Source organism: Mesorhizobium shonense (genome assembly GCF_040545255.1).
GTDB lineage: Bacteria > Pseudomonadota > Alphaproteobacteria > Rhizobiales > Rhizobiaceae > Mesorhizobium > Mesorhizobium shonense.
Map to the genome: position 1 here is coordinate 171,254 of NZ_JBEPLM010000002.1, position 57,393 is coordinate 228,646.

The following is a 57,393-nucleotide window of genomic DNA, read 5'->3' on the forward strand; positions in this document are numbered from 1 at the left end:
CGACGGCTTTGTCGATGCCGCTTCCGTCGCCAGCGAGCCCGTGCCGGACTTCCATACGCACGAAAAGATCATCGACGGCAGGCTGGCGAAACGACGGCTCGACCATTGCTTCGTCGGCGGCGTGCTGGCCGGGCGGGTGCGCTCGGTCGGCGCCGACATCGGGGAGGTGGCTTCGGACCATTTCCCGCTCAGGGTCGATATCGATCTGGAAACGCCGGGCATTGCCCCAGGCCTGGCGGGCAGGTGAACCGGGCATGACGCTTTTCGTCTTCCTTGCCGTGCTCTCGGCCGCCGCCATGCATGCGATCTGGAACGCGCTGGTCAAGGTGCATCTCGACCGCTTCCTGTCGATCACGCTGATGACGCTCGGCATGGGATTTGCGGCGCTCCTCGTTCTTCCCTTCGTCGAGATACCGAAAGCGGAGGTGTGGCCGTTCATTCTCGCCTCGGTCTTCTTCCATATGGGCTACCGGACGTTCCTGATCAGCGCCTACAAGGCCGGCGATTTCGCCCAGACCTATCCGCTGGCGCGCGGCACCGCGCCGCTGCTTTCGGCGCTCGGCGCCATCGTCCTGGTCGGGGAGGTTCCGGCGCCGCTCGCGATCGTCGGCATCGTGCTGTTGTCGATCGGTACGTTTGTCATGTCGTTTCGCGGCGGCGTGCATCTGGAGCGGTTCAACCTTCGCGCGGTCGGCTTCGCGCTTGGCACCTCGATCTTCATCGCCAGCTACACGCTGTCCGACGGCAGCGGCGCGCGGCTGGCGGCAACCGCGCAAAGCTATGCAGCCTGGCTGTTCGTCTGCGACGCGGCGTGGGCGCTGGTGCTATGCGTTGCCTTCCGTGGCCCGCAGTCGCTCCCCATGCTGGCGCGCGACTGGAAGGCCGGGCTTTTCACCGGCGTGCTCAGCGGCTCAGCCTACTGGATCGTGATGTGGGCGATGACCAAGGCGCCGATCGCCTCGGTCGCGTCGCTGCGCGAGACCTCGATCCTGTTCGCGATGTTGATCTCGGTGCTGGCGCTGGGCGAGAAGATGACGGCCTGGCGCGCCACCGCCGCGCTCGGGATCGTCGCCGGCGTGGTGGCGCTGCGGTTGGGATGAATCCGCAACGTGCCGTCCCGCTTCAGCCGGAAATTTCCAGATCGAAGACCATCAGCCCATCGGTGCCGCCTTCGAGCGCCGCGACCAGCCTGGCGCCGGCGCGCTGATGCGCTTCGTGCACCAGATAGGCGTCGCGGGCGGCGGCATCGCGGAAATCGATGGTGAAGCCATGGCTGAAGCCGCGCGCGAAGGGCTCGGGGCTGACATTGGCGCTGAAACACACCTTGCCCATGCCGTCGATCAACGAGCGCAGCCCCTCCAGATCGGCGTGGATCGCCATGTGCTCGGAGGTGGAGACATCGTCGCGGAAGCGGACGAAGACGCAGTGCCTGATCATCGATGTTCCCTCAAGCCGCCTGGTTGCCTTTGAACACGGCCGGCGGCAACGGCTCGCGGCCAAGAATCAGATCGGCGCCTTTTTCGCCGACCATGATCGTCGGTGCGTTGGTGTTGGAGGAGGGGACGCGCGGCATTACGGAGGCATCGCAGACGCGCAGGCCGTCGATGCCGCGCAGCCTCAAATCCGGCGTCACCACCGCCATTGCGTCATGACCCATGCGGCAGGTGCCGACCGGATGGTGGTCGGTCTTCGAGGTTCGGCAGGCATAGTCGAAGAGCTCGGCGTCGCTTTGCAGGGCAGGGCCCGGCAGCACCTCGCGCAGCACATAGGGCTGCAGCGCCTTCTGGCGCATGATCTCGCGCGCCAGCCTAAGGCCCTTGATCGACATGTCGCGATCATAGGGGTCGGACCAGTAATTCGGATCGATCAGCGGATGATCGGCCGGATCGGCGCTCTTCAGCCGCACCGTGCCGCGCGAGCGCGGACGCAGGAAAGCCGAGTTCAGCGTCACGCCCGGGTTCTTCAGCTTCTCGACGCCGGCCTCGATGCCGGAGCCGAGGCCGAGATGGAACTGGATGTCGGGCGAGGCGGCCGTCGGGTCGGCGTACCAGAAGCCGCCGGTCTCGAACAGGCTGGAGGCGACCGGGCCCTTCTTCAAAAGCAGATATTGCAGGCCCGCCCATAGCGTACGGTGCAGCTTGGCGTAATTGTCATAGGTGTGGTCGCCGGTGCATTCGGCGATGACGAACAGGTCGAGATGGTCTTGCATGTTGGAACCGACGCCGGGCAGGTCGTGGACCGGCGTCACGCCGACCGATTTCAGATGGTCGGCCGGTCCGATGCCGGACTGCATCAGGAGCTTCGGCGAGCCGATGGACCCGGAGGAGGCGATCACCTCTCGCTCGGCGCGCAATATGGTCTTCTCGCCGCCGGGCTTGTCGACCATCTCGACGCCGATGGCGCGGCCCTTCTCGATGACGACGCGGGTGACGAGCACGTCGGTTCGGACCGCAAGGTTCTTGCGGGTGCGAATCGGCTTCAGATAGGCGACCGAGGCGGATGAGCGCCGCGCGTCTTTCTGGGTGAGCTGGTAGTAGCCGACGCCTTCCTGGCTGGCGCCATTGAAATCCGGATTGAAGGGGATGCCCATCTCCTGGCCGGCGCGGAAATAGGCCTCGCAGATCGGCAGCGGCGAGATCGGGTTGGAGACGCCGAGCGGGCCCTGGTCGCCGTGATAGTCGTTGGCGAAACGCTGGTTGTTCTCGGCGCGCTTGAAGTAGGGGAGCACGTCGCGATAGCCCCAGCCGGCGAGGCCCTCTTCCTTCTCCCAGGCATCGTAGTCGCGGGCGTTGCCGCGCGTGTAGATCTGGGCGTTGATCGACGAGCCGCCGCCGACGACCTTGGCCTGCGTGTACCAGAAGACGCGGTCCTTCATGTGCTTCTGCGGCACGGTCGACCAGCCCCAGGAGGCGATGCCCTTGGTCATCTTGGCGAAACCCGCCGGCATGTGGATCAGCGGATGCCAGTCCTTGCCGCCGGCTTCGAGCAACAGCACCGAGATCGAAGGATCCTCGCTCAGTCGGTTGGCCAGCACGCAGCCGGCCGGGCCGGCGCCAACGATGATGTAGTCAGCCATTGTTCCACTCACTCACAAGCGGGGCACGGAAAGCGCGCCGTCGACATCGATGACCGACCCGGTCGAAAAGCCGAATTTGCCGGCGGCCAAAGCCGCGACCACGGCGCCGATGTCGGCAGCTTCGCCCCAGCGTTTTGCCGGCACCAGGCCACCTTCGATCAGCGCGTCATATTTGGCGGAAACGCCCGCGGTCATGTCGGTGCGGATGATGCCTGGCCGGACCTCGAACACGCCGATACCTTCGGCGGCGAGCCGCAGCGCCAGGTTCTTCACCCACATGGATAGGCCGGCCTTGGAAATGCAGTAGTCCGCACGCTCAGGCGAGGCCATCGCGGCGCTGACCGAGGTGATGGTGATGATCGACCTGGTCGCGCTTGAGCGGGCTGCTAGCATCGCCTTGGCGACGGCCTGGCTGAGGAACACCGTGCCGCGCAGGTTGATATCCAGCGCGCGATCGAAATTTTCCGGCTTCAACTCCAGAAGGTCGCCGCGCACCACGGCGCCTATGCCGGCATTGTTGACGAGGCAGTCGATGCGGCCGAAGGCATCCGTAGCCGTTGCAACCAGTTTCGGATGTCCGGCGAGATCGGCGATATCGCAGCGGGCGTAGGCGAATTTCGCGCCGCGCGCTGCGATGTTCTTGGCAAGCCCGTCGGCAGGCTTGTCGGCGAGGTCGGCGACGAGGATGTCAAAGCCGGCATCGGCAAGCGCCTCCGCGCAAGCCAGCCCGATGCCGCGCGCGCCGCCGGTGACGATGGCTGCCGGGCGGGTCATTGGAGACCCGCCTCGCGGATGTCGGCGCCGCCCCTCACCCTTACCCTCTCCCCGTGAAGGACGGGGAGAGGGGGATCGCCGACGTTGCGGCCAAATCCCTTCTCCCCGTCCTTCACGGGGAGAAGGTGCCGGCAGGCGGATGAGGGGCGGCGCCGACCTGTCATGCCGCAAGCTCCGTCTTGCGGATGTGGTCGGCCACCCGCAGCGCTTGTGCCGCGATCGACAGCGCCGGGTTGACCGCGGCGGACGTCGGCAGGAAGCCGCCGTCGACGACGAACAGGTTCCGGTGGTCATAGGCACGGCAGAACGGATCGAGCGGCGCCGTTGCCGGATCGTTGCCCATGCGCACGGTGCCGCACTGGTGCGAGGGCGTGCGCTTGTCGAAGGGGCGCGACAGCACGATCGGATAGCCGCAGGCGCGGAAATTCTCTCGCATCACCTTGGTCAGGCCTTCCAGCGACTGCATGTTGGAGCGCCGCCACTGCATGACGATCTCCTTGCCGTCGACCATGATGCGACTTTCGGGATCGGGCAGGTCCTCGCACATCAGGTACCAATCGACGGCGTGGCCGGCCATGAAATCGAGCGCGAATTTCGGCGCCAGCTTCACATTGGCCCTCAGCATGTTGCCGTCGATCTTGCCGAGCAACTGCACATTGCCCAACGGCTTGCCGCCCTTGCCGTCCGACAGATAGTAGTCGTTGAGCATCAGCGTCTTCTGGTAGACGGCGTCGTTGCGGCGGCGCGGGTCGATCGCCAGCATCGCGCTCGAATTGTGGTTCATGAAATTGCGGCCGACCTGGTCGGAGCTGTTGGCGAGGCCTTTGCCGCCCGCCTTGCCGTTGCCGGCGGAGGGCGAGCGCAACAGCATGACGGCCGAATTGACCGCGCCGGCCGAGAGGATGACCAGCTTCGGCGACAGCGTCTTTTGCGAGCCATTCTGCGTGTAGTGGATGGCGGCGATCGACTTGCCGTCCGGAGAGGGCTCGAGCCAATCGACATGCGCGCCGGTTTCGAGTCGTATGTTTTTGTCCACGAGGGCTGCTGTCAGCGGCCCGGTTTGGGCGTCGACCTTGCCCTGGCCGGTATTCGGGAAAGCATCCCAGCCCGTCTTGCCGTCCTTCAGCCAGGCTTCGATATCGACACCGAGTGGCAGCGAAGCGGGATGCAGGCCGAGGCCTTTGAGTTCGGCGCGGGCGCGCGCGATCGAAGGTTCGTCGGGCACCGGCTTGAAGGCATAGGGGATCGAATGGAACGGCTCGGTCGGATCCTCGCCGAGCGAGCCGCGCACGCGAAAAAGCTGCTCGGCCTTCGAGTACCAGGGCTCGAACTCGTCATAGGAAAACGGCCAGGCCGGCGACACGCCGCCGAAATGCTCGAGCTCGGAAAAGTCCTCCTTGCGGTAGCGGATCAGCACCGCGCCGAAGAATTTCGAGTTGCCGCCGACATAGTAATAATTGCCGGGATTGAAGGCCGCGCCGCCGGCCTCGCGCCACATCTCCTTCGGCCGGTAATGCCCGTCGACGAAGATCGAGCGCGTCGAACGCGCATGCGGCGTCGCTGGCAGCGGCTCGCCGCGCTCCAGGATCAGGATCGAGGCGCCGCTGCCGGCCAAGCCGGCGGCGATCGTGGCGCCGCCGATGCCGGAGCCGATGATGACGATATCCGGATTTGCCATAGTCTAAAGGTCTTTATTTTGATGCATGTCGTTGCCCCAAAACCGGAGCCACTTTTGGGCGACATGCATCAGAGGATGCGCTTCTCGGTCGCCGGATCGAAGAACACCGCCTTGCTCAGGTTGAAGGCCAGCGGCGTGCTGGTGCCGGGCTGGATCCTGGCGTCGGCGCGCAGCCGCGCCACCACGCCCTTACCACCGAGATTGGTGACCGCGAACGTATCCGATCCCGCCGGCTCGACCACCTCGATGTGGCAGTCGGCGGTGGCGATCTCGGATCCGTTGCGCTCGGCGCCTTCCGGATCGGTCAGCGCTTCCGGGCGAACGCCGAAGATCACCGGCTTGTCCTTGAAGGCCGCAAGGCCGGCCGGCGCGCCGGGCAGCGACAGCGTGATCGGCTGGCGCGCCTCGCGGTCGAGCACGACGGACAAGCCGCTGCCATTGGCGCCGATCTTGGCCGGGATCAGGTTCATCGCTGGCGAGCCCATGAAGTCGGCAACGAAGATGTTGGTCGGGTTGTTGTAGATTTCGGCCGGCGTGCCGAACTGCTGCACCTCGCCGTCGCGCATCACGGCGATCTTGGTCGCCAGCGTCATCGCCTCGATCTGGTCGTGGGTGACATAGACGATCGTCGTGCCGGTCGTGGCGTGCAGGCGCTTGATCTCGATGCGCATGTCGACGCGCAGCTTCGCGTCGAGGTTGGACAGCGGCTCGTCGAACAGGAAGAGTTTCGGGTCGCGCACCAGCGCGCGGCCCATGGCGACACGCTGGCGCTGGCCGCCGGAGAGCTGGCTAGGCTTGCGCTGCAAGAGATGGCCGATCTGCAGGATCTTGGCCACCTTGTCGATCGCCGCCTGCCGTTCCGCCGCCGGCACGCCGCGCATCTCCATGCCGAAGGCGATGTTGCCGGCGACCGTCATGTTCGGATAGAGCGCGTAGCTCTGGAACACCATGGCGATGTCGCGCTTCGAGGGATGCAGATCGTTGATCGCGCGGCCGTCGACGCGGATCTCGCCCTCGGTGATGTTCTCCAGGCCGGCGATGGTGTTGAGCAGCGTGGACTTGCCGCAGCCGGACGGGCCGACCAGCACGAGGAAGCCGCCCTTTTCGAGCTCGACATCGATGCCCTTCAGGATCTCGACATTCCCGAAGCGCTTCTTCAGCCCATCAATTTCCAGAAAAGCCATGGTCGTTCCTTCAAAAAAGATCAGCCCTTGACCGCGCCAGCCATCAGCCCGCGCACGAAATAGCGGCCGGCGACGACATAGACGATCAGGGTGGGGAGCGCGGCGATCATCGCCGCGGCCATGTTGACGTTGTATTCGACAACGCCGGTCGAGGTGTTGACGACATTGTTCAGCGCCACCGTCATCGGCATCACGTCGCCGGAGCCGGCATAGGCGGAGGCGAACAGGAAGTCGTTCCAGATGTTGGTGAACTGGTAGATCACCGTCACAACGATGATCGGCAGCGAATTGGGCAGCATGATGCGCCGAAATATCTGGAAGAAGGAGGCGCCGTCGACCTGTGCCGCCTTGATCAGTTCGGTCGGGAAGGCCTCGTAGTAGTTGCGGAAGAACAGCGTGGTGAAGCCGAGGCCATAGACCACATGGACGAAGACCAGGTTCACCGTCGAATTGCCGAGGCCGAAGTTGAACCCGGTCGCGTTCCGCAGGGTGGCGCCGAAGCGGCCGATGCTGCCAAGGATGGTCGCCATCGGCAACAGCACCGACTGGAACGGGATGAAACAAGCAAACAGCATCATCGCGAAGACCAGCGTGTGGCCGCGGAAGCGCCATTTGGTCAGCACATAGCCGTTGAGCGCGCCGAGCAGCGTCGAGATCAGCACCGCCGGCACGACCATCTTGATGGAGTTCCAGAAATAGCCCTTCATGCCAACGCAGGTCAGGCCCGAGCAAACTTCGCTCCACGCCTTTATCCATGGTGCGAAAGTCGGCGCATGCGGCAGCGACAGCATGTTGCCGTTCTGGATCTCGTCCATGGTCTTGAACGAGGTGACCAGCATGACGAAGAGCGGCATCAGGTAGAAGATCGCGAACAGCGCGAGCAGGCCGTAGATCACCATGCGGTTGAGCATCCTGGCGCGGACGCCGGTTGAGGCCTGGCGAGCGGGTGAAGTGACGGCGCTCATCGCGACTTCTCCCTGAGCTCGGAATAGAGATACGGAACGATGATGGCTGTGATGGTCATCAGCATGATCACCGCGCTCGCCGACCCGACCGCCATCTCGTTGCGCTTGAAGGTGAACTCATACATGAAGTTGGACGGCAGCCAGGCCGAGCCGCCGGGCCCGCCGCTGGTCAGCGCTACGACAAGGTCATAGGACTTGATGGCGAGGTGGGCGAGCACGATGAAGGCCGAGAGGAACACCGGCCGCAGCAGCGGAATGACGATGCGGCGGTAGAGCTGGAACGTGGTGGCGCCGTCGATCTGCGCGGCCTTCATGATCTCGCCGTCGATGCCGCGAAGGCCGGCCAAAAACATCGCCATGATGAAGCCGGAGGCCTGCCAGACGCCGGCGATTACCACCGTGTAGATGACGAAGTCCTTGTTCTTGATCCAGTCGAAATGGAAGCTCGTCCAGCCCCATTGATGCAGCGTCTGCTCCAGCCCGAGGCCGGGGTCGAGGAACCATTTCCAGGCGACGCCGGTGACGATGAAGGAGAGCGCCATCGGGTAAAGGTAGATCGGCCGCAGCATGCCCTCGCCGCGGATCTTCTGGTCGAGCAGGATGGCCAGGAACAGGCCGAGCGCCAGGCAGATCAGGATGTAGAGGAAGCCGAAAATGCCCATATTGGTGATCGAGGTGTACCAGCTCGACGGCGGGTCGCTCTCGAAGGTCCAGCGCCACAGCCGCTGATAGGCGCGGGCACCGGTGATGGCGTAGGACGGGAAGGTCTTGGAGTTGGTGAACGACAGATAGATCGTCCATAGGATGAAGCCATAAACGAAGACGATCGTCGCCGCGAAACTCGGCGCCAGGACGATCTTCGGCAACAGGTCCTGCAATCGCGAGCGGACGGTCGCGGTGGGGCGGGCGTCGTGCTCCGGTGTCAGCTTCGCGGTGGTTTCGGCAACTGTGCTCATCGGCTCATCCAGTACCGGTTGGTCGGGAGCTGCCCGGCACGACAGTGCGCCAGGGTGCATCCCGCATCTTTGTCGACAGGTGACCTCCCCCGCCGGAGCGGGGGAGAACTAAATTCAAGCGCAGCTTACTTGGCGTCGTCGATTGCCTTGACCAGCTCGGTCACGGCCTCGTCCGAGGTCTTGATCTGGCCGTGGACGAACTTCGATATGACGTCCTTGTAGGCATTGGCGACCGCCGGAGGCGCGCCATAGCCCTGGGCCAGCGAGCCGAACAGTGTGCCGCCTTCGTTGGCTTTCTTCAGGTCGGCGATGCCCTTCTTGCCGCAAGCGTCGAAGTCGGTGTCCGGCACGTCGGTGCGAGCCGGAACCGAGCCCTTCACCACGTTGAAGGCCGACTGGAAGCTCTTCGACAGGGTGGCGGTGGCCAAAGCGACCTGGGCGGCCTTGCGGTCGTCCGGAACGTTGAACATGCCGAACATGTCGGAGTTGTAGATCACCGAGCCGTCGGTGCCCGGGAAGCGGTAGCAGAGGAAGTCGGTGCCCGGGGTCTTGTTGGCGGCGTGGAACTCGCCCTTGGCCCAGTCGCCCATGACCTGAACCAGCGCGTCGCCCTTGATGACCATGGCGGTGGCGAGGTTCCAGTCGCGACCCGAGAAGTTCGGGTCGACATAGGTGACCAGCTTGGCGAGATTGTCGAACGACTTCTTCATCGTGTCGGACTTGAGCGACTCCTCATCGAGGTCGTTCATCGCCTTCTTGTAGAACTCCGGCCCGCCGGTCGACAGCACGACGGAGTCGAACATGGTGGCTTCCTGCCAATTCTGGCCGCCGAGCGCCAGCGGGATGACGCCCGCGGCCTTCGCCTTGTCGAGGAGGGCAATGAAGTCGTCGAAGGTCTTCGGCTCGGCGCCGCCGATCTTGTCCATCACCGCCTTGTTGATCCACAGCCAGTTGACGGAGTGGACGTTGACCGGGGCCGCGACCCACTTGCCGTCATAGACGGAGAATTTCTGCAGGGCGGCCGGAACCGACTTATCCCAACCTTCCTTCTTGGCGGTCTCGGTGAGGTCGCCCATGACGCCGGCGGCGGCATAGTCGAGCACGGTGTAGCCGAGCATCTGCGAGGCGGTCGGATAGTTGCCGGCCGCGACCATCGCCTTCAGCGCGGTCATGGCGGCGTCGCCGCCGCCGCCGGCCACCGGCACGTCCTTCCAGGCATAGCCTTCCTTGGCCAGATCCTGCTTCAGCACGTTCAGAGCAGCCGCTTCGCCGCCCGACGTCCACCAATGCAGCATCTGCACTTCCTTGACGTCCGCGGCATGCGCCGAGAACGCAAAGCTCGTCGCAAGAGCCGTTCCGATAAGCAGTTTGCGCAACATTTACTACCTCCCTTGTTGCATGCATGCACATCACCGGCGGATGGCCGCCGGGGTCTCCCAACTCAGCCGACCCACCATCCGGTGCGCTGGCCGCGATGAAACTGGATAGTCTTTTCCTCGGTATAATCCTCGACGGCGCGTTTGCCGAGTTCGCGTCCTAGACCGGACTGCTTGTAGCCGCCGAAAGGCAGTTCGGGATAACCTTCCATGAACGTATTCACCCAAACCGTCCCCGAACGCACACCGCGCGCCACCGACATGCACGTGTCGATGCTGGCGCTCCATACACCCGCAGACAGACCATAGGGCGTGTTGTTGGCGATGTGCAATGCCTTTTCAATCGTTTCAAAAGTGAGCACGGACAGCACCGGCCCGAACACTTCCTCACGGGCGATCGCCATGTCCTCGGTGACGTCGCGGACGATGGTCGGGTCGAGATACTGGCCGGCGTTGGAGGCGAGCTGCCCGCCGCCGCTGTAGACGCTGCCGCCGTCGGTTTTCGCGGCCGTTACATAGCCGGCTACCTTTGCCATGTGATCGGTCGAGATCATGGCGCCGACCTTGGTGCGGTCGTCGAGCGGGTCGCCGACCCTGACCTTCTCGGCCAGCGCCTTGACCCTCTTGAGGAAGTCGTCGGCGATCGCCTCATGCACGATGAGCCGGCTGCCGGCATTGCAGCACTCACCGGCGTTGAAGAAGCCGCCGAAGACGGCTGCGTCAGCCGCTGCCTCGAGGTCGGCGTCGGGGAAGACGATCTGGCCGTTCTTGCCGCCGAGCTCCATCGAGACTTTCTTCAGCGAATTGGACGCGGCGGCCATGGTCATTTTGCCGACCCGCGTCGAGCCGGTGAAGGACACCATCTCGACCAGCGGATGGCTGACCATCGGTGCGCCGACATCGGCGCCGAAGCCGGCGAGGATGTTGACGACGCCGGCCGGCAGACCCGCCTCGAGCAGAATGTCGCCGAGCACGAAGGTCGAGGCCGAGGTCATCTCGCTCGGCTTCACCACCGCCGAGCAGCCGGCGGCGAGCGCGAAGGGCAGTTTCTGGCTGACGATCAGGAACGGGAAATTCCACGGCGTGATGATCGAGACGACGCCGATCGGCTCGCGCAGCACCACGCCCAGCATGGTGTCGCCGAGATTGGCATAGCTCTCGCCAGAGAGCGTGCGGGCAAGCGAGGCGGCATAGCGCCAGATGTCGACGGCGCCGCCGATCTCGCCGCGCGCCTGGGCGATCGGCTTGCCGGATTCCAACGCGTCGAGACGCGCAATCTCCTCCAGCCGGGTTTCGATCAGGTCGGCCGCCTTGAGCAGCACGGCGGCGCGTTCCGATGCCTTCATGCGCGGCCACGGGCCGGTCTCGAAAGCCTTGTGCGCCGCCTGAACCGCTGCCTCCACTTCCGCCGCCCCTGCCTGCGCGTAGCGCGACACGGCAAAGCCATGGCCAGGGCTGCTGCGCTCGATGGTGCGGCCGTCGCGGGCGTCAACATGCTTGCCGTCGATCAGGAGCTTGTAGGCTTTCTGTGCCTGAGAGGCCTCGGCCGGCATTGATATGTTGAGGGGAGCGTTCATCGCGTTTTCCTAGGATCTCGAAAAGGCCGGTTTCTGCTTGGCCTTGAAGGCGCCGACGCCGGCCTTGAGGTCGTCGGTCAGCGCGATGAAGCCGCTGGCCAGCGCCTCGACCGCGGCGGCATTCTCCTCGCCTTCGGCAATGCCGATCATCAGCTTGGTGGCCTCGGTCGCCAGCGGGCCGCGCTCGGCGATTTTTTCTCCCCAAGCTCTGGCTTCTTCAAATGCCTTGCCGGTTTCGACGAGGCGGTCGACGACGCCGAGCGCGAGCGCCTCGCTCGCTAGCAGGACTTCACCCCCTATTGCCATGCGCCGCACCGCCTGCGCGCCGAAGCGGCGCACGGCGCGCTGCGTGCCGGACCAGCCGGGCACGACGCCGATCGAGGTTTCAGGGAAACCGAGCTTCACCTGGGATTCGGCGACGCGGAAGTCGCAGGCGGTCGCCAGTTCCAGCCCCCCGCCCAGCGCATGACCGGACAGCACGGCTATGGTCGGCTGCCTGAGCCGCGCCAGCCGGTCGAAAACGCGATGGCCGTAGCGGACCCATTGCACCTGGAAGTCGGCGGCGCTTAATTGTGCCCAGGCCTCGACGTCGCCGCCTGCGCAAAAGCCCTTGCCTTCGCCCCGGATGAGCACGACACGGACGCCCTCGGCCAGTTCGGCTTCGGCGAGCGAAGCTTCGAGCGCGCGAAGCATCGGAATGTCCAATGCGTTGAACTTTTCCGGACGGCGCAGCGTGACGATGCCGACGGCGCCATCCTGCTCGAAGGTGACGAGGCGCTCAGCCATGCGCGCCTCCGAGCGAAGCGCCGCCATTGAGCGACAGGCCGATCGGCCGGTCCTGGTAGAGCGACGCGGGCGTCACCTTCAGATCGTTGGCGACGGCAAGCGGAATCTCGGCTTGCGCCAGCACGTCGCGTTCGAGGTCGACGCCGGGCGCCAACTCCGTCACCATCAGCCCGTCCGGCGTCAGCTTCATCACGCAGCGCTCGGTGACATAGGTGATGTCCTGCCCTTGCGCGACCGCGCGCCTGCCGGAGAAGGAGATGTGCTCGACCTCCTCGACGATCTTCTTGACCTTGCCTTCCTGGTCGATGCGGATGGCGTCGTCGGCCAGCGAGAGTTTTGCGCCGGCGTTGAAGAAGCCGGAGAAGACGATCTTCTTCGCCCGCGCGGTGATGTCGACGAAGCCGCCGGCGCCGGCTGTCACATGCGGCCTTGCCGAAAGCTTCGAGACGTTGACCGAGCCGTGACGGTCGATCTGCAGGAAGGAGAGCAGCGAGGCGTCGAAGCCGCCAGCCTGAAAATAGATGAACTGGTGCGGTGACGGCATGATCGCCTCGGCGTTCGAGGCACAGCCGAACTTGAAATCGAGCAGCGGCACGCCGCCGACCGCGCCCTGCTCGATCACCCAGGTGACCTTCCCGTGCTGGCCTTCCTCCAAGAGGATGCGCGGCACGTTGGCGGAGATGCCGAAGCCGATGTTGACGGCCATGCCGTCGCGCAACTCCATGGCGACACGGCGCGCGATCACCTTCTGGATATTCATCTCGGGCGTGCGGAAGGTGGAGAGCGGCCGGAAGATCTCGCCCGAGATCGCCGGATCGTAGGGCGTCTGCGTCGTCTGCAACTGGTCGGGCGCCACCACGATATGGTCGACCAGGATGCCGGGAACGCGCACGTCATGCGGCTTCAGCGTGCCGTTCTCGACGACGCGCTTCACCTGCGCGATGACGATGCCGCCATTGTTGCGGGCCGCGAGCGCTTGTTCCAGACCGCCGAGATAGGCGCCTTCATGCTCGTAGGTGAGGTTACCGCGCTCGTCGGCCGTGGTGGCGCGAATGATCGAGATGTTCGGAACAATGGCGCGGAAATAGAGCCATTCCTCGCCGTCGAACTGCTGCACCGAAACGATCGGCTCGCTGGCCGCCGCATTCATGGCGCAGCCCTGGTGGCGCGGGTCGGCGAAGGTGTCGAGGCCGACCTTGGTCAGCACGCCGGGCCGCTTGGCGGCGGCTTCGCGATGCATGTCGAACAGGATGCCAGAAGGCACGTTATAGGCGGCGACCGAATTATCGCCGATCATCTTCCAGATTTGCGGCGGCTCGGCGGAGGAGGGGCCGGACGGATAGGAACCGCAGAGCGTGCGCTTCAAAAGGCCGGGCTTCGCCAGATGATCGATGCCCTTGATGCCGTACATGTCGCCGGCGGCGATGGGGTGCAGCGTCGTGATCGCCTTCGGATGACCCTCGGTGTCGAAGCGCTCGCCGATCGCGGCAAGCACGGCGTCCGGGCAGCCGAGGCCGCTCGACGACGATACCGAGACGACCATGCCGTCCTTGATCAGGCCGGCGGCCTGCGACGCGGAAACGATCTTGCTCAATTTCCGCTCCCGAGTTTCGGATCGATCGAAACGGTCTTGCCGGTCTTCGCCGACAGCAAAGCCGCCTCGGCCGCTGCCAGCGACCAGATGCCGTCCTCGCCGGTGGCCGAGGGCTGGCCTTCGTCACGGATGGCAGCGTGGAACTGGCGCAGCGACCTTGTGTAGAGGTCCTCGCGGTCGAAGCTCAGCTCTTCCTCGCCCGAGGCGGTACGCAGGAGCACGGAGCCGACCGGCTTCTGCGTCATCACATTGGTAGCGATCAGCGAGCCTTCCGAACCATGCACCTCGAAGCCGGTGCCGGCAAACTTCGTCGTGAAGCCTTCATGCGATTGCGCAATGACGCCGGACTTGAAGCGCCAGACGCACATGGCGCCGTCTTCCAGTCCACCACCGGCCATGCCGGCCGACTGTGTGAAGGCGGAGATCTCGACCGGGTCGTCGCCGAGCACGAAGCGCAACGTGTCGGCATCGTGCACCGTGATGTCGAGCACCACGCCGCCGCCGGCTTCGGGCCTGGCGATGCGCCAACCCTGCAGGTTTTCCGGCAGGTAGACGGAATGGAAGACGCGCGCGGCGATCGGCTTGCCGATGCGGTCGGCCGCGATCGCCTCGCGCATTGCGCGGTGCGCGCCGGCGTTGCGCAGATGGTGGTTGGTGCCGAACACGATGCCGGCTTTCTTGGCGGCCGCAACCATCTTGCGTGCGTCGGCACTGGTCAGCGCCAGCGGCTTTTCACACAGCACATGCTTGCCCGCCTCGATCGCGGCAAGCCCCTGCTCGAGGTGCAGTTCGTTGGTCGTCGAGATGTAGACGGCATCGATGTTGGTGCTGAGCAACGCATCGAGCGCCGAGACGGCGGCCGGAATGCCGTTTTCCCTGGCATAGGCTTCGGCGCGCTCGGGGCTGGAGCTCATCACGGCGGCAACCTCGGCGTCGGCTTGGGCGCGGATGGCCTCGATCATGAACTGTTTTGCGATCGTGCTCGCGCCGATCAGGCCCCATCTCACCGTCATGCGGCGTCTCCCATTCCAGCGCCGCGCGCATTGCGGTCCGGCCCGCAGCTTTCCCTGACGGCCAGGCTCACCGCGCCGATATGGTCCTCGGCGCGCGTCGTGCGCGACTGGATCATCTTCAGCATGACGTGAGCGGCGCGTTCGCCGAGGCCGGCGGTGTCGACGGCAACGCTGGTCAGCGCAGGGATGTAGTGTTCGGCCTCGGCGACATCGTCGAAGCCGACCACGGCAAAATCCGTCCCGGCCTCCAGGCCGCGCTTGCGCAGCGCCAGCATGACGCCGAAGGCGACGGCATCGTTGAAGCAAAGGGCGGCCGTCGGCGGCTCGGGCGACGCAAGCGCCGTCTCTAGGCAAGCCATGCCGCCTTTGCGGCTGGTCTCGCCTTCGACGATGGTCCTATCGGCTGCCGGAATGCCGTGAGTCTCGCAGGCTTCGAGGAAGCCGCCCAAGCGGTCGTGGTAGACCACAAGGTCCGAGGAGCCGCCGAAGAAGGCCAGCCGGCGATGTCCCTTGGCGATGAGATGCTGGGTGGCGAGAAAGGCGCCGCGATGGTTGTCGGGCGCGATTGCCGGGATGCGGCTCTCGGGCAGGCGGCGCATGGCAAAGACGACCGGCACGCCTGCCGCCTCGACGCGGCGGAAAGCGCCTGGCGTGGTGCCGCGCGCCGGTGACACGATCAGGCCTGCGACGCCCTGCTCCATCAGCGACTTCAGCACCTCTTCCTGGCGGACCGGATTTTCCGCCGTGTTAGCGATGAAGGGCACGATGCCGGCCGCCTGGAAGACGCGCTCCATGCCGACCGCAAGCTCCGCGAAGAAGGGATTGGTGAGGTCGTTGATCACCATGCCGATGACGTTCGAATGCGCCTTGCGCAGATTGGCGGCGCCGCGGTTGTAGACATAGCCGACATCCTCGATCGCCTTGCGGACTTTGGTCGCGGTTTCAGGCCGGATCAGCCCGCTGCCCTGCAGCACGAGCGATACCGTCGACTTGGACACGCCGGCCTCGCGGGCAATGTCCAGGATCGTCGCCTTGGCCCGGCTGGCCATGTCGTGCGTTCTCCATTCTCGATATCAAATTTATTGGAACGTTCTAAACATCGTACCAAACCGGAGTCAATCGGGATTCGCACGGAATTCAAAAAATTGATGGATTAGTCGCAAATGCAAGACTTTGACGTCGGGATGCGGCGTTGAATCGCTTCAGTTGCCAAAACCATAAAGGTTCTTGATTTATTGGAACGTTCCATTTATAGGCTGCCGCAAAGGGAGATTTGCATGGACATCATCCTGCCTGCGGAGAGTGGCGACCGTGTCGGCTACCGGCTGGTCGGCCAACCGGCGGAGCCCATTATCGGCGCGGCTTTCCCACGCGTCGCCTATGCCGCGGCCCATGTCGTCGCCAACCCCTTCGCCATGACCGATCCGTGGTCTCAGGCTGCGGTCGACTGGGACAGGACCATGGCTTTTCGCCATCATCTGTGGCGGCTCGGTTTCCGCATCGCCGAAGCAATGGATACCTCGCAGCGCGGCATGGGTTTCGACTGGGCAAGCGCCAAGGAACTGATCCGGCGCTCGATCGCCGAGGCGCGTACGATGAAGGGTGCCGATCTCGCCTCCGGCGCCGGCACCGACCATCTGGCGCCGGCGGCGGCAAGGACGCTGGACGACGTGATCCACGCCTATGAGGAGCAGTTCGCCTTCATCGAAGGCGAGGGCGGCAAGGCGATCATGATGGCGAGCCGCGCGCTCGCGGCGGTGGCCAAAGGCCCGGACGACTATGCCCGTGTCTACGACCGCATCCTCAGCCAAGCCTCCGGCAAGGTGATCCTGCACTGGCTGGGCGACATGTTCGATCCGGCGCTCAAGGGCTATTGGGGCAGCCGGGATTTCGAGCCAGCGCTTGACACGGTCGTCGGTATCATCGAGCGGCATGCCGGTAAGATCGAAGGCATAAAGATCTCGCTGCTCGACGCCGGCAAGGAGGTGTTGCTGCGCGACCGCCTGCCCGAGGGCGTCCTGATGTTCACGGGCGACGATTTCAACTATCCGGAGCTGATCGCCGGCGACGGCAGGAGGCATTCGCACGCGCTGCTCGGCATCTTCGACGCCATCGCGCCGGCGGCGAACGCCGCGCTGGCCAGGCTTGGCGCGGGCGACCGGGCCGGCTATGACGCGCTGATGGCGCCGACCGTGCCTTTGTCGCGCAAGATCTTCGAGGCTCCGACGGAATACTATAAGGCCGGCATCGTCTTCATGGCCTGGCTGAACGGCCATCAGAATCATTTCACCATGGTCGGAGGCATGCAGTCGGCGCGCGGCATATGCCATTACGCGGACGTGTTTCGCCTCGCCGACCAGGCAGGATTGCTGGCCGATCCCGAGCTTGCCGTCGCCAGGATGAAGAGCTTCTTGGCGGTAGCAGGCGTCTGAGCCGGATACCTGTCGGCTCCTGCCGCCGCTGCCGATCAGCCGGCGGATAAAAATTCTTTTCTCTCCTTTGAACCGTTCCGTGGCGAAGCGCGACCAAGCGTTGCGTAACGAACCAAGTTCACCAAGGAGAACGCATATGACTATCGTTTCAAGAAAAGTCTTTCTCGCCGCCATCGCCGTTTCTGTGCTGGCCGGCTGCAAGACCACAAGCTACAGGGACTGCGACACCATCAAGCCGAACGTTACCCATAACGCCAAATGCTGCGGCATCGGCGATGCGCCATGCCGCGAAGGCAAGGGCGGCGGTGGCGGTGGCAATCCCGGTCATTCGCCCGATCCGACACCGCAATGATTCAATGAGGAAGTAGGGCAGTAGGGCAGTAGGAGGAATCCGGGAACGCAGCGGCGAAGCACTATTGCCTACTGCCGTATTGCCTTACTCTTTTGGATTTGGCTGGATGGTGGGCGTGACAAGGATTGAACTTGTGACCCCTGCAATGTCAATGCAGTGCTCTCCCGCTGAGCTACACGCCCATCCGAAGCCGCGCATACACCATTTTTGGTCCGGCGCGTCAATAGCAGGAATGAGAAAAGAAAGCTCCGTTTTGCGGCAGCGGTTGGAAGTACCGATGCCTTGCCGAAAGGCTCCTCAAGCGGCCTGCAGCATCTTCTCGACCTCGTTGACGAGGTCGCGCAGATGGAAAGGCTTCGACAGCACCTTGGCGTCCTTGGGCGCCTTGGAATCCGGGTTGAGCGCGACGGCGGCAAAACCGGTGATGAACATCACCTTGAGGTCCGGATCGATCTCGGTGGCCCGGCGGGCAAGCTCGATGCCATCCATCTCGGGCATGACGATGTCGGTCAAAAGCAGCGAGAAAGGCTCTTCGCGCAGCCGCTCATAGGCGCTGGCGCCATTGTCGAAATCGCTTACCTGGTAGCCGGCTCGTTCCAGCGCCTTGACGAGGAACCGGCGCATATCGTCATCGTCTTCCGCCAGCAGAATGCGTGCCATGTTGTCCCGTCCGAATCACTACCCCAAGCCTGCCGACGGGCAAGCCCGTTAACCATCCTGTATATGAGGAGGAGACGGTAAACATCAAGTGAACATTGGCCTTGTCCTTGCCGCAGCGGCCAGCTGTTTCGTGGGGCTGAAATGCTGGACATGCCGGGCGCAAGATGGCAGTTTTGCAACATGATGCAGAGCTTCATCCTGGTTCGTTCAAATTGAAGACGGCAGCCGAGGATTTTTCGGTCGTACCACCCTTCGAAATCCGATCGGGCGCCGAGCAACGCGTCCCTTTCCTGTTCAATTCGCCGCATAGCGGCCGCCACTATCCCGAGCGCTTCCTCGCCATGGCGCGGCTCGACCGCAACGCCATACGCCGGTCGGAGGATTGCTATGTCGAGGAGCTTTTCGGCGGCGCCGTCGCGCTCGGCGCGCCGATGCTGGCGGCGAACTTCCCGCGCGCCTATCTCGACGTCAACCGCGAGCCATGGGAACTCGATCCCCGCATGTTCGCGGAGCCGGTGCCGTCCTTCTGCAACATCCGCTCGGCCCGCGTCGCGGGCGGGCTGGGCACCGTGCCGAAGCTGGTGGGGGAGGGGCTGGACATCTATCCCGGGCGACTGCCGCTCTCCGAGGCGGTGGGGCGCATAGAGACCGTCTACAAGCCGTATCACGAAACGCTGAAGCGGCTATTGACCAGGACCCACGCCAGGTTCGGCTATGCCGTGCTCATCGACTGCCATTCGATGCCGGCCAGCATCCGGGTCGGCGACAATGGGGTGCGGCCGGATTTCATCATCGGCGACCGCTTCGGCATTTCCGCCACCGCGGCTCTGACCGAGAGGGCGATCGGCCTGCTTACGGGCATGGGCTACGCGGTCGCGCACAACAAGCCCTATGCCGGCGGCTTCATCACCGAGCATTACGGGCGGCCGGCACGTCATCTCCACGCGCTGCAGATCGAGGTCAATCGCGGGCTTTACATGAACGAGCGGACATTCCAGAAATCGGCCGGCTTCGACGCGCTTGCCGACGACCTGACGCGGTTTTCGGCCGAGCTGATGTCGATACCCGATCATCATTTCGTCGACCTGCCGCTCGCCGCGGAATGACCGCGAAGCGGCCGTTCGCGGCCTAAAAAAAGACCGCATCGCTTTCACGACACGGTCGAAGTCTAGGGAGGAAACGCCCAAGGAGGGCATGGACAGAGTAACCTGTCCGAGAACAAAACTATTGTGCGATGCACAAATGTCAATCGACTTCAGGGTTTTTTAATTCAATATGATGTGGAAATTCCGCTTCGGCGGGTGAGGTGTGACATTGGGGCAACAGGAGGGAGGCGCCTGACCCTGGCTTCACGCTTCTCTTTCGGCGGAAACAGCGGCTGCCGATGGCTGCCGCAACGGGGAGAGTGAGTTGGACGTCAGCATCGATTTCATGCGGCGCATCGCGCGTGCCGCCGCCGCCGAGACCTTGCCGCGCTTCCGCAACCAGGGCGCGGTCGTCAACAAGCAGGCGGAAAGCTTCGATCCGGTGACGGAGGCCGATCGCGAGGCCGAGCGCGCCATCCGGGCGCTGATAGCGGCGGAATACCCCGATCACGGCATCCTCGGCGAGGAGCATGGCAGCGAGAACATTTCGAGCCGGCATGTCTGGGTCATCGACCCGATCGACGGCACACGCGCCTTCATCTCCGGCCTGCCGGTGTGGGGAACGCTGGTCGGTCTGACGGTCGACGGCGACGCCATCGCCGGCCTGATGTCGCAACCCTTCACCGGCGAGCTGTTCTACGCCAATGCCTCCGGCTCGCATTACGAAGGTCCGGGTGGCCCGCGCAAGCTCGCGACCCGCAAGACGACGGAGCTCGCCAAGGCGACGCTGTTCACCACCACGCCGGCGCTCTACAGGGGCGAGGCGCGCAATCGCTATGATGAGTTCGAGAAGCAGGTGCAGCTCGCACGCTACGGCACGGACTGCTACGCCTTCGCCATGGTGGCGGCGGGAAGCGTCGACATTGTCGCCGACCCAGGCTTGAAGCCCTACGACATCGTGGCGCTGATCCCGATCATCGAGAAGGCGGGCGGCGTGGTAACGACATTCGAGGGCGGGCCGGCGGAGAAGGGCGGCGACATACTGGCGGCGGCAACCCCGGAATTGCATGCCGCGGCGATGGCGGCGCTGCGCGGCTGAGCATCCGGCGCGCCTTCTGCGTCTGTTCAGGCAGTACGCGGCGGAAAACCGCAGCGCGGATGGAATCGCCTAGCTGTCGGCGCGCCGGGCATCCGTGAGACGCAGGCCCCACAAAATGAGCGCGAAAGCGGTGAGGCCGGTCGGCGCGGACGAATACCCCACGATCTTGATCACGGCTTCCTGAAAGGCGCTCCCACGGAAGGCCCCAGCCGCCAACGGCATTGTCTCATTGCCGGCGCCCCAGGCGCTGGCGATCACGTAGGCCGCCAGGATCGCCAAAGCCGAATAGATCAGCAGCCAGAACGCAACCCGCGACATCGCCGCGCCGAGATTGAGCCTTGGCCACGCGAGACCCAGCGCCAGCATGAGAACGCCCTGCAGGCCGCTCAGCGTGTGCGCGGACAGTCCAAGCCGCGGTGCGGCGAGGAACGGTATTGTGAAGCCTTCGAATGACGAAAACAAAAGCAGGGCGACGCCAATCTGCAGCAGGTGATGCCCCTGACGTGACAGCGTGTTCGATGCGTTCATGGCCGTTTCTCCCGATCTCTGTCGACAGGCGTATGACCTCGTCGGGTGGCAACCTAGCGCTCGAGGCCTGAACGGGAATATGGGTCAAGCCGCGCCCGGCACGGCACGGAGAGCCGGGAAGCCAGCCGGATCATGCAATTCGCCCGCCGGTCGTCAGGCTGGCCCGCGAGATCGGCGCGCCCGGCGAAGCGGTCAAATGGCGTCGCCGGTTCCGGGAATGAATGCATCGAAGGCCGCGAGCAGCTGCTCGCGGAATAGATCCCTTTCCTGCAGGATCTCATGATGCGCGCCGTCGATCATCAGGAGCGAGCCGACGCGGAGACGCCTGGCATAGGATTCGACGGCCTTGGTCGAGACGACCTGGTCGGCGCCGGCGGCGACAATGAGCATCGGCATCTGGATCCCGGCCATGAAGTCGGGATCGCTGATCGCATCGGAAGCCTCGGCGGCGGCTTTCAGCCAACGGATGGTCGGGCCGCCGAGCGCCAGCTGCGGCCAGGCCTTGTAGATGCCGGTATTACGCCGGTAGCGCTCAGGATCCGAAGTCACCTTGTTGGTTTCGAAGGGCGTCGGCAATTTCGGGCGCGGCCCCAGGGCGGCATAAAGCCAGCCGAGGCCCAGAGTGCAAAACACCGCGCAGACGCGGCGTACAGTGGTTATCGAAACCGGCAAGTCGGGCACGGCCAGGAAGGGCGCGATCAGCACCATGCGCCGCACCCGGTTGACCATCGACGGCGAAGCCAGCAGCGCGATCACCGCCCCGGTCGAATGGGCGAGGATGTAATAGGGGCCGCGGCAATCCGGCAGCACGATTTCCCCGAAGAACTGCTCGAGATCGCGGGTGTAGTCGCGGAAGCTGCGGACATAGCCGCGCTGGGGATCGCGCAGCAGGCGGCTGGAACCGCCCTGGCCGCGCCAGTCGAGGACTGCGACGCTGAAGCCCCGGTCGGCGAGGTTGCGGATGGTCTCGAAATATTTCTCGATGCACTCGTTGCGGCCGGTCAGCAGCACCACCGTGCCCTGCAGCGGGCGGGCGACCGCGCCGAAGACGCCATAGCGGATATTCTTGCCGTCGTGGGTGGTGAAAAAGCCGCCGGCGGCATTTTCGGGCTGCGGATTGCCCTCGGTCTGGTGGAAAAGGTCCGTCATTCGGCGCTTCGTTGATTGTTCATTGCCCGAACGGGCCAGGCGTTGCCATGGTGATAGACGGCCATGCGCCAAAAGCAAAGGCGTTGCTGGGCCGAACGGGGAAGGCCGGAAACGCCTGCGGTGCGCTTCCGGCCTCTGTCGATCCGGGAGGAAGGGACGTTGCACCCGGTTCGGCCTCGTCGCGGCGCCCCGATCGAGGCGCCGCATGTCCGCATTGTCGGCAGTAGCTTAGCGCCGCGTGGCTGAACGGATGCCGAAGCCGCGGTTCATCTGGCGTTCATCGGCGCAAAGATCGAAGGGAAGTTGATCGCGCAAAGTTCTTGAAATGGGCTTTTGCGCTTCCCAAATGGAGATTGCGGCCGCCGATGTCGGGGCCGCTGGCCTATCCGGGACGCCTTTCGAGGGTTTCGCACCGGGTCACACGCAAACCATGTTGCTCAACAGGAGAACACACCATGCGTCACGTTGATTTTTCCCCGCTTTATCGTTCGACCGTCGGCTTCGACCGGCTGTTTACCATGCTCGATACGCTCGGCCAGCCCGAGAGCGTGCAGACCTATCCGCCCTACAACATCGAGCGCACCGGCGAGAACGCCTATCGCATCTCGATGGCCGTTGCCGGCTTCTCGGAAGACGAGATCTCGATCGAGGCGCACCGCAATGTGCTGACCGTCAAGGGCGAGCGCAAGGAAGAGAACAACGGCGAAGGTTCCGAGCTGCTCTATCGCGGCATTGCCTCGCGCGCCTTTGAGCGCCGCTTCCAACTCGCCGATCACGTCGAGGTCGAGGGCGCCACGCTGAAGAACGGCCTGCTCTTCGTCGACCTCAAGCGCAACATTCCCGAGGAGTTGAAGCCGCGCAAGATCGCGATCACCTCGTCTTCGGACAAGGCCAAGCAGATCGAGGCCAAGGCCGCCGCGTAACCCGCGCGCTCCACATGCAAGACACGTCTCCCTCCCGAGACGAAAGCGGCGTCGAAAGGCGCCGCTTTTTTGTGCCATGGGCAACGGATCCCTTCTGGCTCTTTTGAAGCCCGCATTGTCCTCCCATGAAGGGCAATGACCGATTTCTCCCTGCTGCTCACCTCAACCATCGCCGTCACCTTCCTGTTGGCGGGGATCGTCAAGGGCGTCACCGGCATGGGGCTGCCGACGCTGGCGATGGGATTGCTGGGCACCGTCATGCCGCCTGTCACCGCCGCGTCGCTGCTCATCGTGCCGTCCTTCGTCACCAATGTCTGGCAGCTGTTCGCCGGCCCGGGCTTTGCATCGATCCTGCGACGGCTCTGGCTGATGATGGCGGGTATCGTGGTCGGCACCGTCGCCGGCTCGCGGCTGCTCGCCAGCGACAATATAACGTGGACGACCGCAGGCCTCGGCGCCGCCCTGGTTCTCTATGCCGCCTATACGTTGCTGGCGCGGCAGCCTGCCGTCCCGGCGAAGACCGAGCGCTGGTTCTCACCGTTTGTAGGCTTTCTGACCGGCCTTGTGACCGGCGGCACCGGAGTCTTCGTCGTGCCGGCCGTGCCCTACATCCAGGCGCTCGGGTTGGGCCGCGATGACCTCATCCAGGCGCTCGGCCTTTCCTTCACGGTGTCCACCATCGCGCTGGCGCTGGGCCTGGCCTCGCATGGCGCCTTCGAGGTCGGACATCTGGCGATGTCCTCGCTGGCCGTGCTGCCGGCCTTGCTCGGCATGTGGCTCGGGCAGGTTCTCAGACAGCGGATCAGCCCGGCGGCATTCCGCCGCTGGTTCCTGATCTTCCTGATCCTGCTTGGCTTCGAGCTGCTGGTGCGGCCTTTCCTGGCCTGATCATTCGGAGAGCAGTTGAGCGAGGCGGTCGATCTCTTCCGCCGTCGTCGCGAAGCTGGCGACGAAGCGGTAGATCGCTTCATTGTCGCCGTGATGGCCGTCAAAACCCTGCGGCACGCCCCATTCATAGAATTTGGCGCCGGCGGCCTGCAGCTTTTCGGCAGTGCCGCGGTCGAGGATCGCGAACACTTCGTTGGCCTGCGGCAGCCAGGCGAGCCTGCCCGCCGGCGCGTCCTCGATGGTCTCGGCCAGATGTGCCGCCATCGCATTGGCGTGGTGCGCCATCCTCAGCCACAGCTCGTCGTTGAGATAGGCCTCGAACTGGGCCGAGATGAAGCGCGCCTTGGAAAAGGTCTGCCCTGCACGCTGGCGAAGCAGGCGCAGATCCCGGCCGACTTCCGGGTTGAAGATCACCACCGCGTCGGCCATCCAGCAGCCGTTTTTGGTGGCGCCGAAGGAGATGAGATCGACGCCGCTTTTCCAGGTCATTTCAGCAGGAGTCACGCCGGTCGCCGCGATCGCATTTGCGAAGCGCGCGCCGTCCATATGCAGCGGCAGTCTATGGCGGCGGCTGACCTCGGCAATCGCCTTGACGTCGCCGACAGTGTAGACGGTGCCCACTTCCGTCGCCTGGGTGATCGTCACCGCCATAGGCTGGCCGGCCGGCGCAAGGTCTTGCGAATAGCGTTTGATGGCCCTGTCCAGAGCCTGCGGGTTGATGCGTCCCAAGGGGCCTTGGACCGGCGCCATGCGCGCGCCGCCGGTATAGAAACCCGCCGCGCCGAATTCATCGACATTCATATGCGCTTCGGAATGGCAAAGAACGATACCGCCGATGCGGTTCAACGCCGCCATCGAGAGTGCATTCGCCGCCGTGCCGGTCGCGACGAAGAACACTTGAACGTCCCGCTCGAAGATCTCGCTGAAGCGGCGGTAGACGGCCCGGTCCAGGTCGCCGTCGCCATAGGCGGTTGCGATGCCGGCCGCGTGCCGGGACAGGTTGGCCGAAATGTCGGGATGGACGCCCGCCCAGTTGTCGGATGCAAAGAACATCGAAAGGCTCGCAGCTGCTTTGAGGAAACGGGCGCGACTTGAACGCTTTGGCCAGCCGAGCGCAAGGGCCAAACGCCGGCAAAGCGGTGAAGCCAGCCAACGCAAAGGGGCCGAGACTGATGCTTACGTTTCGCAAGCGCCTCACGAAATTTTGTGTCGCGGCGTGGCCAAGATTTTTGTGAATCGGTCTTGTGCGGGCTCCTGAATTCTGTCATAAAAAATTTAGGACAGTAGTGCTGTCTTATTTTGTCGCACAAAACAGGCTGGACTGGCGTATCATCGCTGCCAATCCGGCCATTGTCGCGAGCGGCGGGTAGACGGCTCCGCTCTGGCCTGTACGATACCGGATGCGAACCGGGCGTATGGCCGCATGGTTCGGCAAGGATTTCGCGAGACGTGCAGCAAGGATGAAAGGGAAGCGTTGTGCTTCCCAAGGCAAACCAGCGCCCTAAGGGAAATCACCGCCAAGGGTGCGGAACGGAGGATAGGACGATGACGGAACTGACGCCATCTGCGATCAACGGCCAGGCCGCGCAGACGAAAGCGGCAGCCGTCAAAAATCCGACTCGCGCCGCCACCGGCCCGACCACTGGCTTGACCGCGCAAGGGCTCTACGATCCGCGCAACGAGCATGACGCCTGCGGCGTCGGCTTCATCGCCAACATGAAGGGCGTGAAGTCGCACCAGGTCGTCGAAGACGGTCTGGCGATGCTGGAGAACCTCACCCATCGCGGCGCCGTCGGCGCCGATCCGCTGGTCGGCGACGGCGCCGGCGTGCTGGTGCAGATTCCGGACCGGTTCTTCCGCGAGGAGATGGCGGCCAAGGGCGTCGAACTGCCGCCTGCCGGCCAGTACGGTGTCGGCCACTGGTTCATGCCGCAGGACGCAGCACTGCGTGCCCATATCGAGGACATCATCGCCGAATCGGCACAATCCGAGGGTCTGCCGCTCATCGGCTTCCGCGACGTGCCGGTCGACAATTCGTCGTTGTCGAAGGCGCCGGACATCGTCGCATCGGAGCCGTTCCACCGGCAGGTGTTCATCGGCCGCACGGCCGACATTCCGGACGACGAGGAATACGAGGCCAGGCTCTATCTGCTGCGCAAGGTGATCTCGGGCCGCATCTATGCCGAGAACGACAACAAGGACATCGGCGCCTATTGCGTGTCGCTGTCGGCGCGGACCATCGTCTACAAGGGCATGTTCCTGGCCTATCAGGTCGGCGCCTACTACAAGGACCTCACCGACCCGCGCTTCGAGACCGCGCTGATCCTCGTCCACCAGCGCTTCTCGACCAACACCTTCCCGTCGTGGAAGCTGGCGCATCCCTACCGCATGGTCGCGCATAATGGCGAGATCAACACGGTGCGCGGCAACAACAACTGGATGGCGGCGCGCCAGGCCTCGGTCGATTCCGAGCTGTTCGGCAACAACATCTCGAAGCTCTGGCCGATCTCCTATGAGGGTCAATCCGACACGGCGTGCTTCGACAATGCGCTCGAATTCCTGTTCCAGGGCGGCTACAGCCTGAGCCACGCCATGATGATGCTGATCCCGGAAGCCTGGGCCGGCAACAAGCTCATGGACGCTGACCGCAAGGCCTTCTACGAGTACCATGCCGCGCTGATGGAGCCGTGGGACGGGCCGGCGGCGGTCGCCTTCACCGACGGACGCCAGATCGGCGCGACGCTCGACCGCAACGGCCTGCGCCCGGCGCGCTACATCGTCACCGACGACGACCGCGTCATCATGGCTTCGGAAGCCGGCGTGCTGCCGGTGCCGGAGGAAAAGATCGTGCAGAAGTGGCGGCTGCAGCCCGGCCGCATGCTTCTGATCGATCTTGCCAAGGGCCGCATCATCTCCGACGAGGAGATCAAGTCGGAGATCGCCACCAGGCACCCGTACAAGACCTGGCTTGCCAACACGCAGCTCATCCTCGAAGACCTGAAGCCGGTCGAGCCGCGCGCGCTGCGCAAGGACGTCAGCCTGCTCGATCGCCAGCAGGCCTTCGGCTACACGCAGGAAGACACCAAGCTTCTGATGGGGCCGATGGCGACCACGGGCCAGGAAGCGGTCGGCTCGATGGGCACCGACACGCCGATCTCGGCGATGTCGGACAAGTCGAAGCTGCTCTATACCTATTTCAAGCAGAACTTCGCCCAGGTCACCAACCCGCCGATCGACCCGATCCGCGAGGAGCTGGTGATGAGCCTGGTGTCCTTCATCGGGCCGCGGCCGAACATCTTCGACCTTGTCGGCACGTCGCGCCGCAAGCGGCTGGAAGTGCGCCAGCCTATCCTGACCAACGGCGATCTCGAGAAGATCCGCTCCATTGGTCACACCGAGGACCGTTTCGACACCAAGACGATCGACATCACCTACGCCTCGAACGAGGGCGCGGCGGGCCTGCAGGGCGCCATCGACCGGCTCTGCGAGCGGGCCGAGGCGGCGGTCGCCGGCGGCTACAACATCATCATCCTTTCCGACCGCCAGATCGGACCGGACCGGATCGCCATCCCGGTGCTGCTCGCCACGGCGGCGGTGCATCACCACCTGATCCGCAAGGGGCTGCGCACGGCGGTCGGGCTGGTCGTGGAATCCGGCGAGCCGCGCGAGGTGCATCACTTCTGCTGCCTGGCCGGCTACGGCGCCGAGGCGATCAATCCCTATCTCGCCTTCGACACGCTGCTCGACATGCACAGGCGCGGCGAATTGCCGGAAGAGGTCGACGAATACGAGGTCGTCTCCCGCTACATCAAGTCGATCGGCAAGGGCATCCTCAAGGTGATGTCCAAGATGGGCATCTCGACCTATCAGTCCTATTGCGGCGCGCAGATATTCGACGCTATCGGCCTGAAGTCGGATTTCGTGCAGAAGTATTTCACCGGCACCGCGACGCTGATCGAGGGCGTCGGGCTGGACGAGATCGCGACCGAGACGCTCAGCCGCCATACCGACGCCTTCGGCAACGACCCGGTGCTGCGCAACAGCCTCGAGGTCGGCGGCGAATACATGTTCCGCATGCGCGGCGAGGCGCATATGTGGTCGCCGGACGCGGTCGCCACATTGCAACATGCCGTGCGCCAGGGCTCCTGGGACACATTCAAGGACTATTCGGCGCAGATCGACAGCGCGACCGCGCGGGCGCAGACCATCCGCGGCCTGTTCAAGATCAAGCTGGCCGAGGAAACCGGCCGCAAGACGGTCGCGCTCGACGACGTCATGCCGGCAGCCGAGATCGTCAAGCGCTTCTCGACCGGGGCGATGTCCTTCGGCTCGATCTCCAGGGAAGCGCACACCACGCTGGCGCGCGCCATGAACACCATCGGCGGCAAGTCGAACACCGGCGAGGGCGGCGAAGAGGCCGACCGCTATCTGCCGCTGCCCGGCGGCGGCAAGAATCCCGAACGTTCGGCGATCAAGCAGGTCGCTTCCGGTCGGTTCGGCGTCACGGCGGAATATCTCGTCAATTCAGACGTCATGCAGATCAAGGTGGCGCAAGGCGCCAAGCCCGGCGAGGGCGGCCAGTTGCCTGGACACAAGGTCGACGCGACCATCGCCAAGGTCAGGCATTCGACGCCCGGCGTCGGCCTGATCTCGCCGCCGCCGCATCACGACATCTATTCGATCGAGGATCTGGCGCAGCTGATCTACGACCTGAAGAACGTCAACCCGGCGGCCGATGTTTCGGTCAAGCTGGTGTCGGAGGTCGGCGTCGGCACGGTTGCGGCGGGCGTCGCCAAGGCGCGCGCCGACCACATCACCATCTCGGGCTATGACGGCGGCACCGGCGCCTCGCCGCTGACCTCGCTCAAGCATGCCGGCAGCCCATGGGAAATGGGTCTTGCCGAAACGCACCAGACGCTGGTGCTCAACGGCCTGCGCTCCCGCGTCGCGCTGCAGGTCGACGGCGGGTTGCGCACCGGGCGCGACGTCATCATCGGAGCGCTGCTCGGCGCCGACGAGTTCGGCTTCTCGACCGCGCCGCTGATCGCGGCCGGCTGCATCATGATGCGCAAGTGCCACCTGAACACTTGCCCGGTCGGCGTGGCGACGCAGGACCCGGTGCTGCGCAAGCGCTTCAAGGGCACGCCGGAACACGTCATCAACTTCTTCTTCTACGTGGCGGAAGAGGTGCGCGCGCTGCTCGCCGAAATGGGCTTCACCCATCTCGACCAGATCATCGGCGACACCGACCTTCTGGAGAAGCGCGACGTGATCCAGCATTGGAAGGCGCGCGGGCTCGACTTCTCGAAGATGTTCTTCAAGCCCGATGCGCCGCATGAGGCGCTGCACTGGACCGAGCGGCAGAAGCATCCGATCGACGACGTGCTCGACCGCAAGCTGATCGAGCTGGCGAAGCCGGCGCTGGAGGCCAAGCAGCCGGTCACCATCGAGCTGCCGATCCGCAATGTCGACCGCTCCGCCGGCGCGATGCTGTCGGGCGAAGTCGCCAAGCGCTTCAAGCACAAGGGCCTGCGCGAGGACACGATCACCGTCAAGCTCACCGGCACAGCCGGGCAGTCGTTCGGCGCGTTTCTGGCGCGCGGCGTCTCCTTCGATCTCGTCGGCGCCGGCAACGACTATGTCGGCAAGGGCCTGTCGGGCGGCCGCATCGTCATCCGTCCCCCGGAAGAGGCCAAGATCACAGCTGCTGAATCGATCATCGTCGGCAATACTGTGCTCTATGGCGCCACCGAGGGAGAGGCTTATTTCGCCGGCGTCGCCGGCGAGCGCTTCGCGGTGCGCAATTCCGGCGTCGTCACCGTCGTCGAAGGCGTCGGCGACCATGGCTGCGAATACATGACCGGCGGCATCGTCGTCGTCATCGGCAAAACGGGGCGCAACTTCGCCGCCGGCATGTCGGGCGGCGTCGCCTATGTACTCGACGAGAAGGGCGATTTCGCCGAGCGCTGCAACATGGCGATGGTCGAGCTGGAGCCGGTTCCGGAAGAGGACGACCTGATGGAGAAGCTGCTCCATCATGGCGGCGACCTCGACCACAAGGGACGCGTCGACGTCTCCGGCGACATGACCAGCCACGATGAGGAGCGGCTCTATCAGCTGATCTCGAACCACGTCCATTACACGGGCTCACTGCGCGGCCGCGAAATCCTCGACAACTGGCAGAGCTTCCGGCCGAAATTCCGGAAAATCATGCCGGTCGAGTATCGCCGCGCGCTGATCGAGATGGAACGCATGCGCATGAGCGTGGCGGCGGAATAGGCTTCGGGCATGGCCGGGGAGACAATGCCCCGGCCGCCATCCTCACCAACAATCCTGACCTAGAGCGGTTTGGCTAGAACCGCCAAACCGCTCTAACTATTTGTTTTTACGCAATTCCGGACGGAAAACCGCTACGCACTTTTCCTGGAATTGCTTTAGGAACCAAGGTTGCCATGGCGGCCTTATGAGGTTAACGGGTGCGCCGACAAGCTAGGCTTTCGTGCGTGCCTTCGGACAGCAGGGACTGGACTATGGGCAAGGTAACAGGCTTTCTCGAAATCGACCGGCAGGTGCACAAGTACCAGCCTGCCTCGGATCGCATCCGGCATTTCCGCGAATTCACGCTGCCGATGTCGGACAAGGAGGTCGAGAAACAGGCCGCGCGCTGCATGGATTGCGGCATCCCGTACTGCCATGGACCGACCGGCTGCCCGATCCACAACCAGATCCCGGACTGGAACGATCTCGTCTACAATGGCGACTGGGACAATGCGATCCGCAACCTGCATTCGACCAACAATTTCCCGGAGTTCACCGGCCGCATCTGCCCGGCGCCGTGCGAGGAAGCCTGCACGCTGAATCTCGAGGACATTCCGGTCGCCATCAAGACGATCGAGCAGGCGATCGCCGACAAGGCTTATGAGACCGGCCACATCCGGCCCTATCCGCCGGAGAAGAAGACCGGCAAGCGTGTCGCCATCATCGGCTCCGGGCCGGCCGGCATGGCGGCGGCGCAGCAGCTCGGCCGCGCCGGCCATGACGTGCATGTCTATGAGCGCGAGAGCCGGCCGGGCGGACTGATGCGCTACGGCATTCCGGACTTCAAGATCGAGAAGCACTACATCGACCGCCGCATCGAGCAGATGCAGGGCGAAGGCGTGAGCTTCCATTGCGGCGTCAATGTCGGCGTCGACAAGTCTGTTGCCGAACTTCTCGCCGACCATGACGCCGTGCTCTATTGCGGCGGTTCGGAAACGCCGCGCCCGGCCAACATTCCGGGCGACGAACTTGGCGGCGTCTATGACGCCATGCCCTATCTGGTGCAGCAGAACCGCCGCGTCGGCGGCGAGCCGATCCAGTCGGTGGCCTGGCCCTCGCACCCGATCATCGCCAGCGGTCAGCATGTCGTGGTGGTCGGCGGCGGCGACACGGCATCCGACTGCATCGGCACCGCTTTCCGGCAGGGCGCGGTGCGCGTGACGCAGCTCGACATCCGCCCGCAGCCGCCGGAGAAGGAAGACAAGCTCGCGGTCTGGCCCTACTGGGCGACTAAGATGCGCACGTCGTCCTCGCAGGCCGAGGGTGCGGAGCGCGAATTCCAGGTGGCGACGCTCGAGTTCATCGGCGAGGACGGCCAGCTGACCGGCGTCCGCTGCTGCGAGGTCGACGAGAAGCGCAAGCCGATCGCCGGCAGCGAATTCGTCATCCGCGCCGATCTCGCCTTCATCGCCATCGGCTTTGCCGGTCCCGCGAGCGACAGCGTGATGAAGGAGCTCGACGGCGAGATAAAGGTGGTCACGGACAGCCGCCGCTCGCGAAACGTCGAGGCCAACGACCGCGACTACAAGACCAGCATCGACAAGCTCTACGTGGCCGGCGACGTGCGCCGCGGCCAGTCGCTGGTGGTGTGGGCGATCCGCGAAGGCCGCCAGGCGGCGCGCTCGATCGACGAGGCGCTGATGGGGTCGACAGTGCTGCCACGTTGAAGAGGGTCGATGCGTTCCGCAAGGCAAGATGACTCCGCTGGCCGCAAATGCTCGGGCCAGGAGCTTCGATAGTTCTAGCTCACCAGTAGCGCTGCCGCCCAATAGGCGCCGATGGCCATCTGGACCGCAAACGCCGAGAATCGAACCTTAACAGCGGTTGCGCTTGTCGACGTCAAATGAACAACCGACTGCGCAATACGGGCCGCGAGGAACCAGTACGCAAGAGGATCGGTGATCGAAACGCGTGAGGTCATGATCGCCAAAGCCATAAGACTTCCGAATATGGGCAGGCCCTCGATGCAATTCGCATGAGCCCGTGCAAGTCGCTGCATAAAGGGCGACAAGCCGGCGTTGTCGGGGCTGAAACCATTTGCGGGGATCCGGCCCGTCACAACCAGATAGGTCCGCACGACTTCCATGAAAATAAGCAGGCAAAGCGCCCAAGCTGTGAACCCAATCAACGCGTAAACGGTCGCTGACATCTTGTCCCCAAGTCAGGGCCGCAGCCATGGAATTTGCCCTTGGCGGACAATGCCATTGTTCCACCCGGTCCGGAACGCCTGCATGCCGCAATTCCGAACGGAAACCGCTATGCACCTTTCCTGAGGTTGTTCTAGCGGCTGATGGCTGTCGTCGTATCCGGCTCGGCGCCGGCCGCGGCTGCCGGTTTCGGCGGCCAGGAGAAATCGTCGGCGCGGCCGGGCGAGGCGGCCGGCGCCTTGCCTTCTACGGTCAGCTTTTCACCCGGCAGGTTCGGATCGGCCTTGACGGGCGGCGCGGCGCCCAGCAGTTCCGTGCCGCCGTCGAGCGCGGGGTCGCTGAGCAGCATTGGCGGCGTGCGGTCGACGATGACAGGCGCCGCGGCAGGCTTCGACGCCTCGACCGGGGCGCCGGCCGGCGCGGAAACCGTGGTGACGCTGCCCGGGGCCGCCAGTCCTAGGATCTTCGCCAGCGGCTTTTCCGTATAGAAGGCCAGCTTGCGCTTGCCGGCCTTGGTGACGTTGATGCCGTCGTCCGAGCGCAGGCGCACCGGCTGGCCGTTGATGTCGGGACCGGAGGTGACGAAGGCGCCGTTCTCGTCGACGAAGCCGTCCCAGACATCGACGAACTCGCCGCCATGGCTCTGTGCGGCCGAATGATAGATGTCGTTGAAGGCCAGCATGTCCGAGGTCATCTTCGCCACCCGGAACGCCGGCATGCCGACCCACAGGAACGGCACCTTGGTGTCTTGAATGGCCTTGCCCAGCGCATCGGCGCGGCGCTCATATTCCTTGGTCCAGGTCTCGGAGCGCGGCTGCTCGCGCACGTCGCCGACGCGCATCTGCTGACGGTCGTTGGAGCCGAGCATGACCACCACGACGGACGGTTTCTCCGTCTCGATCAGCGACTTGATCTCGACCGGCCAGTTGTAGAAATCGTCGCGCACGAAGCCGGACGAGCCGTTGCTGCGCACGACGATCCTGACGGCCGGATTGTCGGCGAAGGCGTCGTCGAGACCCTCGGCCAGCCCGCCCGCCAGGAAATCGCCGACCACCAGTACGACGCGGGCGTCCGGCGTCTTCTCGACGATCGGCGTTTCCGGTTCGGCCGGCGGGCGCGGCTTGGGTTTCTTCTTTGGTTTCGGCCTGGCCTTCTGGATTTCGACCGGCGGCTCGATGCGCTCGCTGCGGCGCGGGAACAAGAGGTCGCGCAGCGACCAGCCGCGGCTTTCCTCTTCCTGCGCGAAAGCCGGCGAATGGAAGGCACTGGAGCCGGCGACGGCGAGCACGGCGACAGCCAGGACGAAGATCGGCAGGTGGCGAACGATCAGCCAGATACGCGCAACCGTAACCAATCACCTCTCCATTCCTTGGCGCATGACCAGCAAAATGCGGAAAATCATGCGCAAGCCGAAGCGCTACAGCATCCTTTCCGTCTTTGAAAGGATGCCTCACGCCATGGACGGCTCTATTGCTTCCGGAGCCATTTCAGCACTTCCAGGCTCGGATAGCCATCCTGGGTCAAGCCGACCTTGGCCTGATAAGCCATGATGGCGGCCTTCGATCCGTCGCCGATCTTGCCGTCGAACTTGCCGTCATAATAGCCGTGCTCGGAAAGCCGCTTCTGCAATTCCTGGCGTTCCTCGAAGGTGAGCTTGGTGAAAGGCCGCTGCCAGTCCTGCACAAGACCGCTGCCGCCGGCGATCTCGTCGGCGAGAAGGCCGACGGCCAAAGCATATTTGTCGGCGTTGTTGTAGGCCTTGATGACCGAAAAATTCCTGATCATCAGGAATGCCGGTCCGCCCCTGCCGTCCGGCACCTTCAACGTCGCCTTATCGGTCAGGTTCCTGAACGGCTTGCCATTGGCCCTGGCGACACCGAGCGCCCGCCATTGCGCCAGCGTCTTCGATCCGCCGGGCAGCTTGCCGGCCGGCAGGGTCACCTCGTAGCCCCAGGTCTTGCCGGCCTGCCAGCCGTTCTTCCTCAAAAGGTTGGCGGCGGTCGCCAATGCGTCGGGGACCGAATTCCAGATATCGCGCCGGCCGTTGCCGTCCATGTCGACGGCATAGCGCTGATAGCTGGTCGGGATGAACTGCGTCTGGCCCATCGCGCCGGCCCAGGAACCCATGAGATGGCTTTCGTCGATGTCGCCGGTCTGCAGGATCTTCAGCGCGGCGATCAGCTGCGTACGGGCATATTTCGAGCGCTTCGGATCGCCATAGGCAAGGGTTGCCAGCGAACGGACGACATTGCGCATGATGTCGTCGCGCTTGAGGATCTCGCCATAGTTCGATTCCATCGACCAGATGGCGAGAAGGACATTGCGGTCGACGCCGAACCGCGCCTCGATGCGATCCAGCCACGGCTTCCATTTGCGCGCCATCGCCTGTCCATTGGCCACCGACTGGTCATGCACGCGGTTGTCGAAATAATCCCAGGCGGGGGCGGTGAATTCCGGTTGGGTGCGGGCCTTTTCCAGCACGACCGGGTCGGGCTCGATGCCCCTCATGGCCTGGTCATAGACAGCGCCGGAAACGCCGCCTGCGACCGCGGTCGCGCGGAAGCCTGCGACCCACTGGCGGAACCCGGCATCGGCGAAAGCGGGTCCGGCGGGCATCAGCAAGGCAAGCGTCAGGCCGGCCGCCGTCACCAGTGCCGTCAGGCGCCTTGCGGTACTGCGAACGGACATCTTTTCCTCCTTCGTCAAATCAGGAAGGATCATTCAACGCCGAACCGGGTTAGTATTTAGTTTACCATAGGGGCCGCTAGGAACGAAAAGTGCGGTCGCGGCCATTCGCCGGTCAACTCGGCCGTTCTGTAGTTCAACATTCCGGCGTGAAAATGATTCCCGTCGTGAAAATGTCGGAGGGGATTGCGGAGCGGAGCGCCGAGCGGATAATGGGTTCAAAAAAGGATGGGTGGAGCATGAAGCGAGTTCGCAAGGCAGTTTTCCCGGTCGCCGGCCTCGGCACACGGTTTCTTCCAGCCACCAAGGCCATTCCGAAGGAGATGCTGACCGTCGTCGACCGGCCGGTCATCCAATATGTTGTCGATGAGGCGCGCGATGCCGGCATCGAGCATTTCATCTTCGTCACCGGTCGCAACAAGGCGGTCATCGAGGATCACTTCGACGTCCAGTTCGAGCTCTACGACACGCTGGCCCAGCGCGGCAAGGACGATCAGCTCGCCCGCCTGCAGCGGCTGCAGCCGGCGCCGGGCCAGACCAGCTTCACGCGCCAGCAGGTGCCGATGGGGCTTGGCCATGCCGTCTGGTGCGCGCGCGAGCTTGTCGGCGACGAGCCGTTCGCGCTGCTGTTGCCCGACATGATCATGCAGTCGGAGAAAAGCTGCATGAAGGACATGGTCGAACTCTATGCCGAGACCGGCAACAACATCATCGCCGTGCAGGAATGCGACCCGGCCGAAGCGCACAAATACGGCATCGTCGGCCGCGGCGAGGATACCCATCACGGGTTCCGCATCACCGAAATGGTGGAGAAGCCGAAGCCGGGCACGGCGCCCTCCAATCTCTTCATCAACGGGCGCTACATCCTGCAGCCGGAGATTTTCGGCATCCTCGAAAGCCAGGAGCGGGGCGCAGGCAACGAGATCCAGCTGACGGATGCGATGCTGAAGCTCGAGAGGCAGCAGTCCTTCTACGGCTATCATTACAAAGGCCGCACCTTCGACTGCGGCTCGCCGGAAGGCTTCGTCGAGGCCAATGTCGCCTTCGCGCTCTGGCGCAACGATATGAACGCGAGCATGGCCGGGGTCATCCGCACGCTACTGGATGAGGTGCAGCCGACCGAACGCCGCGGCGCCGCCTTTTAGAGTAATTGCCGATGTTCAGGTGATGCCGGGACCGCTTCGGCGGCCCCGTCAGCGCTGCACCTTCAGGCCGAGATAGACGCTGTTGGCGACATAGTCGCGGCCGGGCAGGTTGCTGGTGAGCTTCTCCGTCCTCACCCGCGTGGTGAGGCCGGCGTAACGGTTCAGCCACCAGGTCAGCCCGGCCTCGGCGCTCAAGATCAGATCGTGGTCGTCCGAGCCGGTATAGTTCCGCCAATCGAGGCCAAGCGACGAATTCGCCGTCAGATTGGCGCGGACCTGGCGCTCTCCGGTGAGCCGGCCCGAGTAGAGGACGTCGCCGCTCTCGTTGGCAGCGGTCGTGCTCTCGATCGTGGTCCTTCCGGTGAGACCGATGATGGTGCCGCGCTCGGGCGACCATTTGAGATCGGCATTGACGTATGGGCCGGCATTGGCCGGCAGGCGGTCGTCGTCGATGGCTTCGCGCAGCCATCCGACGGAGAACTCGCCGGACAGCTTGTCGTCCATGTCGAGCTCGAGGCCGGCGCGCGCGCCGAGCCGCGTCGAGGAGCGCTCGAAACCGTTGCTGTCGAGGCGCAGATCATAGACCCGCCGGCCGGCTTCCACCTCGGCGAACGGGGTGATCGCCGGTGAGACCTGGTAGCCGGTGCGCAAGGTGGCGGAATAGAGCGTGGAGTCGCGATCTTTCTGCGACAGGACGGTGCCATCCGAGAGCTTGGCGTCGCCGTAAAAGTCGTGCGTGACCGCGCCGGTCAGCGTGTAGCGCATCTTGCCGACGTCCTTCTCGACGCCAAGGCTGCCGTCCACGGTCTGGCGCAGCGGCTGCGAGGTGACGCCGGCAATCGCATCCGGCGAGGACGCCGATTCCGGCACCGCTTCATAGCCGAGCTTGGCGATGGCGCGCAGCTCATGGTCGAGGTCGACATTGAGCTGGCCCTCGATCCGGCCCTGCGCATCGTTGATCTTCTGGCCCGAGAGCGTGTTGCGGAATATGCCGTAGCCGTTGATCAGCGCCGAATTCTCGCGCCAGTCCGAGGTGGCGGAGAAACGCAGCGCCGTCTCGGACAACACCGCCGGCCTGCCGCCGCTGCTGGCATCGGCATTGGACGTCGCGGTGAAGCCCTGCTCCAGTGTCGGCCGGAAGACGAAGGTGCCGACCTTGATGCCGGTGGCGGCAAAGGGATCGTCCTCGGGTTTGACTTTCTGGCCTTCGATCGACCCGGTACGCTCGGCGCCGGGATCGAGCTTCTGCCTGTCGATGCTGTCGATGGTAAGGGCGCGGCGGTTGGGACCGTCCTGGTCGGTGGCCGCGGTATCGGCCTGGTCGCCGGCGACGGCGGTCCTGGTCGTGCTGCCGGTGGTCTCTCCGGGCTTCTTTTTGACCTTTTTCTTGTCGGCCGCCTTGACGTCTTTTTTTGCGTTGGCGTCAGCCGCGCGCTGCCTGGCGGTCGAAGGCCGGCGCGGTTTGGCCGCGGTCTGATCGTCGGCGAACGGGTCGTCGGTCGCTTGCGGCTGGTCGAAGATGCTCCCAGTCGCGCCCGCTGTCTGGTCGTCGCCAGGCACCGCACCCAGGCTCGCCGGCTCATAGGGGTTGGCTTGTGTCTGGTCCTCGGCCGTCTGGGCCGCCGGAGCAGCCTGATCCAGCGATCCTTGCGCGCGCAATTGCCTCGCCTTGCGCTGCTGGTCGGCCAGGATCGCCGATTCCGAGACCTCGCCGCGCAGCTCGGTTTCCTGCGCGAAGGCCGGCGCCGGGCGCAGCAAGGCAAGAACGCTCGCAGCCACCAGCAGCGTGCTGACGGCTATGCCCTTTCGACCTCTTATCGTTTCAGGCTGGGCCCCGGACATCGTCACCACTGCTTGCGCGGCGCGGTTGCGCCATACTTACCGAACCGTAAAGGCGGATGGTTAACGGAGGGTTGAGGCGGGCCGATTCCGCTGCCCCCGGCGCACGCGAAACGGGAATTCCGTTGGACAGGCGGGCGACATGGCGCTAATGGCATCTGCCATGCATGCGGGGTCCCCAGGAAGAAAGCCGCCGGACAGGCAGGCCGCGATCGAATCGGCGCTGAGAACGGTGGCGACGGAGCAGGCCGGTATCGCTGCGCTTGCCGCAGCGCTCGACAACGGTCTGGCCGAGCCGTTCGCGGCAGCCATCGATCTCATCTCGCGGATCGAGGGACGTGTCATCGTCACCGGTGTCGGCAAGAGCGGCCATATCGGCTCAAAGATCGCGGCCACGCTCGCCTCGACCGGCACACCTGCCTTCTTCGTCCATCCGGCCGAGGCCAATCATGGCGATCTCGGCATGATCGCCAAGGACGACGCTATCATCGCCATGTCATGGTCGGGCGAGAGCAAGGAACTGATGGGCATCGTCGCCTATTCCAGGCGCTTTTCGATCCCGCTGATCGCCATCACCTCCGGCGGGAGTTCGGCGCTGGCGCGTGCCGCCGACGTGGTGCTGCTCCTGCCGCCGGCGCCGGAGGCCTGTCCGCACGGGCTGGCGCCGACGACATCGGCGCTGCTGCAACTGGTCATGGGCGATGCGCTGGCGATCGCTTTGCTCGAGGCGCGCGGCTTCACGCCCGATCATTTCCGCACCTTCCATCCCGGCGGCCAGCTCGGCGCCAACCTGACGCAGCTGCGCGAGATCATGCATGTCGGCGAGCGGCTGCCGCTGGTGCCGTCGGGCACCGGCATGCGCGAGGCGATCGCCGAACTGTCGCGCAAAGGCTTCGGCTGCGTGGCGATCACCGGCGCCGATGGCGCGCTGATCGGCATCATCACCGACGGCGACATCCGCCGCCATATCGGCAGCGATCTTCTGTCGATGAACGTCGATCAGGTGATGACGAAGAAGCCGAAGACGGCGGCCCCCGACACGCTGGTGGCGACGGCATTGCAGACGATCAATACGTCCGCCATCACCAGCCTGATGGTGGTCGAAGGCGGACGGCCGGTCGGCCTTGTGCATCTGCACGATCTGCTGCGCATCGGCGCCGCCTAGGTTCAGATAGCTTCGACGGTCAACTCCAGGTCGGTGTCTGCTGCGCCGGTAACGCGCACTTGCGCACCCGCCGGAAGATCCGGGCCGGAGACGCGCCACAGCGTATCCCCCAGTCGGATGCGGCCGCGGCCGTTCTGGATCGGCTCGGCAAGCGTGGCCGTGCGGCCGACCATCTGTGCGCCACGACGGTTGAGCAGCGGCTGATCGACCTCACCGGCGCGTGCTGCCGTCAGCCTCTTGCCGACGAAGGCCGAAATCACGGACAGGACGAGAAAGGCCAGAACCTGAACCTGCCACGTCCAAATGGCGCCATTCAACTCGGCCTGCCACGGCCAGATGGCGGCATAGCCGATGAGCAGCGAGATCGCGCCGATGATGAGAGCCGCAATGCCGATCCATAGCATGAAGACGCCAGGCGCCACGATTTCCATCACCAGGAGGACGAAGCCTAGAACCATCCAGTTCCACGGGCCGAGTTCCGAAACGATGCGGTCGATCATTGACGTTCTCCCCCACCCACACGTTGGATCAGTTGTCCGTCGGCCGCACGAGCGGCGGACGGGTGCTCTGCCGTTGCCCGCCCGAGGGGCCGTCGCCCTTGAAGACCTCGCGGGCGATCTCACCGATGCCACCGAGCGAACCAATCAGCGATGAAGCTTCGAACGGCATCAGCACGATCTTGTTGTTGCTGGACGAGCCGATCTTGGCCAGCGCCTCGGTGTATTTCTGGGCGACGAAATAGTTGATCGCCTGCACGTCGCCCTTGGCGATGGCTTCCGACACCACCTGCGTCGCCTTGGCCTCGGCTTCCGCCGAGCGCTCTCGCGCCTCGGCGTCGCGGAAGGCGGCTTCCCTGCGGCCCTCGGCCTCGAGGATCTGCGATTGCTTCAACCCTTCGGCGGCGAGGATCTGGGCGCGCTTGTCGCGCTCGGCCATCATCTGGCGGCCCATCGATTCCACCAGATTGGCCGGCGGGTTGATGTCCTTGATCTCGACGCGGGTGATCTTGATGCCCCACGGATGCGCCGCCTCGTCGACGACGCGCAGCAGGCGCTCGTTGATGGCGTCGCGGTTCGACAGCAGTTCGTCGAGGTCCATCGAGCCCATGACGGTGCGGATGTTGGTCATGGTGAGGTTAAGAATGGCGTTCTGCAGACCGGAGACCTGGTAAGCCGCCTGCGCCGCATTGAGAATCTGGAAGAAGGCGATCCCATCGACGCCGACTATTGCGTTGTCGCGGGTGATGATTTCCTGGCTCGGAACATCAAGCACCTGTTCCATCATGTTCATCTTGGCGCCGATGCGCTCGAAGATCGGGTTGATGATGTTCAGGCCGGGCGTCAGCGTCTTGGTGTACCGTCCGAAACGTTCCACCGTGTAATTGTAGCCTTGCGGCACCGTCTTGATGCCTTTGAAAAGAAGGATGATGACCAGGAAGACAAGAACAATGATGGCAATATCGAAACCGCTGAAGCCCATTTCGTTTCTCCCTCAAAAGGCGGCGACCTCACGAAATCACTTAAGTGTGTTTCCGCAACGTTACAATCAGGTGATCACGAATATTGGTTAGCGGAGGCTTTTGCGCACCGGCATCAGGACCTGTCGGTGAAGCTCGTCACACCCAGCCGCGCAGTTCGCGCCGGACCAGCGCCTCGATCACCGCCATGCCCTCGGCGCTGTCGTTGAGGCAAGGAATATGGGCGAAGTTCCTGCCGCCGGCATGGTGGAACGTCTCGGCCGCTTCGCGGCCGATCTCGTCCAGCGTCTCGATGCAGTCGACCGAAAATCCCGGATTGACGATGGCGATCGACCTGACGCCGTCCTTCGCCAGCTTCTCGACGGTGACGTCGGTGTAGGGCTGCAGCCATTCCTGCGCGCCGAAGCGCGACTGGAAAGTTGTAATCAGCTTCTTCTCGTCCCAGCCGAGCCTTGCCCGCAGCAGCCGCGTCGTCTCCAGGCAATGCGCCCGATAAGGATCGCCCTTGTCGGAATAGGGCTTCGGGATGCCGTGGTAGGAAGTGATCACCACCTCCGGCTCGAAATCGAGCGTCGCCAGATGCTTCTCGATCGAACGCGCGAGCGCCTCGATATAGACCGGCTCGTCGTAATAGGGCGGCACGCTGCGGATCGCCGGCGCATGCCTGATCTTCATCAGCGCGCGGAACAGCTGGTCGTTGGCGGTCGCCGTCGTCGTCGCCGAATATTGCGGGTAGAGCGGAAAGCTGAGGATGCGCTCGCAACCTTGCTCGACCAGCCGGCGAGCGACGGCTGCCGTCGAGGGATTGCCGTAGCGCATCGCCCAGTCGACCATGACGTCCGGCAGGTCAGCGAGCGCACCGGCGAGTTTCTCGGCCTGCGCGCGCGTAAAGGTGCGCAGCGGCGACTCGTTTTTTTCGCGGTTCCAGATTCTGGCGTAGTTGGCGCCGGACTTTTTCGGCCGCGTGGTGAGAACCAGCCCGTAGAGGATCGGATACCAGATCGCCTTGTTAAGCTCGATGACGCGCGGATCGGAGAGGAATTCCCTCAGATACCGCCACATCGGCTTGAAGTCGGTGCCGTCAGGCGTGCCGAGATTGATCAGCATGATGCCGATCTTGCCCGCTGTCACCGGCGCGGCACCCGCCGGCGCCGGATCTGCGGTCTCGGCGGCTTTCGCATCGGCGGGGTTGGCAAGCGTCATCGACTGTCTCCGGGCAGGCGCCGTAAAACTAGCGACGCCCTGCTGCTTTTCAATGCCGCGTCTGGCCGCACCTTATCCCGCTCCCGCCCGAAAACAGAACACCCGCCCGGTTGCCCGGACGGGTGCCCCTGAATTTTCCGGCGAGAGATTACTTGGCAGCCGGCGGGATGGTCAGCGTCGCGCCGAGCGGCAGGCGGCGCGGCCTGTAGTCCTTGTTGGCCTCGGAAATCAGCTTCCATTTGGTGCCGTCGCCATAGTTTTTCTTGGCCAGGTCCCAGTAAGTGTCGCCGGTGGCGATCACATGGTTGGTTTCTGGGCTGGTCCCGGCCGGCTTGGCCGGCTCGGGGGCAGGAGTCGCCGGAGCAGTCTCGGCAGGTTTTGCCGCTTCCGACGTTGCCGGTGTCGTCTCGGCCGGAACGGTCGGCGGCGTGCCGGCGATGTCGCCGGAATTGGATGGCAAAGCCGGCATTGCGGTTTCGGCGGTGGCAGGCGCGGTCTCGGCCGGCTTCGCAGGCTCGGCCGCCGGCGCGGTTGCTGCGGGCGCGGTCTCGGCAGGTTTTGCAGGTTCCGCCGCCGCCGCGCCGACCTCGGTGATGCGGCCGTCGAGCTTCGGCGTATAGGGCCGGTGCGCGCCGAGATAGTCGGCCACCACCTGCTCCAGCCCGGGACCGTAGTCATAGGCGTCCGTCGCCTTCTCGGCGAAGACCTTGTAGCCGTCGCCGCCCTGGCGGACATAGTTGTTGGTGGCGACCAGATACTGCTTCTCCGGATTGATCGGCGCCCAGGCGCCGTTCTCCATCACCTCGACCGATTTGACGCGGCCGGCATTGGGCGCCACCGACTTGTCGAAGGCGTATTTCAGCCCGGCCACCTGCGGGAAACGGCCGGCGCCGTCCTCGATCTGGCTGAGCCCGTTTTCGAGACCGGCGACCAGGTCCTTGCCGGAGATCTTGAACGTCGCCAGCGTGTTCTGGAACGGCAGCACGGTCAGCACCTCGCCCATGGTCACGGTGCCCTGGTCAATCGAGGCTCGCAGGCCGCCGCCGTTCGAAATGACGATCTCGACGCGCTGGCCCTTGACGCGATCGAGGACGGCGTCGGAGACAAGATTGCCCATCTCGCATTCCCGCGCCCGGCAATTCTCGCGGCTGCCGTCGATGGCCTTGGTGGTCTCGGCGACTTCCTTGTTCTTCAGCGCCTCGATCGGCGCGCCAAGCTCCTTGATACGGGCGAGCACGGCCGGATCGGGCGTGATCGACTTGTCGAGATAGATCGGGTCGCCGCCCGCTTCCTTGACCACGCCATTGTCGTCGAACACGACCTTGAACTCGCCGAGATATTTCGAATAGGACGCCGCCTGCACCACCGGCACCTTGTAGCCGTCGGGGTTGTCGACCATCGTCGGATAGGGCCCCGCCGCCTTCGGGTCGGTGTTCGACAGAAGCGTGTGGCTGTGGCCGCCGACCACCACGTCGACGCCAGGGATTTTCGCGATGACATCGCGCTCGCGGTTGTAGCCGATATGGGTGACGGCGATGATCTTGTTGATGCCCTGCGCCTTGAGTTTCTCGACCTCGGCGGTGATCGACTTGACGTCGTCCTCGATGGCGATGTTGGGACCGGGCGAGGCGAGCTCGGGCGTGTCGTTGGTGACGGCGCCGACAATGCCGATCTTCTGGTCGCCGACCTCGACCACGAAAGACGGCTTGATCTTGCCGTTGGCGCCGGACCTGTCGTTGGGCACGACATTGGCGCTGACGACCGGGAACTGCGCCTTGTCGAGGTAAGGCACCAGCGCGCTCTCGCCGTCGTCGAATTCGTGATTGCCGAGCGTCACCGCGTCGGGCTTCATCTGATTGAGGAATTCCTCTTCCGCGGCGCCCTTGTACGTGATGTAGAACAGCGACCCCTGAAAACTGTCGCCGGCATTGAGCAGCAGCACGTTCTGGCCTTCGAGCTTCTTGCGCTCCTGCGCGATCGCAGTGATCAGCCGGCCCGCGCCGCCGATGCATTCGCCCTTGGTCTCCTCCTCGGCGGAACAGGTCGACTCGTATTTGTTGTTGCCTTCGATGCGACTGTGCCAATCGTTGAAATGCAGGATGTTCAGCGTGTAGTCGGCAAAGGAGGCTCCGGCCGACAGGCTGAGTACTGATGCTGAAAGGGCGGCAATGGCGGCAAATTTCTTCATCTTCGTCTCCCGGATGCACTGACCTGAAATGCTTAAACCCCTCGCTTGACTGGAACATAACAGCCAGCTTCCGGTCATGTTCACATCGCGTTTTGGCCGATGCAAGCGGAAATCGGGAAGAGGTTTGCCAGCACAAAAAAGGACGGCAGCTCGCGCCGCCGTCCCGCATCATTTCGATATTTCGTAGACCTTAAGCCCGGCGCGTCAGCACGAAGTTCTGGCCGCTGGCGCTGGTGCAGTTGAGCTGGCTGGTCGAGACCATCAGGCAGTTGAAGCTGACCGGCGTCTGGCGGATCAGCGAGGTGCCGTGAATCTCGACCGAGGTCGGGCCGGTCAGGGTGTAGCTGCCCTCGGACAGCTTCTGGCCGGTGTCGGTCGCGACGGTGGTGAAGCTGCCGGCGGCGAAGGTCGACAGTCCGGTGCCCTTGGCGTCGATCCAGTTGCCCTCGACGCCCTTGGGCGCGGCCGCGATCGGTTCGGAGGGGCCGGTGGTGGTGCAGGCGGCAGCGGCCAGAAGGCTTGCCGCGGCGCCTGCCGAAAGCAATTTGCGCGCAATGGTCATATGAAAGTCCTCTCCTCTCGCACCGGCCCGAAAATCGATCCGATTTTCGGAAAGCACGATGCGTCCATTCAAGTGCTAGAGCGTACTTGATGCGTCCGACTGGACGCATGCCGCTCTAGGCCGCTTCATTTCAATCGCCCGATTTCCGGGCGATTGCAAGGTGGAGACGGCGGTAGACGCGGCTGCTATCGCACGAGGATGTTGCGGAACTGCCACGGGTCGTCCTTGTCCATATCCTCGGGGAAAAGGCCGGGGCGGTGATCGAGCGGCGTCCAGTCGGTGTAATAGCCCCTGACCGGCCCGAGATAGGGCAACTGCACTTCCAGGCAGCGCTTGTAGTCCATCTCGTCGGACTCGACGATGCCGGCAGCCGGATTCTCGAGCGCCCAGACCATGCCGGCGAGCACCGCCGAAGTCACCTGCAGGCCGGTGGCGTTCTGGTAAGGCGCGAGCTTGCGCGCCTCGGCCAGCGACAGCTGCGAGCCGTACCAGTAGGCGTTCTTGTCGTGGCCGTAGAGCAGCACGCCGAGCTCGTCGACCCCGTCGACCAGCTCGTTCTCGTCGAGCACATGATGGACGGGCTGCGCCTTGCCGGCGGCGCCGAACATCTCATGCAGCGACAGCACGGCGTCGTTGCAGGGATGGTAGGCATAGTGGCAGGTCGGGCGATACTGCACCTTGCCCTTCTTGCCGCGCACGGTGAAGAAGTCGGCGATCGAGATCGCCTCGTTGTGCGTCACCAGGAAGCCATATTGCTCACCGGGCGTCGGGCACCAGCTGCGCACGCGCGTGTTGGCGCCAGGCTGCTCCAGATAGATCGCTGCCTGCGAGCCATTCTTGTGCTTCTTGCCGTTTTTCGGCATCCAGGTCTCATGCGTGCCCCAGCCGAGCTCGGCCGGCTGCAGGCCCTCCGAGATGAAGCCCTCGACCGACCAGGTGTTCCAGAACACGTCCATCGGCTTCGGTTTCTTCGTGCGCTGGGTATCGCGCTCGGCGATGTGGATACCCTTGACGCCGGCCTTCTTCATCAGCTTCGCCCAACCCTCGCGGTCGTGCTCCGCCGGCACGGCAAACTCGAGCCCGAGATCGGTGGCGAGGTTGACCAGCGCCTGCTTGACGAGCCAGGAGACCATGCCGGGATTGGCGCCGCAGCAGGAGATCGCGGTGGTGCCGCCCGGGTTCTTCTCCTTCTCCTGGCGGACGCTCTCGCGCAGCGCATAGTTGGTGCGCGAGGCATTGTCGGCCTTTTCGTCGAAATAGAAGCCGAGCCACGGCTCGACGACGGTGTCGATGTAGAGCACGCCGAGCTTGCGGCAGAGCTTCATCAATTCGAGCGAGGAGGTGTCGACCGACAGGTTGACGCAAACGCCCTGGCCGGCGCCATTGGTCAGAAGCGGGGTCAGAAGCTTCTTGTAGTTCTTCTTGGTCACCGCATCCTGCATGAAGGTGATGCCGCGCTCGTCGAGCAGCTTGCGGTCGGCGTCGCGCGGGTCGATGACCGTCATGCGCGACTTGTCGAACTTGAAATGGCGTTCGATCAGCGGCAGCGTTCCCCGTCCGATCGAGCCAAAGCCGATCATCACGACAGGGCCGGTGATTTCACCGTAAACGGGCCAGTTTTCATTCGCCATTTTTTCGGACACTCCTTCAAACACATGCAAAAACCCGGCGTTCCCGCCGGATGGCCAAGCGCTACAACCACAGATCATTGTCATAAACCAGCGAAAAGCGCCAACCGCCGGCTAAGCCGGGACGGCCACGTGGTTAAGCTGCCTCGACCATGCCGGCGAGGAAGGCAACCAGCCGGTCGCGGTCGGCGGTCAGGCCCTTGTAGTCGAGCTGCGCCTGGTCGAGGGCGTTGAGCTGCTCGGCGAAAGAAGCCGCGAGCGCCGCCTTGTCGGGGTGGCGCGCGAGCACGGCCAGCGGGTCGAGATGGATGCGGATGGTGAAGAGAATGTCGCGCGAGACCGGCAGTTTGCGCAGCGTCTGGCGCTCGACACGGATAAAGGCGTGCGCGTTGATATCGCCGTCCGGAAAGCGTGTCGGGCGGTTGGTGGCGCGGTCGACGCGCTGGATGTTGGAAAGCGGGTGATAGAGCGCGTCGCCCGCCTGGATCGACCAGTTGAAGCGTTCGACCGCCTGACCCTGCAGGCCGTCGAACATGCGGTTGATGACTTCGGCCGGCCGCGTGCCGGGGCCGAAGCCGGGCACCGGCGCATGGATTTGCTGCAGCGGCTTGCCGAATTTTTCCCGAAGCGGCCAGGATGACGGAAAGCACAGCGATCCGGCGGCGAGCCGCCAGCCGCTGTCGTCCCGGCGCATCAGGATCAAATCCTCCTGGACCAGCAGCGATGCCCGGACAAGCGGTGCTTCGCGCAATTCGGGAGAGAGTTCGCGGGTCGCTCCGTTGAGGCCGACCACCTCGATAGCTGAGCCATCGCCGCGATGGCTCTCAGGATGTTTTGCGGGGAGATAGGCGGCGAGGAGGTCGAGCACTTCGCGCTGCGCGTCGCGCGTATCGTATTCCTCGACAAAGACCTTTTCCGCGATCTCCGCGTAAAGCCGCTGCTTCTCGGCGAGATGCGGCAAGAGGAATTCGTCGACCTCGATCCAGCGATCGAGCTCGAGCGGCTTCAGGCCAATGGTGAAGAGCTTGAAGGATCCGTCGTAAGGCGTGTGGGTCGGCTGGCGAATGGTCATGCTTTTATCAAACAGAAAATCTCCGGCGGCTCCCGTGTCATTCCAATTGCGCCGGGATAAGCCCGCGCAGCGAATTGCCGACGAAGATCGCCTTCGCGGATTTTAGATCGTCGAAGGTGTAGATCGCTTCCACGGCGCGGCCTTCGTCCAGAAGCTCGCCGCGCAATACTCCAGGCAAGAGGCCGCAATCAAGTCTCGGCGTCGCGAGCACGCCGTCGCCAAAGTCGGCGAAGAGATTGGTGATGGTGCCTTCGCAGAGTTCGCCGCGCTCATTGGCAAGCAGCACCTCGTCGGCGCGGGTGGCGAGATATTCGGCGCGCGCCCGCTGGTAGGTTTCGCGGCGGCTGGTCTTGTGGCGCAGCAGCGTGTCGCCGGAATCGAGCCGGACTCGCGCCAACTGCAGCCGCCACGCCTTGCCGGCGGGAAGCGGTTCGTAAGGCTGCGCGGACGCCGCTGCTTCGCCGTTGCGCCGCAGGGCGAGGCGGGTTCGCAGCACGATCCGCTGCCCGCCGACCGCGCCCGTCAGCACCTCGCCGACCCGTTGCGGGTCGCAGGCAAAGCCGAGCTCCGCCGCCGAGGCGTAAAGCCGCGCAAGATGGCGGTCGAAGCGCAGGAAGCCCGAGCCAGGCTCCCAGCGCATGGTCTCGATCAGCTCGAAATCGGCACGGTTCCCGTCGCGAAGCGCGCTTTCAGAAGACACTCCCGGTACTCCTCATCGGCTGTCGAATCGAAGACGACGCCGCCGCCGACATTGTAGACGGCCTCGCCATCGGCAAAGAGCGAGATGGTGCGGATCGCCACCGAAAAGCGCATCCTGCCGCCGGGCGCAATCCAGCCGATGGCGCCGCAATAGACGTCGCGCGGCACGCCTTCCAGATCGTGCAGGATCTCCATGGCGCGGATCTTTGGCGCGCCGGTGATCGAGCCGCAGGGAAAGAGCGCGGCGAAGACCTGGCGGATGCCGATATCCGGCAAGAGCTTCGCCCGCACCCGGCTCACCATCTGGTGCACCGTCGGATAGGTCTCGATGCGGAACAGTTCCGGCACCTCCAGCGTGCCGACCTCGCTGATCAGCGAGATGTCGTTGCGCAGCAGGTCAACGATCATGCGGTTCTCGGCCTGGTTCTTCTCGTCGTTGCGCAGAAATGCCTTCAGCCGCGCATCCTCAGCCCTGGTCGCGCCGCGCGGCGCCGTGCCCTTCATCGGATGGGTTTCGATCATGCCTTCGGCGTCGATCTCGAAGAACAGTTCCGGCGAGCGCGACAACACGATCGGATCGCCAAGCGAGATCAGCGCGCCGTACTTCACCGGCTGGCGTTCGGTCAGCGCGTCGAAGGCGGCGAGCGGATCGCCGGACCATTGCGCATGGACCGGAAAGGTCAGGTTGCCCTGGTAGCAGTCGCCCTTGCGGATGTGGTCGTGCAGGCGCGCGAAGCGGACGGCATAGTCCTCGGCGGACCAGGTTGCCCTGGCGTCGAAGATCGGGCCGTTGCTGACGGGGCCCGGGTTCTGCGGCACCGCCTGCTCGAGCGGCGCGTCGAAGACGCCGAGACAGATCAGTGGCGCGCGGCGGCCCTCGGGCAGCAATGGCACCAGCTTCGGCTCGAGCAGATAGCCGGCCTCATAGGAGAAATGGCCTGCCAGCCATTTGCCGGCGTCGGAGGCCGCCTGTGCCGCCTCGAGCGCCGGCGTGAACTCGTCGGCGCTCAGCGCCGTGATGATCTCAAGCGGCCTGTCGAAGACGAGCTGGCGGCCGGTCTCGTCGTTGCGGAAGATTGCGGAAGGCAGGGACATAAGCTTTCGGATGCGGTCAATGGCGCCGTCGATCGCTCTATATGGGGGGCTGTCGGCGCGCAATCGAGAGAGCGGCGTCCATGGACGCAAAGGCGGCTGGAACAAAAGGAAAGCGGCGGTGCCCATGACGAGCGCCGCCGCCTGTCATGTGCCCGAAGGCTGAATGGGATCAGGTGTTGCTTGAGGTTCCAGCCGTCGGGAACTGGCGGGCGAATTCGGCCTCGTTGCCCGAGGCCAGCAATTTCGCCTGCTCGATCCATTTCTCGCGCGCGATGCGACCGTCGAAATTGAGCACGTCTTCGATCCGCTTGACGTCGGCATCGGTCCAGGCAGCGATCTGGGCGTAAGTCGTGACGCCCTGACCCTTGAGCAGCTTCTCGTTGACCGGACCGATGCCGATCAGGCGGCGCAGATTGTCGGCCTTGCCGGCAGCCGCCTTGGGAGCGGCGGCTTTCTTCGGAGCCGTGGCGGCCTTCTTTGGCACAGCCGATTTACCCGCCGGTTTCGGTGCGGCGCTCGTCTTGGCTGCTGCCGGCTTGGTCGCGGCGGTTTTGGTCGAAGCGGGTTTTGCCGCAGACGATTTCGCCGCGGCCGGCGTCGACATCAGCGCCGCCGGCGCAGGTGCGGCGGCCTTGTCGGCACCGGCCTTGGCGGGTGCGGAAGGCGCTTCGCGCAGCCGGTTCTCGAGGTCGGCGCGGGCGCGGCCACATGCGTCGAGCTCGCCGCTCAGGCGATTGGTATCGGCGCGCAACCTGTCGCGCTCGCTCTTCGTGCGGTCGAGATCGCCGCGCAGGCTGTCGAGCTCGCCGCGCAGGCGGCCCCAGATGAACCAGCCGGCCAAAACACCCACAACGAACGCCAGGAGCATGTAGAAGAAAGTGCTCATTTCCCTCTCCAGTCCGATCGAGCTGCCGCTGCCCGGAGTGGCGGGCTTGCCGCAGGGATCGTCAATCGTTCCGCAGTCGGCGGAACAGCCGCTTCAATCGAGCAGTCGGCGCTTGGCTCTCCTCCGGCTATGGCCGACGGCCGTCATCGCATCCGCCGAAGCGCCGCCAAGGCCGTCTCTGGCCTTGGCGATGCGTCCGGCTGAGCTTGGGGCGGGACGCTATCATATGGCCTGCGGAAAGCTAATTGAAAAATGCGGCGCAGAGTTATTGAAGAACAGGTATTTAGGGCAAGAATAGAGCGCCGCGAATATGCGTTTCGGCTAAATTGTTCCGACCCATGCCGCCGCGCGAAACGCCCGTCATTTGTCGAGCGCCTCCAGCTCGTCGATCAGGGCGCCGATCACGCCAAGGCCGATCTGCCAGAAGGCAGGGTCGGTGGCGTCGAGGCCGAAGGGCGCCAGAAGCTCCGAGTGATGCTTGGTGCCGCCGGCGCGCAGCATCTCGAAATACTTCTCCTGAAAGCCGCGCTCGGCGTTCTGATAGACGGCATAGAGGGAGTTCACCAGGCAGTCGCCGAAGGCATACGCGTAGACGTAGAAGGGCGAGTGGATGAAATGCGGGATGTAGGTCCAGAAGACCTCATAGCCATCGCGCAGCTTGATCGCCGGTCCCAGGCTCTCCGCCTGCACCTCCAGCCAGAACTGGCCGAGCCTGTCGGAGGTGAGCTCGCCGTTGCGGCGCTCGGCATGCACCTTGCGCTCGAACTCGTAGAAGGCGATCTGGCGAACGACGGTGTTGATCATGTCCTCGACCTTCTGGGCGAGCATCGCCTTGCGCTCGCGCTTGTCGGCGGTCTGGTCGAGCAGCGAGCGGAAGGTCAGCATCTCGCCGAAGACGGAAGCCGTCTCGGCCAGCGTCAACGGCGTCGAGGCCATCAGCGCGCCCTGGCCGGCCGCCAGCACCTGGTGCACGCCATGGCCGAGCTCGTGCGCCAGCGTCATCACATCGCGCGGCTTGCCCATGTAGTTGAGCAGCACGTAAGGGTGCGCCGACGGCACGGTCGGATGGGCGAAGGCGCCAGGCGATTTGCCGGGCCGCACCGGCGCATCGATCCAGCTGCGGTCGAAGAAGGCCCGCGCGATTTCCGCCATGTCGGGCGAAAAGCGCTGGTAGGCCGACAACACCGTGTCCCTGGCGTCGTCCCAGCGGATCACCGCCTGCGGGGTCTCGGGCAGCGGCGCGTTGCGGTCCCAGTGGTTCATCACCTCCATGCCGAGCCAGCGCGCCTTCATCGCATAGTAGCGATGCGACAGGCGCGGATAGGCCTCGCGCACGGCGGCCGCCAGCGCGTCGACCACGCCGCGTTCGACGCGGTTGGCGAGATGGCGTGAATCGGCGATGTCCTCGAAGCCGCGCCACCGGTCGGAAATCTCCTTGTCCTTGGCGAGCGTGTTGGTGATGAGGGTGAAGGTCCGCAGGTTCTTGCGAAAGGTCGCGGCGAGCGCCTCGGAGGCGCGGCGGCGCACTTCGCCGTCCGAGTCCTGCAACCGGTTCAGCGCCGGCTCCAGAGTCAGCTCCTCGCCGTCGACATCGAAGCGCAGGTCGGTCATCGTCTCGTCGAACAGGCGGTTCCAGGCGCCGCGTCCGGTGACCGACTTTTCATGGAACAACTGCTCGACCCGATCCTCGAGCTGGTAGGGCTTGTCCTTCCTGAGGTCGAGCACCCACGGACGGTAATGGGCCAAGGTCGCGTCGGCCGCAAGCGCGGCTTCGATCACCGCGTCGTCGATCAGGTTGAGCTCGAGCGCGAAGAACAAAAGATGCGCGCTGGCATCGGTCATCTTCTCCTGGACGTCGCCATAGAGCTTGGCGCGCTGCGGATCGGCGGTGTTGCCGGCATAGACCAGCCCGGCATAGGAGACGATGCGGCCGATCAGTTCCTCCAGCGCCTCATAGGCCGTCAGCGCTTCGCCGAGCCGACCGGCGCCGCCGCGCTCGGCCTCGGCGGCCAACGTGCCCTTCCAGCGGGCCTCGAAGGCAATGGCGTCGCTTGCCGCCCGGGCGATGTCGCGCTTCAGCTCCGGCGCTTCCATGCCGGAATAGAGATCGGCAAGATTCCATTCCGGTAGATCGCCAAGCTCCGCCGCGCCCTGACCAGACGCTGGCGCCGCAAGCCGCCGACCAAACATCATGCGCATCAAAATACCTTCCAGGACCAATGGGAAAGAAGAAGCCGGTCAAATCCTAAGGAATTCGTTCACCGGGTTTTTTGAAACCTTATTTAGAACCCTGTGCCAAGATGATCCATGGGGATTTCTTAGGGCCGGGCAGCCAACACAGTCATGACAGGTTCCATACTCATAGTCGATGACGATCCCGTGCAGCGCAGGCTGCTCGAGGCGGCGGTGACGAAATTCGGCCACAGCGCCATCGTCACGGATGGCGGCGAGGCAGGCCTCGATGTGCTCGACGGACCGAACGCCCGCGATGTGTCGGTCGTCATCCTCGACCTCGTCATGCCCGGTCTCGACGGCATCGGTGTGCTGAAGGCGATGCGCGAGCGCGCCATCAACCTGCCGGTCATCGTGCAGACCGCGCAGGGCGGCATCGAGACCGTTGTCTCGGCCATGCGCCACGGCGCATTCGATTTCGTCGTCAAGCCGGCCTCGCCCGACCGGCTGCAGGCGTCGATTTCCAATGCTCTGAAGGTCGAGGCGGTCGAGGACGAGATGAAGCGCACGTCGCGGCGGCGCGGCGGCCATCTGACCTTCAAGGACCTGATCACCCGCAGCCCGGCGATGGACCGGGTGATCCGCCTCGGGCAAAAGGCGGCGGCCTCCAACATCCCGATCCTGATCGAAGGCGAGTCCGGCGTCGGCAAGGAGCTGGTGGCGCGCGCCATCCAGGGCAGCGGCGACCGCCGCTCGAAACCCTTCGTCACCGTCAATTGCGGCGCCATTCCCGACAACCTCGTCGAATCGATCCTGTTCGGCCACGAGAAGGGCTCGTTTACCGGCGCCACCGACAAGCACACCGGCAAATTCGTCGAGGCGCATTCGGGCACGCTGTTTCTTGACGAAATCGGCGACCTGCCGCTCGACGTCCAGGTCAAGCTGCTGCGCGCCGTGCAGGAGGGAGAGGTCGACCCGGTCGGCGGCCGTTCGACCGTCAAGGTCGATATCCGGCTGATCTCGGCGACGCACCGCAACCTGTTGCAGCAGGTCAAGGACGGCAAATTCCGCGAAGACCTGTTCTACCGGCTCAACGTCTATCCGATCTTCGTGCCGCCGTTGCGCGACCGGCGTGACGATATCCCCTATCTGGTCAGGCACTTTATGGAAAAGGTGGCGCCGGCCGATCCGCGCCACCGCCTCGCCGGCATATCGGCCAAGGCGCTGGCGATGCTGCAGGCCTATGACTGGCCCGGCAACATCCGCCAGCTCGAAAATGCCGTGTTCAGGGCGTCCGTGCTCGCCGAAGGCGAATTGCTGACCGAAGAGGAATTTCCGCAAATCCGAGCGCAGGTCGAAGGCACGGTAAAGCTGGATGCCGAGCCGGCATTGGCCGCTGAGGGAGTCGCGGCCGAGCCGCAGCCGGCCGACCAGGCCGCTGCCAACGGGGCAGGGGCTGTTTTGCCCGAGAGCGAGGCCCCGGCGCGGCTGCAGCCCCGCTTCGGCACGCTGAGAGCCTTGGACGAACGTGGCAATGTGCGCGCGCTGGCCGATGTCGAACTCGAGATGATCAAGCTTGCGATCGACCACTATAACGGCCAGATGAGCGAAGTGGCGCGCCGCCTCGGCATCGGCCGCTCCACGCTCTACCGCAAGTTGAAGGAATATGGCATTGATCCCGAAGCGGGCCGCCTTGACCGGCTCGCTTCCTGAGACGCGAGCCCTACCCAGCCTGCCAGCTTAAAATTCGAGTCAAATTGTCGCTTTTCGGCCCGCAAGGCGCTGTTTTTCAGCGGCTTGCGCGCCGGCGATCACGCATTAAGGCTAACGGTAACAGATCGTGTTTCGGCCTGCGCCGAATTCTCGATCTAAACCAGTGATTTACCACGAAATGCGGTGCATCATTTTTGACGGGATATCGCCACGGTGTTACCGCATTTCGGCTTCAATAAGCGATGATTAACCATTAGGATCGATATTCGGATGTGAGAACCACGCATCCGTTTGGGCAAATCCGGGGACAAACGGCAGCCTGCAAGGCCTTTTGATTTGAACCAAGTCGAACGACACACAAACGGGCGGCATTTTCACATGAGCGTCTGGCCGAGGTGGCTGACGTTTGTGATTTTGGCCGTCGCGTTCCTCTCGGCAGCCGTCTCCGGCGCGAAGGCCGAAAGCCGTTCGCTGAAGCTCTACCATCTGCACACGCACGAAAAGGCCGAGATCGTCTACAAGCGCAATGGCCGCTACGATCCGGAAGGCCTGCGCAAGATCAACATCATCCTGCGCGACTGGCGCCGCAACGAGCCGACCAAGATGGATCCGCGGCTGCTCGATCTGGTGTGGGAGGCCTATCGGCAAAGCGGAGCGACAGACTATATCCAGGTGGTCTGCGGCTATCGCTCGCCGTCGACCAATGCGATGCTGCGCAGCCGCAGCCGCGGCGTCGCCGAGAAAAGCCAGCACATGCTCGGCAAGGCGATGGACTTCTACATTCCCGGCGTGCCGCTGAAGAAGCTGCGCAATATCGGACTCAAGATGCAGGGCGGCGGCGTCGGCTACTATCCGAGTTCGGGTTCTCCGTTCGTCCACATGGATGTCGGCAATGTGCGCCACTGGCCGGGCATCAGCCGCCAGGAACTGGTCAGCCTGTTCCCGAACGGCAAGACGCTGCATGTGCCGAGCGACGGCCGGCCGCTCCCGGGCTATGAGCAGGCGGTGGCCGCCTACAAGGCGCGCAAGGGCGCAGGCACTCCCAATATCGAGCTGGCCAGCGCCGGCGGTTCGACCAAGCGGTCCGGCGGGCTGCTTGCGGCCTGGTTTGGCGGCGGCGACGACGAGGCCGACGACAGCGCCGACGTCGCGAGCGCCGAACCCGCGCCGCAGCCAAAGGCTGTGAAGCAGGTGGCGGCGGCCAAGAGCAGCAACCGGCCGGGCATCGCGATCGTCGCGCCGCAGGACGCCAAGCGCGCCAACATTCCGCAGATCGCGGACGACAGCACCGACGATTCGCAACCGCAGCAGGATACGCCTGAGACCATTATCGCCGCGCTGCCGCCGAAGGAGATTCCGCTGCCTGCTTTCGCGCCGAGGCCGAAGGCCGACGTCGGACAGCAGACGCCTGAGAATGTGCCGTTCGCCACGGCGGATGCCTCGGCCACGACCGAGCAGGCGGTGACGACGGCGCATGCGCCGGTCAATGTGCCGTTCGGCATGGCTGATGCCGCCGGCGCGGCACAAGCCGCAGCCGACCCCGCGCAGGTGGCGGTCAACAACATCCCGCTGCCGACCTGGCGCCCCGATCGCTCGACGCCGGCCGAACTCGCCTCCAAGGACAAGAACGTGCTTCTGGCGCTGGCGGAAACGGCCGCGCAGGACAAGAGCGCCACCGATGCCTTCTCGGTGCTGCCGACGGCGCGGCCCGACACGGGCAAGCAGGACGAAATCAAGGCAGTGCTTGAACAGGCAAGCGCAACCACCACTGCCGGCGCGGGCGAGGCCGAATATGAGGTCGCGTCGTTGACAGAGCCGCAACCGCGCTCGGCGTTCAACGATCCGTCGGGCCTCGATGCGGCTTCGCCGCGCGAGGCCATCGCCGCCCGTCCGGCCGGCACCGATCCGGCGCAGGCGATCGGCGCCGGTGTGAAGACGACGCGCAAGGAGTCCAGGGCTTCCGCCAACGACCTGCGGCCCGGGCCGAAGGCGATGGTGGTGGCGACGCCGCCGCAGGCAGCGCGCTGGGCCCTGGGCAGCGGCGAGAACATCGCCACCGTTTCCGACCCGACGACGGCGCCGCGCTATGCCTACAACATCGTGCATACGCCGCCGAGCGAGGTCTACACGGCCGGCTTCCAGACGGACCCCCAGACGCCGGATGCAAGCCGGTTTACCGGCAACGCCGTGAAGTTCCTTTCCGTCGCCCGCTTCCAGACGAAATAGCCAGCCTGCCGCTGCCGCAAAAGCCGCGTTGGGCAATAGCGCGGCTTTTGCTTTTTCGTCCATGGCGGCATATTTGACCCCCCGGCCATCCCGCTTCGTCTAATGGTAGGACAGCGCCCTTTGAAGGCGTGAATCGTGGTTCGAATCCATGAGCGGGAACCAGTCAGCGTCGGCAGAGCCGGCCGGGTTTTTTCACGTCGCTCGAGGCGGCTCAGTCAATTTCCAGCGTCGGCGCTTCGCCCCTCGCCAACAGCCGCGCGGCGTCGCGCGCGGGGGGCAAGCCGAACTGGCGCGCATATTCCCGGCTGAACTGGGATGCGCTTTCGTAGCCGACGGTGAAGGCGACACGCGCGGCGTTGCCCGGCTGCGCGATCAGCAGATGGCGGGCCTCCAGCAGACGGACCTGCTTCTGATACTGGATCGGACTCATGGCTGTCGCTGCCTTGAAGTGGCGATGAAACGCGGCGTTGCTCATATGGGCGAGCGCGGCCAGCTCCGTCACATCGATCGGCTCGTTGTAGTGCGCCCGTATCCATTGGGTGGCACGGCGGATCTGCGACAGGCGTCCGTCGGCGCGCGCGAGCTGGCGCAGCTTTGCGCCTTGCGGACCTTGCAGCAGCCGAAACGCTATCTCCCGCTCGAGCATCGGAGCGAGCACGGGGATCTCGTCGGATCTGTCGAGCAGCCGCAGCATCCGGCGCCATGCGTCGAGCAGCTCGTCATCGGCGGGGTAGGTCGCGAAACTGTCGCCGCCGGCCGCCGGCCTGTGGTCGATAAGCAATGTTGCGATCACCTCGATATCGAGAGCGAAAGCAATGGCCAGATAGGGGCGGGCGGCGCTCGCCTCGATCAGCTGGCTGGTGCCGGGTGTCTCGACCGCATAGACGAAGCAGCTGCCGGCGCCGTAGCGAAGCGTGCGGTCGCCGATCAGCACCGATTTCGCGCCCTGCAGCACAAACAAGGCGGTCGGCTGACAAAGCTCGGGCAGCGGCGGCGTTGGAACTTCGCTGCGGCCGATGGTGACGCGAGGGACAGCCGTCCTTGTCCGCCGTCCATGCGCGTGGCGGCTGGCGATCGC

The 57,393-nt window shown here is 64.5% G+C and carries 47 protein-coding genes and 2 tRNA genes (2 of these 49 only partly in view); 15 read left to right on the forward strand and 34 right to left on the reverse strand.

What is annotated here, in order from left to right:
• Both ABID26_RS06260 and ABID26_RS06265 read left to right on the forward strand, forming a co-directional pair.
• On the forward strand, positions 1–247 hold the 3' end of the coding sequence (locus ABID26_RS06260) for an endonuclease/exonuclease/phosphatase family protein (RefSeq protein WP_292342738.1). It extends 671 nt beyond the left edge of the window; the window shows 247 of its 918 coding nt (coding positions 672–918); its start codon lies off the left edge, out of view; the stop codon is at positions 245–247.
• Positions 248–254: 7 nt separating this feature from the next.
• Positions 255–1,100, forward strand: a complete 846-nt coding sequence (locus ABID26_RS06265) for an EamA family transporter (protein ID WP_292300598.1) — start codon at positions 255–257, stop codon at positions 1,098–1,100.
• 22 nt (positions 1,101–1,122) lie between these two features.
• Here the strand turns inward: ABID26_RS06265 and ABID26_RS06270 are convergent, their stop codons facing one another.
• The 13 genes from ABID26_RS06270 to ABID26_RS06330 form a co-directional block, all read right to left on the reverse strand.
• Positions 1,123–1,437, reverse strand: coding sequence for a Dabb family protein (locus ABID26_RS06270; RefSeq protein ID WP_292300599.1), 315 nt, complete (start codon positions 1,435–1,437; stop codon positions 1,123–1,125).
• Between the two features lie 10 nt (positions 1,438–1,447).
• The gene (locus ABID26_RS06275) at positions 1,448–3,076 is read right to left on the reverse strand and encodes a GMC family oxidoreductase (RefSeq protein WP_292300600.1); all 1,629 of its coding nucleotides are present in this window, start codon (positions 3,074–3,076) and stop codon (positions 1,448–1,450) included.
• 12 nt (positions 3,077–3,088) lie between these two features.
• A complete protein-coding gene (locus ABID26_RS06280; RefSeq protein ID WP_292300602.1) occupies positions 3,089–3,850 on the reverse strand; it encodes a 3-ketoacyl-ACP reductase in 762 nt (253 codons plus the stop codon).
• A gap of 160 nt (positions 3,851–4,010) precedes the next feature.
• Positions 4,011–5,528, reverse strand: coding sequence for an FAD-dependent oxidoreductase (locus tag ABID26_RS06285; RefSeq protein WP_292300604.1), 1,518 nt, complete (start codon positions 5,526–5,528; stop codon positions 4,011–4,013).
• Between the two features lie 68 nt (positions 5,529–5,596).
• A complete protein-coding gene (locus ABID26_RS06290) occupies positions 5,597–6,712 on the reverse strand; it encodes an ABC transporter ATP-binding protein (RefSeq protein WP_292342737.1) in 1,116 nt (371 codons plus the stop codon).
• 20 nt (positions 6,713–6,732) lie between these two features.
• Positions 6,733–7,677 (reverse strand): carbohydrate ABC transporter permease, encoded by a 945-nt coding sequence (locus ABID26_RS06295; protein ID WP_126098022.1) that lies wholly within the window; start codon positions 7,675–7,677, stop codon positions 6,733–6,735.
• Positions 7,674–8,633 carry a carbohydrate ABC transporter permease gene (locus ABID26_RS06300; RefSeq protein ID WP_292300607.1) on the reverse strand — a complete coding sequence of 320 codons (960 nt, stop codon included), beginning with the start codon at positions 8,631–8,633 and terminating at the stop codon, positions 7,674–7,676. The genes ABID26_RS06295 and ABID26_RS06300 overlap by 4 nt, the downstream gene beginning before the upstream one ends.
• Positions 8,634–8,758: 125 nt before the next feature.
• Positions 8,759–10,012 (reverse strand): ABC transporter substrate-binding protein, encoded by a 1,254-nt coding sequence (locus tag ABID26_RS06305; protein ID WP_126098024.1) that lies wholly within the window; start codon positions 10,010–10,012, stop codon positions 8,759–8,761.
• 62 nt (positions 10,013–10,074) lie between these two features.
• Positions 10,075–11,586 (reverse strand): aldehyde dehydrogenase family protein, encoded by a 1,512-nt coding sequence (locus ABID26_RS06310; RefSeq protein ID WP_292300609.1) that lies wholly within the window; start codon positions 11,584–11,586, stop codon positions 10,075–10,077.
• A 9-nt stretch (positions 11,587–11,595) separates the two neighbouring features.
• Positions 11,596–12,372 carry an enoyl-CoA hydratase/isomerase family protein gene (locus ABID26_RS06315; protein WP_292300611.1) on the reverse strand — a complete coding sequence of 259 codons (777 nt, stop codon included), beginning with the start codon at positions 12,370–12,372 and terminating at the stop codon, positions 11,596–11,598.
• On the reverse strand, positions 12,365–13,966 hold the full coding sequence (locus tag ABID26_RS06320; protein WP_292300614.1) for an acyl CoA:acetate/3-ketoacid CoA transferase: 1,602 nt from the start codon (positions 13,964–13,966) through the stop codon (positions 12,365–12,367). The genes ABID26_RS06315 and ABID26_RS06320 overlap by 8 nt, the downstream gene beginning before the upstream one ends.
• Positions 13,963–14,979: a Gfo/Idh/MocA family protein gene (locus ABID26_RS06325; protein WP_292300616.1), complete on the reverse strand. Its 1,017-nt coding sequence runs from the start codon at positions 14,977–14,979 to the stop codon at positions 13,963–13,965. The genes ABID26_RS06320 and ABID26_RS06325 overlap by 4 nt, the downstream gene beginning before the upstream one ends.
• The gene (locus ABID26_RS06330) at positions 14,976–16,028 is read right to left on the reverse strand and encodes a LacI family DNA-binding transcriptional regulator (RefSeq protein WP_292300618.1); all 1,053 of its coding nucleotides are present in this window, start codon (positions 16,026–16,028) and stop codon (positions 14,976–14,978) included. Before ABID26_RS06330 ends, ABID26_RS06325 begins: the two co-directional genes overlap by 4 nt.
• Positions 16,029–16,256: 228 nt before the next feature.
• On the opposite strand from ABID26_RS06330, the gene ABID26_RS06335 reads away from it, so the two are divergent.
• On the forward strand, positions 16,257–17,411 hold the full coding sequence (locus tag ABID26_RS06335) for a dihydrodipicolinate synthase family protein (RefSeq protein ID WP_292300620.1): 1,155 nt from the start codon (positions 16,257–16,259) through the stop codon (positions 17,409–17,411).
• 136 nt (positions 17,412–17,547) lie between these two features.
• Positions 17,548–17,763, forward strand: coding sequence for a hypothetical protein (locus ABID26_RS06340; protein WP_059184470.1), 216 nt, complete (start codon positions 17,548–17,550; stop codon positions 17,761–17,763).
• 107 nt (positions 17,764–17,870) lie between these two features.
• Here the strand turns inward: ABID26_RS06340 and ABID26_RS06345 are convergent.
• Together ABID26_RS06345 and cpdR are read right to left on the reverse strand one after the other, a co-directional pair.
• A tRNA-Val gene (locus ABID26_RS06345) sits at positions 17,871–17,945 on the reverse strand.
• 115 nt (positions 17,946–18,060) lie between these two features.
• A complete protein-coding gene (gene cpdR, locus ABID26_RS06350; protein WP_006199474.1) occupies positions 18,061–18,423 on the reverse strand; it encodes a cell cycle two-component system response regulator CpdR in 363 nt (120 codons plus the stop codon).
• Positions 18,424–18,587: 164 nt separating this feature from the next.
• Between cpdR and ABID26_RS06355 the strand changes: the two genes are divergently transcribed.
• Positions 18,588–19,529, forward strand: a complete 942-nt coding sequence (locus tag ABID26_RS06355; RefSeq protein ID WP_292300624.1) for an N-formylglutamate amidohydrolase — start codon at positions 18,588–18,590, stop codon at positions 19,527–19,529.
• A gap of 304 nt (positions 19,530–19,833) precedes the next feature.
• On the forward strand, positions 19,834–20,607 hold the full coding sequence (gene hisN, locus ABID26_RS06360) for a histidinol-phosphatase (RefSeq protein WP_292300626.1): 774 nt from the start codon (positions 19,834–19,836) through the stop codon (positions 20,605–20,607).
• A 69-nt stretch (positions 20,608–20,676) separates the two neighbouring features.
• Here the strand turns inward: hisN and ABID26_RS06365 are convergent, their stop codons facing one another.
• Positions 20,677–21,135, reverse strand: coding sequence for a hypothetical protein (locus tag ABID26_RS06365; RefSeq protein ID WP_126098033.1), 459 nt, complete (start codon positions 21,133–21,135; stop codon positions 20,677–20,679).
• 192 nt (positions 21,136–21,327) lie between these two features.
• On the reverse strand, positions 21,328–22,284 hold the full coding sequence (locus ABID26_RS06370) for an alpha/beta hydrolase (protein ID WP_354414548.1): 957 nt from the start codon (positions 22,282–22,284) through the stop codon (positions 21,328–21,330).
• A gap of 455 nt (positions 22,285–22,739) precedes the next feature.
• Between ABID26_RS06370 and ABID26_RS06375 the strand changes: the two genes are divergently transcribed.
• Both ABID26_RS06375 and ABID26_RS06380 read left to right on the forward strand, forming a co-directional pair.
• Complete coding sequence (locus ABID26_RS06375) at positions 22,740–23,207, forward strand: Hsp20 family protein (RefSeq protein WP_126098035.1); 468 nt, start codon at positions 22,740–22,742, stop codon at positions 23,205–23,207.
• 135 nt (positions 23,208–23,342) lie between these two features.
• Positions 23,343–24,095, forward strand: coding sequence for a sulfite exporter TauE/SafE family protein (locus ABID26_RS06380; protein WP_292300631.1), 753 nt, complete (start codon positions 23,343–23,345; stop codon positions 24,093–24,095).
• On the opposite strand, the gene ABID26_RS06385 is transcribed toward ABID26_RS06380, so the two are convergent.
• Entirely contained in the window at positions 24,096–25,148 is a 1,053-nt protein-coding gene (locus tag ABID26_RS06385) for a threonine aldolase family protein (RefSeq protein ID WP_292300633.1), read from the reverse strand.
• A 492-nt stretch (positions 25,149–25,640) separates the two neighbouring features.
• Between ABID26_RS06385 and gltB the strand changes: the two genes are divergently transcribed.
• Together gltB and ABID26_RS06395 are read left to right on the forward strand one after the other, a co-directional pair.
• A complete protein-coding gene (gene gltB / locus ABID26_RS06390) occupies positions 25,641–30,374 on the forward strand; it encodes a glutamate synthase large subunit (protein ID WP_292300635.1) in 4,734 nt (1,577 codons plus the stop codon).
• Between the two features lie 251 nt (positions 30,375–30,625).
• A complete protein-coding gene (locus ABID26_RS06395; RefSeq protein ID WP_292300637.1) occupies positions 30,626–32,080 on the forward strand; it encodes a glutamate synthase subunit beta in 1,455 nt (484 codons plus the stop codon).
• Between the two features lie 74 nt (positions 32,081–32,154).
• On the opposite strand, the gene ABID26_RS06400 is transcribed toward ABID26_RS06395, so the two are convergent.
• From ABID26_RS06400 to ABID26_RS06410, 3 genes are all read right to left on the reverse strand, one after another.
• A complete protein-coding gene (locus tag ABID26_RS06400; RefSeq protein WP_292300638.1) occupies positions 32,155–32,562 on the reverse strand; it encodes an MAPEG family protein in 408 nt (135 codons plus the stop codon).
• A 131-nt stretch (positions 32,563–32,693) separates the two neighbouring features.
• On the reverse strand, positions 32,694–33,914 hold the full coding sequence (locus ABID26_RS06405) for an SGNH/GDSL hydrolase family protein (RefSeq protein ID WP_292300640.1): 1,221 nt from the start codon (positions 33,912–33,914) through the stop codon (positions 32,694–32,696).
• 113 nt (positions 33,915–34,027) lie between these two features.
• Positions 34,028–35,248 carry a lytic murein transglycosylase gene (locus tag ABID26_RS06410; protein ID WP_354414553.1) on the reverse strand — a complete coding sequence of 407 codons (1,221 nt, stop codon included), beginning with the start codon at positions 35,246–35,248 and terminating at the stop codon, positions 34,028–34,030.
• Positions 35,249–35,484: 236 nt separating this feature from the next.
• Between ABID26_RS06410 and galU the strand changes: the two genes are divergently transcribed.
• A complete protein-coding gene (galU, locus tag ABID26_RS06415) occupies positions 35,485–36,390 on the forward strand; it encodes a UTP--glucose-1-phosphate uridylyltransferase GalU (RefSeq protein WP_126098043.1) in 906 nt (301 codons plus the stop codon).
• 48 nt (positions 36,391–36,438) lie between these two features.
• On the opposite strand, the gene ABID26_RS06420 is transcribed toward galU, so the two are convergent.
• Entirely contained in the window at positions 36,439–38,232 is a 1,794-nt protein-coding gene (locus ABID26_RS06420; RefSeq protein ID WP_292300645.1) for an outer membrane beta-barrel protein, read from the reverse strand.
• Between the two features lie 160 nt (positions 38,233–38,392).
• Between ABID26_RS06420 and ABID26_RS06425 the strand changes: the two genes are divergently transcribed.
• Positions 38,393–39,394 carry a KpsF/GutQ family sugar-phosphate isomerase gene (locus tag ABID26_RS06425; protein WP_126098045.1) on the forward strand — a complete coding sequence of 334 codons (1,002 nt, stop codon included), beginning with the start codon at positions 38,393–38,395 and terminating at the stop codon, positions 39,392–39,394.
• Between the two features lie 2 nt (positions 39,395–39,396).
• Here the strand turns inward: ABID26_RS06425 and ABID26_RS06430 are convergent, their stop codons facing one another.
• From ABID26_RS06430 to ABID26_RS06480, 11 genes are all read right to left on the reverse strand, one after another.
• Complete coding sequence (locus ABID26_RS06430) at positions 39,397–39,894, reverse strand: NfeD family protein (protein WP_292300647.1); 498 nt, start codon at positions 39,892–39,894, stop codon at positions 39,397–39,399.
• Between the two features lie 28 nt (positions 39,895–39,922).
• The gene (locus tag ABID26_RS06435; RefSeq protein WP_292300649.1) at positions 39,923–40,873 is read right to left on the reverse strand and encodes an SPFH domain-containing protein; all 951 of its coding nucleotides are present in this window, start codon (positions 40,871–40,873) and stop codon (positions 39,923–39,925) included.
• A gap of 136 nt (positions 40,874–41,009) precedes the next feature.
• Positions 41,010–42,074: a ferrochelatase gene (gene hemH, locus ABID26_RS06440; RefSeq protein ID WP_292300651.1), complete on the reverse strand. Its 1,065-nt coding sequence runs from the start codon at positions 42,072–42,074 to the stop codon at positions 41,010–41,012.
• Positions 42,075–42,222: 148 nt separating this feature from the next.
• Positions 42,223–44,262 (reverse strand): 5'-nucleotidase C-terminal domain-containing protein, encoded by a 2,040-nt coding sequence (locus tag ABID26_RS06445; protein ID WP_354414558.1) that lies wholly within the window; start codon positions 44,260–44,262, stop codon positions 42,223–42,225.
• 190 nt (positions 44,263–44,452) lie between these two features.
• Positions 44,453–44,824, reverse strand: a complete 372-nt coding sequence (locus ABID26_RS06450; RefSeq protein WP_126087794.1) for a hypothetical protein — start codon at positions 44,822–44,824, stop codon at positions 44,453–44,455.
• A 185-nt stretch (positions 44,825–45,009) separates the two neighbouring features.
• Positions 45,010–46,455 carry a homospermidine synthase gene (locus tag ABID26_RS06455; protein WP_292300655.1) on the reverse strand — a complete coding sequence of 482 codons (1,446 nt, stop codon included), beginning with the start codon at positions 46,453–46,455 and terminating at the stop codon, positions 45,010–45,012.
• A gap of 133 nt (positions 46,456–46,588) precedes the next feature.
• Complete coding sequence (locus tag ABID26_RS06460; protein WP_292342735.1) at positions 46,589–47,524, reverse strand: heme-dependent oxidative N-demethylase family protein; 936 nt, start codon at positions 47,522–47,524, stop codon at positions 46,589–46,591.
• A 37-nt stretch (positions 47,525–47,561) separates the two neighbouring features.
• On the reverse strand, positions 47,562–48,224 hold the full coding sequence (locus tag ABID26_RS06465; RefSeq protein ID WP_126098052.1) for an aminotransferase class IV family protein: 663 nt from the start codon (positions 48,222–48,224) through the stop codon (positions 47,562–47,564).
• Positions 48,173–49,318, reverse strand: a complete 1,146-nt coding sequence (locus ABID26_RS06470) for an aminodeoxychorismate synthase component I (RefSeq protein WP_292300659.1) — start codon at positions 49,316–49,318, stop codon at positions 48,173–48,175. The genes ABID26_RS06465 and ABID26_RS06470 overlap by 52 nt, the downstream gene beginning before the upstream one ends.
• 169 nt (positions 49,319–49,487) lie before the next feature.
• Positions 49,488–50,204 (reverse strand): proton-conducting membrane transporter, encoded by a 717-nt coding sequence (locus ABID26_RS06475; RefSeq protein WP_126098054.1) that lies wholly within the window; start codon positions 50,202–50,204, stop codon positions 49,488–49,490.
• A gap of 360 nt (positions 50,205–50,564) precedes the next feature.
• Positions 50,565–52,403: a M3 family oligoendopeptidase gene (locus tag ABID26_RS06480; protein ID WP_292342734.1), complete on the reverse strand. Its 1,839-nt coding sequence runs from the start codon at positions 52,401–52,403 to the stop codon at positions 50,565–50,567.
• 144 nt (positions 52,404–52,547) lie between these two features.
• Here ABID26_RS06480 and ABID26_RS06485 point away from each other — a divergent pair, with 144 nt between their 5' ends.
• From ABID26_RS06485 to ABID26_RS06495, 3 genes are all read left to right on the forward strand, one after another.
• Entirely contained in the window at positions 52,548–54,089 is a 1,542-nt protein-coding gene (locus ABID26_RS06485; RefSeq protein ID WP_292342733.1) for a sigma-54-dependent transcriptional regulator, read from the forward strand.
• 378 nt (positions 54,090–54,467) lie between these two features.
• The gene (locus tag ABID26_RS06490; RefSeq protein ID WP_292342732.1) at positions 54,468–56,315 is read left to right on the forward strand and encodes a DUF882 domain-containing protein; all 1,848 of its coding nucleotides are present in this window, start codon (positions 54,468–54,470) and stop codon (positions 56,313–56,315) included.
• An 88-nt stretch (positions 56,316–56,403) separates the two neighbouring features.
• Positions 56,404–56,477: transfer RNA gene (locus ABID26_RS06495), tRNA-Gln, on the forward strand.
• Positions 56,478–56,526: 49 nt separating this feature from the next.
• On the opposite strand, the gene ABID26_RS06500 is transcribed toward ABID26_RS06495, so the two are convergent.
• Positions 56,527–57,393: the 3' portion of an AraC family transcriptional regulator gene (locus ABID26_RS06500; protein ID WP_354414564.1), read on the reverse strand. The gene runs 27 nt beyond the window's last position; the window shows 867 of its 894 coding nt (coding positions 28–894); its start codon lies off the right edge, out of view; its stop codon occupies positions 56,527–56,529.

What these genes read in the sequence shown, in the direction of transcription:
- ABID26_RS06315 (WP_292300611.1), bottom strand. Translation starts at nt 12,372, where the DNA reads ATGGCTGAGCGCCTCGTCACCTTCGAGCAGGATGGCGCCGTCGGCATC.
- ABID26_RS06380 (WP_292300631.1), top strand. Translation starts at nt 23,343, where the DNA reads ATGACCGATTTCTCCCTGCTGCTCACCTCAACCATCGCCGTCACCTTC.
- ABID26_RS06445 (WP_354414558.1), bottom strand. Translation starts at nt 44,262, where the DNA reads ATGAAGAAATTTGCCGCCATTGCCGCCCTTTCAGCATCAGTACTCAGC.
- ABID26_RS06480 (WP_292342734.1), bottom strand. Translation starts at nt 52,403, where the DNA reads ATGCGCATGATGTTTGGTCGGCGGCTTGCGGCGCCAGCGTCTGGTCAG.
- ABID26_RS06435 (WP_292300649.1), bottom strand. Translation starts at nt 40,873, where the DNA reads ATGGGCTTCAGCGGTTTCGATATTGCCATCATTGTTCTTGTCTTCCTG.
- ABID26_RS06335 (WP_292300620.1), top strand. Translation starts at nt 16,257, where the DNA reads ATGGACATCATCCTGCCTGCGGAGAGTGGCGACCGTGTCGGCTACCGG.
- ABID26_RS06290 (WP_292342737.1), bottom strand. Translation starts at nt 6,712, where the DNA reads ATGGCTTTTCTGGAAATTGATGGGCTGAAGAAGCGCTTCGGGAATGTC.
- ABID26_RS06375 (WP_126098035.1), top strand. Translation starts at nt 22,740, where the DNA reads ATGCGTCACGTTGATTTTTCCCCGCTTTATCGTTCGACCGTCGGCTTC.
- ABID26_RS06400 (WP_292300638.1), bottom strand. Translation starts at nt 32,562, where the DNA reads ATGTCAGCGACCGTTTACGCGTTGATTGGGTTCACAGCTTGGGCGCTT.
- ABID26_RS06490 (WP_292342732.1), top strand. Translation starts at nt 54,468, where the DNA reads ATGAGCGTCTGGCCGAGGTGGCTGACGTTTGTGATTTTGGCCGTCGCG.
- ABID26_RS06285 (WP_292300604.1), bottom strand. Translation starts at nt 5,528, where the DNA reads ATGGCAAATCCGGATATCGTCATCATCGGCTCCGGCATCGGCGGCGCC.
- ABID26_RS06300 (WP_292300607.1), bottom strand. Translation starts at nt 8,633, where the DNA reads ATGAGCACAGTTGCCGAAACCACCGCGAAGCTGACACCGGAGCACGAC.
- ABID26_RS06280 (WP_292300602.1), bottom strand. Translation starts at nt 3,850, where the DNA reads ATGACCCGCCCGGCAGCCATCGTCACCGGCGGCGCGCGCGGCATCGGG.
- ABID26_RS06275 (WP_292300600.1), bottom strand. Translation starts at nt 3,076, where the DNA reads ATGGCTGACTACATCATCGTTGGCGCCGGCCCGGCCGGCTGCGTGCTG.
- ABID26_RS06355 (WP_292300624.1), top strand. Translation starts at nt 18,588, where the DNA reads ATGGCAGTTTTGCAACATGATGCAGAGCTTCATCCTGGTTCGTTCAAA.
- ABID26_RS06420 (WP_292300645.1), bottom strand. Translation starts at nt 38,232, where the DNA reads ATGTCCGGGGCCCAGCCTGAAACGATAAGAGGTCGAAAGGGCATAGCC.
- ABID26_RS06330 (WP_292300618.1), bottom strand. Translation starts at nt 16,028, where the DNA reads ATGGCCAGCCGGGCCAAGGCGACGATCCTGGACATTGCCCGCGAGGCC.
- ABID26_RS06485 (WP_292342733.1), top strand. Translation starts at nt 52,548, where the DNA reads ATGACAGGTTCCATACTCATAGTCGATGACGATCCCGTGCAGCGCAGG.
- ABID26_RS06425 (WP_126098045.1), top strand. Translation starts at nt 38,393, where the DNA reads ATGCATGCGGGGTCCCCAGGAAGAAAGCCGCCGGACAGGCAGGCCGCG.
- cpdR (WP_006199474.1), bottom strand. Translation starts at nt 18,423, where the DNA reads ATGGCACGCATTCTGCTGGCGGAAGACGATGACGATATGCGCCGGTTC.
- ABID26_RS06460 (WP_292342735.1), bottom strand. Translation starts at nt 47,524, where the DNA reads ATGACCATTCGCCAGCCGACCCACACGCCTTACGACGGATCCTTCAAG.
- ABID26_RS06325 (WP_292300616.1), bottom strand. Translation starts at nt 14,979, where the DNA reads ATGACGGTGAGATGGGGCCTGATCGGCGCGAGCACGATCGCAAAACAG.
- hemH (WP_292300651.1), bottom strand. Translation starts at nt 42,074, where the DNA reads ATGACGCTTGCCAACCCCGCCGATGCGAAAGCCGCCGAGACCGCAGAT.
- ABID26_RS06475 (WP_126098054.1), bottom strand. Translation starts at nt 50,204, where the DNA reads ATGAGCACTTTCTTCTACATGCTCCTGGCGTTCGTTGTGGGTGTTTTG.
- gltB (WP_292300635.1), top strand. Translation starts at nt 25,641, where the DNA reads ATGACGGAACTGACGCCATCTGCGATCAACGGCCAGGCCGCGCAGACG.
- ABID26_RS06265 (WP_292300598.1), top strand. Translation starts at nt 255, where the DNA reads ATGACGCTTTTCGTCTTCCTTGCCGTGCTCTCGGCCGCCGCCATGCAT.
- ABID26_RS06365 (WP_126098033.1), bottom strand. Translation starts at nt 21,135, where the DNA reads ATGAACGCATCGAACACGCTGTCACGTCAGGGGCATCACCTGCTGCAG.
- ABID26_RS06395 (WP_292300637.1), top strand. Translation starts at nt 30,626, where the DNA reads ATGGGCAAGGTAACAGGCTTTCTCGAAATCGACCGGCAGGTGCACAAG.
- galU (WP_126098043.1), top strand. Translation starts at nt 35,485, where the DNA reads ATGAAGCGAGTTCGCAAGGCAGTTTTCCCGGTCGCCGGCCTCGGCACA.
- ABID26_RS06455 (WP_292300655.1), bottom strand. Translation starts at nt 46,455, where the DNA reads ATGGCGAATGAAAACTGGCCCGTTTACGGTGAAATCACCGGCCCTGTC.
- ABID26_RS06310 (WP_292300609.1), bottom strand. Translation starts at nt 11,586, where the DNA reads ATGAACGCTCCCCTCAACATATCAATGCCGGCCGAGGCCTCTCAGGCA.
- ABID26_RS06470 (WP_292300659.1), bottom strand. Translation starts at nt 49,318, where the DNA reads ATGTCCCTGCCTTCCGCAATCTTCCGCAACGACGAGACCGGCCGCCAG.
- ABID26_RS06450 (WP_126087794.1), bottom strand. Translation starts at nt 44,824, where the DNA reads ATGACCATTGCGCGCAAATTGCTTTCGGCAGGCGCCGCGGCAAGCCTT.
- ABID26_RS06430 (WP_292300647.1), bottom strand. Translation starts at nt 39,894, where the DNA reads ATGATCGACCGCATCGTTTCGGAACTCGGCCCGTGGAACTGGATGGTT.
- ABID26_RS06305 (WP_126098024.1), bottom strand. Translation starts at nt 10,012, where the DNA reads ATGTTGCGCAAACTGCTTATCGGAACGGCTCTTGCGACGAGCTTTGCG.
- ABID26_RS06385 (WP_292300633.1), bottom strand. Translation starts at nt 25,148, where the DNA reads ATGTTCTTTGCATCCGACAACTGGGCGGGCGTCCATCCCGACATTTCG.
- ABID26_RS06340 (WP_059184470.1), top strand. Translation starts at nt 17,548, where the DNA reads ATGACTATCGTTTCAAGAAAAGTCTTTCTCGCCGCCATCGCCGTTTCT.
- ABID26_RS06370 (WP_354414548.1), bottom strand. Translation starts at nt 22,284, where the DNA reads ATGACGGACCTTTTCCACCAGACCGAGGGCAATCCGCAGCCCGAAAAT.
- ABID26_RS06270 (WP_292300599.1), bottom strand. Translation starts at nt 1,437, where the DNA reads ATGATCAGGCACTGCGTCTTCGTCCGCTTCCGCGACGATGTCTCCACC.
- ABID26_RS06410 (WP_354414553.1), bottom strand. Translation starts at nt 35,248, where the DNA reads ATGTCCGTTCGCAGTACCGCAAGGCGCCTGACGGCACTGGTGACGGCG.
- ABID26_RS06295 (WP_126098022.1), bottom strand. Translation starts at nt 7,677, where the DNA reads ATGAGCGCCGTCACTTCACCCGCTCGCCAGGCCTCAACCGGCGTCCGC.